The sequence below is a fragment of the Nonomuraea sp. NPDC049624 genome (assembly GCF_040675255.1).
Taxonomy (GTDB): Bacteria; Actinomycetota; Actinomycetes; order Streptosporangiales; family Streptosporangiaceae; genus Nonomuraea.
Window position 1 is genome coordinate 64181 of record NZ_JBFAOR010000012.1, and the last position, 52348, is coordinate 116528.

General features: G+C 68.9%; 61 protein-coding genes and 4 tRNA genes (1 of these 65 only partly in view). 36 read left to right on the top strand and 29 right to left on the bottom strand.

The window, feature by feature from the left end; all coding sequences use genetic code 11:
- The first annotated feature begins 98 nt into the window (after window positions 1-98).
- From AB0J76_RS40060 to AB0J76_RS40080, 5 genes are all read left to right on the top strand, one after another.
- On the top strand, window positions 99-815 hold the full coding sequence (locus tag AB0J76_RS40060) for an ABC transporter ATP-binding protein (RefSeq protein WP_352324497.1): 717 nt from the start codon (window positions 99-101) through the stop codon (window positions 813-815).
- Window positions 812-1537, top strand: coding sequence for an ABC transporter permease (locus tag AB0J76_RS40065; protein ID WP_352324498.1), 726 nt, complete (start codon window positions 812-814; stop codon window positions 1535-1537). The genes AB0J76_RS40060 and AB0J76_RS40065 overlap by 4 nt, the downstream gene beginning before the upstream one ends.
- The gene (locus AB0J76_RS40070) at window positions 1534-2748 is read left to right on the top strand and encodes a sensor histidine kinase (protein WP_352324500.1); all 1215 of its coding nucleotides are present in this window, start codon (window positions 1534-1536) and stop codon (window positions 2746-2748) included. The genes AB0J76_RS40065 and AB0J76_RS40070 overlap by 4 nt, the downstream gene beginning before the upstream one ends.
- 3 nt (window positions 2749-2751) lie before the next feature.
- Window positions 2752-3378, top strand: coding sequence for a response regulator transcription factor (locus tag AB0J76_RS40075; protein ID WP_352324501.1), 627 nt, complete (start codon window positions 2752-2754; stop codon window positions 3376-3378).
- 147 nt (window positions 3379-3525) lie between these two features.
- Complete coding sequence (locus AB0J76_RS40080; RefSeq protein ID WP_352324502.1) at window positions 3526-5568, top strand: cellulose binding domain-containing protein; 2043 nt, start codon at window positions 3526-3528, stop codon at window positions 5566-5568.
- 30 nt (window positions 5569-5598) lie between these two features.
- Here the strand turns inward: AB0J76_RS40080 and AB0J76_RS40085 are convergent, their stop codons facing one another.
- Window positions 5599-7644 (bottom strand): protein kinase, encoded by a 2046-nt coding sequence (locus AB0J76_RS40085; protein WP_352324503.1) that lies wholly within the window; start codon window positions 7642-7644, stop codon window positions 5599-5601.
- A gap of 71 nt (window positions 7645-7715) precedes the next feature.
- Window positions 7716-8699, bottom strand: coding sequence for a DUF5937 family protein (locus AB0J76_RS40090; RefSeq protein WP_352324504.1), 984 nt, complete (start codon window positions 8697-8699; stop codon window positions 7716-7718).
- Between the two features lie 135 nt (window positions 8700-8834).
- Between AB0J76_RS40090 and AB0J76_RS40095 the strand changes: the two genes are divergently transcribed.
- Window positions 8835-9689, top strand: a complete 855-nt coding sequence (locus tag AB0J76_RS40095; RefSeq protein ID WP_352324505.1) for an isocitrate lyase/phosphoenolpyruvate mutase family protein — start codon at window positions 8835-8837, stop codon at window positions 9687-9689.
- 442 nt (window positions 9690-10131) lie between these two features.
- Here the strand turns inward: AB0J76_RS40095 and AB0J76_RS40100 are convergent.
- The 4 genes from AB0J76_RS40100 to AB0J76_RS40115 form a co-directional block, all read right to left on the bottom strand.
- Window positions 10132-10208, bottom strand: a tRNA-Phe gene (locus AB0J76_RS40100).
- 5 nt (window positions 10209-10213) lie between these two features.
- Window positions 10214-10288, bottom strand: a tRNA-Asp gene (locus tag AB0J76_RS40105).
- A 100-nt stretch (window positions 10289-10388) separates the two neighbouring features.
- Window positions 10389-10461, bottom strand: a tRNA-Glu gene (locus AB0J76_RS40110).
- Window positions 10462-11967: a metallophosphoesterase gene (locus AB0J76_RS40115; RefSeq protein WP_352324506.1), complete on the bottom strand. Its 1506-nt coding sequence runs from the start codon at window positions 11965-11967 to the stop codon at window positions 10462-10464. It lies immediately after the preceding tRNA gene.
- Between the two features lie 96 nt (window positions 11968-12063).
- Between AB0J76_RS40115 and AB0J76_RS40120 the strand changes: the two genes are divergently transcribed.
- The gene (locus AB0J76_RS40120) at window positions 12064-12405 is read left to right on the top strand and encodes a metallopeptidase family protein (protein WP_352324507.1); all 342 of its coding nucleotides are present in this window, start codon (window positions 12064-12066) and stop codon (window positions 12403-12405) included.
- 109 nt (window positions 12406-12514) lie between these two features.
- Window positions 12515-13801, top strand: coding sequence for an MFS transporter (locus AB0J76_RS40125; RefSeq protein ID WP_352324509.1), 1287 nt, complete (start codon window positions 12515-12517; stop codon window positions 13799-13801).
- On the opposite strand, the gene AB0J76_RS40130 is transcribed toward AB0J76_RS40125, so the two are convergent.
- On the bottom strand, window positions 13802-14098 hold the full coding sequence (locus tag AB0J76_RS40130) for a PspC domain-containing protein (RefSeq protein ID WP_352324510.1): 297 nt from the start codon (window positions 14096-14098) through the stop codon (window positions 13802-13804).
- A 91-nt stretch (window positions 14099-14189) separates the two neighbouring features.
- On the opposite strand from AB0J76_RS40130, the gene AB0J76_RS40135 reads away from it, so the two are divergent.
- Both AB0J76_RS40135 and AB0J76_RS40140 read left to right on the top strand, forming a co-directional pair.
- Window positions 14190-15344: an acyl-CoA dehydrogenase family protein gene (locus AB0J76_RS40135; protein WP_352324511.1), complete on the top strand. Its 1155-nt coding sequence runs from the start codon at window positions 14190-14192 to the stop codon at window positions 15342-15344.
- Between the two features lie 49 nt (window positions 15345-15393).
- Window positions 15394-15469 (top strand) — tRNA-Lys (locus AB0J76_RS40140).
- 98 nt (window positions 15470-15567) lie between these two features.
- Here the strand turns inward: AB0J76_RS40140 and AB0J76_RS40145 are convergent.
- From AB0J76_RS40145 to AB0J76_RS40180, 8 genes are all read right to left on the bottom strand, one after another.
- Window positions 15568-16704: a tyrosine-type recombinase/integrase gene (locus AB0J76_RS40145; RefSeq protein WP_352324512.1), complete on the bottom strand. Its 1137-nt coding sequence runs from the start codon at window positions 16702-16704 to the stop codon at window positions 15568-15570.
- Window positions 16701-16883: a helix-turn-helix domain-containing protein gene (locus AB0J76_RS40150; RefSeq protein WP_352324513.1), complete on the bottom strand. Its 183-nt coding sequence runs from the start codon at window positions 16881-16883 to the stop codon at window positions 16701-16703. Before AB0J76_RS40150 ends, AB0J76_RS40145 begins: the two co-directional genes overlap by 4 nt.
- Window positions 16880-18502, bottom strand: a complete 1623-nt coding sequence (locus AB0J76_RS40155; protein WP_352324514.1) for a replication initiator — start codon at window positions 18500-18502, stop codon at window positions 16880-16882. Before AB0J76_RS40155 ends, AB0J76_RS40150 begins: the two co-directional genes overlap by 4 nt.
- Entirely contained in the window at window positions 18499-19926 is a 1428-nt protein-coding gene (locus tag AB0J76_RS40160) for an FtsK/SpoIIIE domain-containing protein (protein ID WP_352324515.1), read from the bottom strand. Before AB0J76_RS40160 ends, AB0J76_RS40155 begins: the two co-directional genes overlap by 4 nt.
- A gap of 85 nt (window positions 19927-20011) precedes the next feature.
- Window positions 20012-20323 carry a hypothetical protein gene (locus tag AB0J76_RS40165; RefSeq protein WP_352324517.1) on the bottom strand — a complete coding sequence of 104 codons (312 nt, stop codon included), beginning with the start codon at window positions 20321-20323 and terminating at the stop codon, window positions 20012-20014.
- On the bottom strand, window positions 20320-20586 hold the full coding sequence (locus tag AB0J76_RS40170; protein ID WP_352324518.1) for a hypothetical protein: 267 nt from the start codon (window positions 20584-20586) through the stop codon (window positions 20320-20322). Before AB0J76_RS40170 ends, AB0J76_RS40165 begins: the two co-directional genes overlap by 4 nt.
- The gene (locus AB0J76_RS40175) at window positions 20586-21011 is read right to left on the bottom strand and encodes a plasmid replication, integration and excision activator (protein WP_352324519.1); all 426 of its coding nucleotides are present in this window, start codon (window positions 21009-21011) and stop codon (window positions 20586-20588) included. Before AB0J76_RS40175 ends, AB0J76_RS40170 begins: the two co-directional genes overlap by 1 nt.
- A 13-nt stretch (window positions 21012-21024) precedes the next feature.
- A complete protein-coding gene (locus tag AB0J76_RS40180; RefSeq protein WP_352324520.1) occupies window positions 21025-21237 on the bottom strand; it encodes a hypothetical protein in 213 nt (70 codons plus the stop codon).
- Between the two features lie 172 nt (window positions 21238-21409).
- Here AB0J76_RS40180 and AB0J76_RS40185 point away from each other — a divergent pair, with 172 nt between their 5' ends.
- The 3 genes from AB0J76_RS40185 to AB0J76_RS40195 are packed head-to-tail and all read left to right on the top strand — an operon-like array spanning window position 21410 to window position 22685.
- Window positions 21410-21739, top strand: a complete 330-nt coding sequence (locus AB0J76_RS40185) for a hypothetical protein (protein ID WP_352324521.1) — start codon at window positions 21410-21412, stop codon at window positions 21737-21739.
- 2 nt (window positions 21740-21741) lie between these two features.
- Complete coding sequence (locus AB0J76_RS40190; protein ID WP_352324522.1) at window positions 21742-22293, top strand: hypothetical protein; 552 nt, start codon at window positions 21742-21744, stop codon at window positions 22291-22293.
- Between the two features lie 53 nt (window positions 22294-22346).
- Window positions 22347-22685, top strand: coding sequence for a hypothetical protein (locus AB0J76_RS40195; RefSeq protein WP_352324523.1), 339 nt, complete (start codon window positions 22347-22349; stop codon window positions 22683-22685).
- A 62-nt stretch (window positions 22686-22747) separates the two neighbouring features.
- On the opposite strand, the gene AB0J76_RS40200 is transcribed toward AB0J76_RS40195, so the two are convergent.
- Entirely contained in the window at window positions 22748-23089 is a 342-nt protein-coding gene (locus tag AB0J76_RS40200; protein WP_364392723.1) for a hypothetical protein, read from the bottom strand.
- A 997-nt stretch (window positions 23090-24086) separates the two neighbouring features.
- On the opposite strand from AB0J76_RS40200, the gene AB0J76_RS40205 reads away from it, so the two are divergent.
- Entirely contained in the window at window positions 24087-24338 is a 252-nt protein-coding gene (locus tag AB0J76_RS40205; protein WP_352324524.1) for a winged helix-turn-helix domain-containing protein, read from the top strand.
- A 627-nt stretch (window positions 24339-24965) separates the two neighbouring features.
- Here the strand turns inward: AB0J76_RS40205 and AB0J76_RS40210 are convergent.
- The gene (locus AB0J76_RS40210) at window positions 24966-25388 is read right to left on the bottom strand and encodes a hypothetical protein (RefSeq protein ID WP_352321843.1); all 423 of its coding nucleotides are present in this window, start codon (window positions 25386-25388) and stop codon (window positions 24966-24968) included.
- Between the two features lie 155 nt (window positions 25389-25543).
- Entirely contained in the window at window positions 25544-26263 is a 720-nt protein-coding gene (locus AB0J76_RS40215; protein ID WP_352321841.1) for a hypothetical protein, read from the bottom strand.
- A 125-nt stretch (window positions 26264-26388) separates the two neighbouring features.
- Here AB0J76_RS40215 and AB0J76_RS40220 point away from each other — a divergent pair, with 125 nt between their 5' ends.
- On the top strand, window positions 26389-26775 hold the full coding sequence (locus AB0J76_RS40220) for a hypothetical protein (protein ID WP_352321839.1): 387 nt from the start codon (window positions 26389-26391) through the stop codon (window positions 26773-26775).
- A gap of 356 nt (window positions 26776-27131) precedes the next feature.
- Here the strand turns inward: AB0J76_RS40220 and AB0J76_RS40225 are convergent, their stop codons facing one another.
- Together AB0J76_RS40225 and AB0J76_RS40230 are read right to left on the bottom strand one after the other, a co-directional pair.
- A complete protein-coding gene (locus AB0J76_RS40225; protein WP_352321837.1) occupies window positions 27132-27314 on the bottom strand; it encodes a hypothetical protein in 183 nt (60 codons plus the stop codon).
- A 694-nt stretch (window positions 27315-28008) separates the two neighbouring features.
- A complete protein-coding gene (locus AB0J76_RS40230) occupies window positions 28009-28374 on the bottom strand; it encodes an STAS domain-containing protein (RefSeq protein WP_352321835.1) in 366 nt (121 codons plus the stop codon).
- 391 nt (window positions 28375-28765) lie between these two features.
- Between AB0J76_RS40230 and AB0J76_RS40235 the strand changes: the two genes are divergently transcribed.
- Complete coding sequence (locus AB0J76_RS40235) at window positions 28766-28981, top strand: hypothetical protein (protein ID WP_352321833.1); 216 nt, start codon at window positions 28766-28768, stop codon at window positions 28979-28981.
- A gap of 133 nt (window positions 28982-29114) precedes the next feature.
- Here the strand turns inward: AB0J76_RS40235 and AB0J76_RS40240 are convergent, their stop codons facing one another.
- Window positions 29115-29408, bottom strand: a complete 294-nt coding sequence (locus AB0J76_RS40240) for a hypothetical protein (RefSeq protein WP_352321831.1) — start codon at window positions 29406-29408, stop codon at window positions 29115-29117.
- 431 nt (window positions 29409-29839) lie between these two features.
- Here AB0J76_RS40240 and AB0J76_RS40245 point away from each other — a divergent pair, with 431 nt between their 5' ends.
- The 7 genes from AB0J76_RS40245 to AB0J76_RS40275 all read left to right on the top strand — a co-directional run bounded on the left by AB0J76_RS40245 (window position 29840) and on the right by AB0J76_RS40275 (window position 34397).
- Window positions 29840-30058 (top strand): UBP-type zinc finger domain-containing protein, encoded by a 219-nt coding sequence (locus AB0J76_RS40245; RefSeq protein WP_352321829.1) that lies wholly within the window; start codon window positions 29840-29842, stop codon window positions 30056-30058.
- 19 nt (window positions 30059-30077) lie between these two features.
- Window positions 30078-31067: a fatty acid desaturase gene (locus AB0J76_RS40250; RefSeq protein ID WP_352321828.1), complete on the top strand. Its 990-nt coding sequence runs from the start codon at window positions 30078-30080 to the stop codon at window positions 31065-31067.
- Between the two features lie 131 nt (window positions 31068-31198).
- Complete coding sequence (locus tag AB0J76_RS40255) at window positions 31199-31372, top strand: CsbD family protein (protein WP_352321826.1); 174 nt, start codon at window positions 31199-31201, stop codon at window positions 31370-31372.
- Window positions 31373-31485: 113 nt separating this feature from the next.
- Window positions 31486-31656 (top strand): hypothetical protein, encoded by a 171-nt coding sequence (locus tag AB0J76_RS40260; protein WP_352321824.1) that lies wholly within the window; start codon window positions 31486-31488, stop codon window positions 31654-31656.
- 138 nt (window positions 31657-31794) lie between these two features.
- The gene (locus tag AB0J76_RS40265) at window positions 31795-32769 is read left to right on the top strand and encodes a LysR substrate-binding domain-containing protein (RefSeq protein WP_352321822.1); all 975 of its coding nucleotides are present in this window, start codon (window positions 31795-31797) and stop codon (window positions 32767-32769) included.
- A 157-nt stretch (window positions 32770-32926) separates the two neighbouring features.
- Window positions 32927-33571, top strand: coding sequence for a TetR family transcriptional regulator (locus AB0J76_RS40270; RefSeq protein WP_352321820.1), 645 nt, complete (start codon window positions 32927-32929; stop codon window positions 33569-33571).
- A 4-nt stretch (window positions 33572-33575) separates the two neighbouring features.
- Window positions 33576-34397, top strand: a complete 822-nt coding sequence (locus tag AB0J76_RS40275; RefSeq protein WP_352321818.1) for a class I SAM-dependent methyltransferase — start codon at window positions 33576-33578, stop codon at window positions 34395-34397.
- 199 nt (window positions 34398-34596) lie between these two features.
- Here the strand turns inward: AB0J76_RS40275 and AB0J76_RS40280 are convergent, their stop codons facing one another.
- The 4 genes from AB0J76_RS40280 to AB0J76_RS40295 all read right to left on the bottom strand — a co-directional run bounded on the left by AB0J76_RS40280 (window position 34597) and on the right by AB0J76_RS40295 (window position 38006).
- Window positions 34597-35898: a PP2C family protein-serine/threonine phosphatase gene (locus tag AB0J76_RS40280; RefSeq protein WP_352321817.1), complete on the bottom strand. Its 1302-nt coding sequence runs from the start codon at window positions 35896-35898 to the stop codon at window positions 34597-34599.
- A gap of 70 nt (window positions 35899-35968) precedes the next feature.
- A complete protein-coding gene (locus tag AB0J76_RS40285; RefSeq protein ID WP_352321815.1) occupies window positions 35969-36985 on the bottom strand; it encodes an acyl-CoA desaturase in 1017 nt (338 codons plus the stop codon).
- Window positions 36982-37305 carry an STAS domain-containing protein gene (locus tag AB0J76_RS40290; RefSeq protein WP_352321813.1) on the bottom strand — a complete coding sequence of 108 codons (324 nt, stop codon included), beginning with the start codon at window positions 37303-37305 and terminating at the stop codon, window positions 36982-36984. The genes AB0J76_RS40285 and AB0J76_RS40290 overlap by 4 nt, the downstream gene beginning before the upstream one ends.
- A gap of 119 nt (window positions 37306-37424) precedes the next feature.
- Complete coding sequence (locus AB0J76_RS40295) at window positions 37425-38006, bottom strand: DUF5994 family protein (RefSeq protein ID WP_352321811.1); 582 nt, start codon at window positions 38004-38006, stop codon at window positions 37425-37427.
- Between the two features lie 151 nt (window positions 38007-38157).
- Here AB0J76_RS40295 and AB0J76_RS40300 point away from each other — a divergent pair, with 151 nt between their 5' ends.
- From AB0J76_RS40300 to AB0J76_RS40325, 6 genes are all read left to right on the top strand, one after another.
- On the top strand, window positions 38158-39162 hold the full coding sequence (locus tag AB0J76_RS40300) for a tyrosine-type recombinase/integrase (RefSeq protein WP_352321809.1): 1005 nt from the start codon (window positions 38158-38160) through the stop codon (window positions 39160-39162).
- Between the two features lie 191 nt (window positions 39163-39353).
- Window positions 39354-39476, top strand: a complete 123-nt coding sequence (locus AB0J76_RS40305) for a hypothetical protein (RefSeq protein ID WP_352321808.1) — start codon at window positions 39354-39356, stop codon at window positions 39474-39476.
- Between the two features lie 95 nt (window positions 39477-39571).
- Window positions 39572-39961 (top strand): STAS domain-containing protein, encoded by a 390-nt coding sequence (locus tag AB0J76_RS40310; protein WP_352321806.1) that lies wholly within the window; start codon window positions 39572-39574, stop codon window positions 39959-39961.
- A 273-nt stretch (window positions 39962-40234) separates the two neighbouring features.
- Entirely contained in the window at window positions 40235-41320 is a 1086-nt protein-coding gene (locus AB0J76_RS40315) for an AI-2E family transporter (RefSeq protein WP_352321804.1), read from the top strand.
- Window positions 41321-41596: 276 nt separating this feature from the next.
- Complete coding sequence (locus AB0J76_RS40320) at window positions 41597-42475, top strand: acyl-CoA desaturase (RefSeq protein ID WP_352321848.1); 879 nt, start codon at window positions 41597-41599, stop codon at window positions 42473-42475.
- The gene (locus AB0J76_RS40325; RefSeq protein WP_352321802.1) at window positions 42472-42987 is read left to right on the top strand and encodes a DUF5994 family protein; all 516 of its coding nucleotides are present in this window, start codon (window positions 42472-42474) and stop codon (window positions 42985-42987) included. The genes AB0J76_RS40320 and AB0J76_RS40325 overlap by 4 nt, the downstream gene beginning before the upstream one ends.
- Window positions 42988-43010: 23 nt before the next feature.
- Here AB0J76_RS40325 and AB0J76_RS40330 read toward each other — a convergent pair whose 3' ends face one another.
- A complete protein-coding gene (locus tag AB0J76_RS40330; RefSeq protein WP_352321800.1) occupies window positions 43011-43460 on the bottom strand; it encodes an ATP-binding protein in 450 nt (149 codons plus the stop codon).
- 873 nt (window positions 43461-44333) lie between these two features.
- On the opposite strand from AB0J76_RS40330, the gene AB0J76_RS40335 reads away from it, so the two are divergent.
- Window positions 44334-45077 carry a helix-turn-helix domain-containing protein gene (locus AB0J76_RS40335; protein WP_352321798.1) on the top strand — a complete coding sequence of 248 codons (744 nt, stop codon included), beginning with the start codon at window positions 44334-44336 and terminating at the stop codon, window positions 45075-45077.
- 52 nt (window positions 45078-45129) lie between these two features.
- Here the strand turns inward: AB0J76_RS40335 and AB0J76_RS40340 are convergent, their stop codons facing one another.
- Window positions 45130-45597, bottom strand: coding sequence for a MarR family transcriptional regulator (locus AB0J76_RS40340; RefSeq protein ID WP_352321796.1), 468 nt, complete (start codon window positions 45595-45597; stop codon window positions 45130-45132).
- An 81-nt stretch (window positions 45598-45678) separates the two neighbouring features.
- On the opposite strand from AB0J76_RS40340, the gene AB0J76_RS40345 reads away from it, so the two are divergent.
- Together AB0J76_RS40345 and AB0J76_RS40350 are read left to right on the top strand one after the other, a co-directional pair.
- Window positions 45679-46593, top strand: coding sequence for an ABC transporter ATP-binding protein (locus tag AB0J76_RS40345; RefSeq protein ID WP_352321794.1), 915 nt, complete (start codon window positions 45679-45681; stop codon window positions 46591-46593).
- Entirely contained in the window at window positions 46590-48182 is a 1593-nt protein-coding gene (locus AB0J76_RS40350) for a hypothetical protein (protein WP_352321792.1), read from the top strand. Before AB0J76_RS40345 ends, AB0J76_RS40350 begins: the two co-directional genes overlap by 4 nt.
- A gap of 80 nt (window positions 48183-48262) precedes the next feature.
- Here AB0J76_RS40350 and AB0J76_RS40355 read toward each other — a convergent pair whose 3' ends face one another.
- The gene (locus AB0J76_RS40355; RefSeq protein ID WP_364392807.1) at window positions 48263-48613 is read right to left on the bottom strand and encodes an NAD(P)-binding domain-containing protein; all 351 of its coding nucleotides are present in this window, start codon (window positions 48611-48613) and stop codon (window positions 48263-48265) included.
- Window positions 48610-50058: an MFS transporter gene (locus AB0J76_RS40360; protein ID WP_352321790.1), complete on the bottom strand. Its 1449-nt coding sequence runs from the start codon at window positions 50056-50058 to the stop codon at window positions 48610-48612. Before AB0J76_RS40360 ends, AB0J76_RS40355 begins: the two co-directional genes overlap by 4 nt.
- 103 nt (window positions 50059-50161) lie before the next feature.
- Here AB0J76_RS40360 and AB0J76_RS40365 point away from each other — a divergent pair, with 103 nt between their 5' ends.
- From AB0J76_RS40365 to AB0J76_RS40380, 4 genes are all read left to right on the top strand, one after another.
- Complete coding sequence (locus AB0J76_RS40365; RefSeq protein WP_352321788.1) at window positions 50162-50458, top strand: LysR substrate-binding domain-containing protein; 297 nt, start codon at window positions 50162-50164, stop codon at window positions 50456-50458.
- Window positions 50459-50489: 31 nt separating this feature from the next.
- Complete coding sequence (locus AB0J76_RS40370) at window positions 50490-50837, top strand: hypothetical protein (RefSeq protein WP_352321787.1); 348 nt, start codon at window positions 50490-50492, stop codon at window positions 50835-50837.
- Window positions 50838-51292: 455 nt separating this feature from the next.
- Complete coding sequence (locus AB0J76_RS40375) at window positions 51293-51832, top strand: hypothetical protein (protein ID WP_352321785.1); 540 nt, start codon at window positions 51293-51295, stop codon at window positions 51830-51832.
- Window positions 51816-52348 carry the 5' portion of an OmpA family protein gene (locus tag AB0J76_RS40380; RefSeq protein ID WP_352321783.1) on the top strand. 49 nt of this gene lie beyond the right edge of the window, so only the first 533 of its 582 coding nucleotides appear in the window; the start codon lies at window positions 51816-51818; the stop codon falls past the right edge of the window. The genes AB0J76_RS40375 and AB0J76_RS40380 overlap by 17 nt, the downstream gene beginning before the upstream one ends.

Here is a 52348-nt window from a genome sequence, read left to right on the forward strand (position 1 = left end):
CGACCCTCCCCCTGCCGACGTCCCGCCCCCGGGCGGCGGCCCCCCCCACCCCCTAGCGGGGTCGGGCGGGCCCGCCGCTCCCGCGTGATGCTCGGATCATGACAGTCATCGAGATCGACGACCTGCGCAAGAGCTACCGGCACACCCGGGCCCTCGACGGCCTCTCCCTGACCGTGGAACGCGGCGAGATCTTCGGGCTCGCCGGGCCCAACGGCGCCGGGAAGACGACGGTCGTGGAGTGCGTGTCCGGGCTGCGGCGTCCCGACGGCGGCAGCGTACGCGTGCTGGGCCTGGACCCGCAGAGCGACCGGCGCGCGCTGCTCCAGCGCGTCGGCGCCCAGTTGCAGGAGGCCGCGCTCCCCGACGGCATCAAGGTCGGCGAGGCCCTGCGCCTCCACGCCTCCCTGTACGACCACCCGGCCGACTGGCGGGCCATCATGGACGAATGGGGCCTCACCGACAGGAAGGACGCCCGCTTCGGCGGCCTGTCCGGCGGCTGGAAGCAGCGCCTGTTCATCGCGCTGGCCCTGGTCGGCGACCCCGAGCTGGTCCTGCTCGACGAGCTGACCACCGGCCTCGACCCCGACGCCCGCCGCACCACCTGGGGGCTGATCCGGGCCATGCGCGACCGCGGGCTCACCGTCGTCCTGGTCACCCACTTCATGGACGAGGCCGAGGCGCTGTGCGACCGGATCGCCGTCGTCGACCGCGGCCGGGTCGTGGCCGAGGGCAGCCCGCGCGAGCTGATCGGCCGGGCGCGGGCCGCCTCCCTGGAGGACGCCTACTTCACGCTGACCGGGAGGGCCGGGGCATGAAGGGCTTCACGAGGGTCGTCGCCGTCGAGCTCAGGCTGGGGTTGCGCGACCCGATGTCGGCGTACTTCGCGCTGGGCTTCCCGCTGGTCATGCTCTGGGTCAAGCTGCGCGGCGGCGACCGGCCGCTGCCCGGTGGCGAGCGCCTGGTCGACGCCACCGTGCCGATGCTGACGGTCTTCGTCGTGGGGCTGGCCGCGCTGGTCGTCCTGCCGGCCACGCTGGCCCAGTACCGGGAGCGCCGGGTGCTCAGGCGGCTGCGGGCCACCCCCGCGACGCCGTTCATGCTGTGCGGCGCCCAGTGGGCCGCGCACATGCTGCTGGCGGTGCTCGGCAGCGTGCTGCTGGTCGTCCTGGGGGTGGCCGGCTACGGGCTGAGCGCGCCCGCGAGCCTGCCCGGCGTGCTGCTGGCCTGGTTGCTCGGCGCGCTCAGCCTCGGCGCGGTCGGGCTGCTCCTGGGCGCGCTGGCCCCCAGCGGGCGGGCGGCGACGGTGATCGGGCTCGCCCTGTTCTTCCCGATGGTGTTCCTGTCCGGCGCGGTGATCCCGCGCGAGACCATGTCGGGGTCGATGCGGGCGATCGGGGACCTGACCCCCATGGCGCCCGCCGTCCAGGCCATCCGCGACGGCTGGTCGGCCGGCGCGCTCCCGCCGCTCGCCCTCGGGATCATGGTGGCGGTCGGCGCCGTCGCGGGCGGCCTCGCGGTGAAGGCCCTGCGGTGGTGAGCCGGTGGGAGCGGGTCACCGCGGCCCTGCCGTACCTGCTGGTGCTGCTGCCCGCGTTGTTCTCGCTGCTGCGGACGTGGCGGGTCGAGGTGCTGGCCCTGGCGCTGTTCGCGGCGGCCTGGCACTGGTTCGTGGTGGCTCGCCGTCCCGGCCTGGCCGCGCGGGCGTGGGTGGTGGCCGGGTACTTCGTGGTGCTGCTGGCGGTGGTCGCGGCGTTGGTGCGGATCGACCCGGTCTTCACCGTGACCGGGGTGGGGATGTTCGTCCAGTGCTTCGCGCTGCTGCCGGGGTTGTGGGCGTACGCCGGGGTCGCGCTGACGGTCGGGACGCTGGTCGCCGCCCGTCCGCCGGCCGGTCGCAGCCCGGTCGAGCTGCTGGCCTCCTTCGTGGTCGGGGTGCTGGTCGCGTCCATGACCGGGCTGGTCTTCCAGACCGTCGCCGAGCAGAACGCGCAGCTGAAGGAGAAGAGCGCCAGGCTTGCCGCGCTCGCCGAGGAGAACGCCGACCTGCAGGCCCGGCTCCTGGTCCAGGCCCGCGAGGCGGGCGTGCTGGCCGAGCGGCAACGGCTGGCCAGGGAGATCCACGACACCGTGGCCCAAGGGCTGACCGGCATCCTCACCCAGTTGGAGGCCGCCGACGAAGCCGCTGACTGGGCCGCTGACGGGGCCGCCGACGGGGCCGCCGGAGCGATGCCCGCGGTGCGCGCGCGGCTGGCGACCGTACGGGAGCTGGCCAGGGAGAGCCTGACCGAGGCCCGCCGCTCGGTCCAGGCGCTGCGCCCGGCGCCGCTGGCGACGGCGGCGCAGCTCGGGACCGCCCTGTCGGACGTGGCGGCGGCCTGGTCCCGGGCCTGCGAAGTGCCGGTCACGGTGTCGGTCACGGGCGCGGCCCGGCCGCTGCACACCGAGGTGGAGAGCACGTTGCTGCGGGTGGCCCAGGAGGCGCTGGCCAACGTGGGCAGGCACGCGCGGGCCACCCGGGTGGGGATCACGCTGTCGTACATGGAGGACGTGGTGGCGCTCGACGTCCGCGACGACGGGTCCGGCTTCACCCCGGGCTCCGGCGGCGGCTCAGGCGGCGGGTTCGGGCTGGTGGCGATGCGGCAGCGGGTCACCCGCCTGGCCGGCAGCCTCGCCGTCGAGAGCGCCCCTGGCCAGGGCACCGGGATCTCCGCTACCGTTCCGGCCATCCCCGCCGACCCGGGAACGTGAGCCATGCCGGTACGCCTGATCGTCGTCGACGACCACCCCGTGGTCCGCGACGGGCTGCGCGGCATCTTCGAGACCGACGGCTTCGAGGTGGTCGGCGAGGCGGCCGACGGCGCCGAGGCGCTCGCGGTGGCCCTGCGCACCGCTCCCGACGTCGTGCTCCTCGACCTGCGCATGCCCGGGCCGAGCGGCGCCGAGCTCATCCGCCGGCTGCGCGAGCAGTGCCCCGGCACGCACGTGCTCGTGCTGACCACCTTCGGCGACGACGCCGACGTGGTGCCCGCGATCGAGCAGGGCGCCACCGGCTACCTGCTCAAGGACACGCCCCGCGCCGAGCTGCGCCGGGCCGTGCTGGCCGCGGCCCGCGGCGAGAGCGTGCTGTCGCCGGCCGTGGCCGGGGCGCTGACGCGGCACGCACACCCTCCGGAGCAGCGCGCGCTGAGCCCGCGGGAGCTCGAAGTGCTCGGCCTCGTCGCCCGCGGCGCGACCAACCGGGAGGTGGCCAGGAAGTTGTTCGTCACGGAGGCCACCGTGAAGACCCACCTGCTGCACGTGTTCGCCAAGCTGGAGGTCAAGGACCGGGCGGCGGCCGTCGCGGCGGCCTACGACCGGGGCCTGCTCAAGCCCGCCTGACCGGCCGTGACCCGCTCGCAGCCCGCCTGACCGCGGTGAAAGTTTCAGCGCCGATTGACGTGCCGGACCCCACGTCGCATGATCATGCTTGCCTCCTGGTCAGGAGGGGGCGTCGAGCCATACCGCTACCCACGGCGAGGTACCCCGATGCCTGGCAAGATCCTGCCCAGGGCCGCGACCGCGGCCCTCCTGACCCTCACCACGCTGATCGCTCCCCCGGCGCGCGCCGACGACGTCACCCCCGTCACGGTGACCGTCAACGCCCGCGCCGCCCTGGCCACCGCCCCCGAGACCGGCATCGGTTCCAACCATGCGATCTGGGACGCGAACCTGGGCACCGACCAGACCGCCGACCTCCTCAAGGACGCCGGCGTCAAGCTGCTGCGCTACCCCGGCGGCTCCTACTCCGACATCTACCACTGGGCCGACCACACCGCCCCCGGCGGGTACGTCGCCCCGAACACCGACTTCGACACCTTCATGCGCGGCGCACGGCGTACCGGCGCGCAGGCCATGGTGACCGCCAACTACGGCACCGGCACCGCCGAGGAGGCCGCCGCCTGGGTCCGGCACGCCAACGTCACCAAGGGCTACGGCGTCAAGTACTGGGAGATCGGCAACGAGAACTACGGCAACGGCCACTACGGCAGCGCCTGGGAGGCCGACGACCACGCCGACAAGAGCCCGGCCGAGTACGCCCGCCACGTCGTCGCCTACGCCGACGCCATGAAGGCGGCCGACCCGACGATCAAGATCGGCGCGGTGCTGACCACCCCCGCGAACTGGCCCGACGCCATCACCGCCGAGGGCGACGACGGGAGCTGGAACAAGGTCGTCCTGTCCCTCGCCGGGCCGAAGATCGACTTCGTGATCCTGCACTGGTACCCCGGCGCCCTGGACAGGGCCGGTCAGGTGCCCGACATGATCCGGCTCACCCGGCAGCAGCTCGCCGCGTACGCCGGGCCCGGCTCGGACCGGATCGGCATCGCGATGACCGAGTTCAACACCGGCTCCAGCAGCAACGGCACCAACACCCAGCCCGGCGCCCTGGCCGCCGCCGACGCCTACGCGAGCCTGCTGGCGAACGGCGTGTTCACCGTCGACTGGTGGAACGTGCACAACGGCATCGGCAACGTCACCGAGGTCGAGGGGCACACCGACTACGGCGACTTCGGCCTGCTGTCCAGCGGGGTCTGCAACTCCTCCGGGGTCTGCGAGCCGCCACTGAACACGCCGTTCGCGCCGTACCACGCGTTGCGGATGGTCAGCGTGTTCGCCCGGGCCGGCGACCAGTTCGTCACGGCGGCGACCGACCAGCCGAAGGTCAGCGCGCACGCCGTCCGGCGGCCGAACGGCGACCTGGCGGTCATGCTGATCAACGCCTCGCCGGACACGTCGTACCCGGTCGCCGTGGACTACGCGGGCTTCACGCCGGCCGCGGGCGCGCCCACCGTGCTGACCCACGTCAACGGCGCCGACGCCATCACCACCGCGACCACCGGCACCGCCACCAGCCAGACGCTGCCGCCGCTGTCGCTGACCACCGTCGTCGTGCGTCCCGCCGCGCCTCAGGCCGGCCTTCCCGGCGCGCCCGGCCGTCCGACGGCCTCGAACGTCACCGACCGGGCCGCCACCCTCTCCTGGCCCGCCGCCGCCCCCGGCGCCCGCCCGATCGTCAAGTACGAGCTCCACCGCCAGAACGGCGCCGTCAGCGAGCAGCTCGGCGAGACCGCCGGCACCTCCTACACGGTGGGCAACCTCAAGCCCGGCACCACCTACACGGTCAACGTGATCGCCCGCGACAGCGGCGGCGGCGTCTCCTGGGCCTCACCGCCCGTGACCTTCACCACCGGCACCCCGGCGACCAGCTCCTGCGCCGTGCGATTCACCGACCAGACCGACTGGGCCAGCGGCTACGTCGGCGCCGTCGAGATCTCCAACAACGGCGCCCCGGTCAACGGCTGGACCCTGAGCTTCACCTGGCCGAGGCCCTGGCAGAGCCTCGGCAGCGGCTGGAGCGCCACCTGGACCCAGACGGGCTCGAACGTCAGGGCCGTCAGCGAGCCCGGCAACGCCTCCCTGGCCACGGGCGCCTCGACCACGATCGGGTTCGTCGGCAACTACGCCGGCCCGAACCTCCTGCCCACCGTCTTCACCCTCAACGGAACCGTCTGCACCACCCGGCAGTGACCCGCCTCCCGCGCCCCGGCGTGCGGGTCCTCACCACAACACCCAGGGGCTCTCCGCGCCGCCGCCGAACGCCGCCGTCCCCGTCCGGCGCCAGCGCTGCCGCACGTCGTGCTTGGCGTGGACGGCCGGCGCCGTGGTGGTGAACGGCCCGCAGGTGGCCACCTCGCCGTCGTTCCGCGGGGACACCCCGGAGCAGGTGAAGGGCTGGGAGACGTTGCGGTCCGCGTCGGTGTCGTAGAGCTGGACGTGCACGTCCGAGCGGACCGAGCTCGCGCCCCGGATGCGTCCCATCAGGTAGAAGACGTCGCCCACCATGGCCATGCAGGGCGACATCTCCACGCCGGAACCGTCGCCCGCGGTGATCCACGAGCGGCATCTCCAGTTCGGCTGGGAGCTGCGCGGCGGGGCGCCGTCACCGTCCGTCCCGGGGTCCACGGTGTGCGGGGCCTCCGTCTTCCTGCCGGTCGGCGTCCGGCGAGGGTCGGCGGTACGGTTCGCCGTGGGGTCCGTCGTCGCGCCCGGCGTGCGTTCCTGGACGGTCGCGCCCGGCGTGCGGACCGGCTCCTTCGGCGTCTTCCTGGCCGACGACTCGAGCGGTTCGTTCTCGGTGCCGGACGTCTCCTCGTCCGCCTCCGACGGGACAGGCGTCTGCTTCTCCGTCCCGGACTCGGCAGGCGTCGCCGTGCCGGCCACCTCGGCCGCCTTGGACACCGACAGCCCGGACGCGTCGTTCGCGGCCCCCGCACCCGGCGTCCGCCATGGGGCCATGGCGGCCACGGCCACCGCGGTCAGCGCCACCGCCGTCGTGGTGCTCGCGATGACGACCAGCCGCCGGCGGGACCGTCCGGACGGCCGCCCGGACGCCGTACCCGCCTGCGCGGCGGCACCCCGCCCGGCGGACGGAACCATGCCGACCTGAGCCGCGCCCCGCCCCGCGGACGGAACCGTGCCGTCCCCGCCGGCGACGCCCGAGACCGCCCCGGCCCCTGGGCCATCCCCAAAGGGCGGAGCAGCAGCCCGAACAGGCTCACCGCCTGGCCCAGCGGCGCCGGCCGGCGACGACCCAGGCGCCGGCCCCACGAGCGGCCCACCCACCGCCCCAGGCGCCGGCCCCACGAGCGGCCCAGCCACCGACCCCGGCACCGGCCCCGCGAGCTGTCCAGGCACCGTCCCCGGCACCGGCGGCCCCGGGAGCGGCTCTGACGTCGCGGACGGGGCCTCGGCCCTGCCGACCCGCGGCAAGGCTGCCAGCCCCGCCACCGCCGGCGCCGCCTCCCGCAGCGCCACCGCCACCTGCCCGGCCGCCGGACGCGCCGCGGGATCCTTCGCCGTGCAGGCCGCGATCAACGACCACAGGGCGTCGGGCATCCCGGGCAACCGCCGCGGCATGGCCATCGCGTGCTGCCGGAGCAGGGCCATCGGATGCTCGCCCACGAACGGCGGACGCCCGGCCAGCAGCTCGTAGAGGATCAGCCCGGCCGCATAGACGTCCACCGCCGGCGTGGGGGCGCCGCCGTCGGCCACCTCGGGCGACAGGTACGTGGGCGTGCCGATGATCGAGGTGGTCTGCGTCAGCCCCGGCCCGAGGACGATCCGGGCGACCCCGAAGTCCGTCAGCCGCACCTGCCCCGAGGGCCCGTCGATCAGGACGTTCCCCGGCTTGACGTCCCGGTGGACGACGCCCGTCGCGTGCGCCGCCGCCAGCGCCTCGGCGACCTGGGCCATGAGCTCGGCTGCCATGGCCGGCGGCAGCGTGCCGTGCTGCTGGAGCAGGCCGCGCAGATCGCCGCCCTCGACGAGGTCCATCACGAGCGCGAGCCGCTCCCCCTCGATGACGAAGTCGCGCATCGTGACGATGTGGGGATGACGGAGGGTGCGCAGCACATTGCGTTCCTGCACGAACCGCAGCACCAGGTCCTGGTCGCCGGCGAGGTTGCTGCGCAACAGCTTGACCGCCACGATCTCGCCGGTCTCCCGGTGGCGTGCCCGCCAGACGGTCCCCATCGCCCCGGCGCCGATCTCGTCGAGCAGCACGTACCGGCTGCCGAGGAACGCCTCGGCCCCACCCTCGTCCATCGCCCGCCTTCCCCCGCACAATGGGGATCACAATAGTCAGGATGATCGAGACAAAAAAGATCAGCGCCGTTTCACACCTGAGCCGTGAGCAGGGCGTCCGCGAGGCTCGTGCGGGCGTAGAACACCGTGCGGCCCGCCCGGTGAGTGCTGGTCAGCCCGGCGGCCCGCAGCGCGGTGAGGTGCTGCGACACCCCCGCCGCGGACATCCCCGACCGCTCGGCGAGCTCGGTGGTCGAGGCCGGCGAGTCGAGTTCGGCCAGGATCAACGCCCGGGACCGGCCGATCACGGCGGCGAGCGCGTCCATGGGCGCATGCCTCCGCGACTCCCACAACGCGCCGATGCCACGCGCCGGGTAGGCGAGCTGAGGCGGCTCGGACGCGACGGACCGCGTCAGCACCCGCGGCCACGCGAAGACCGACGGCACGAGCAGCAGCCCCGCACCGGTCTCGATCCTGGTGATCGCGCAGTGCCGCTGTGCCAGCTGGAGGCCGCCGCTGTCCCAGCGCACGGTGTGGTGGAGCTGGTCGAGCGTGCGCGCGGTGCCGTGCTCGGCCACCTGGCGGCCCCGGTGGAAGACGTCCGCGTCCAGCACCGACCGGATGCGCGCCCAGTAGGGCGCGATCGCGAGCTGCCAGTAGGTCTCGATCTCCGCGACGACCTTGGGCAGGTACGCCCGGGGGTCGCGGTGCAGGTTCCGCAGCCGGGGCGGCAACCGGCCGTCCCGCTCGGCGGACACCAGGTCGAGGTCGCGCCGTACCTGCTCGGGATCGGTGGCCTCGATGGCCGCCAGTTCGTCGGGCAGCTCGTGGGACGCCGTGGTCGGATTGAGGAAGTCCGGGAAATGGCCGACGGGCGCCACCATGTCGGCCAGCCAGCCGCGATCGAGCCCCGCCGCCGCGATCCGGGGACGCACCTGCTCGGCCCAGCCACGATGAGGATCGGGCAACGTGGCCGCGGCCAGCGCCCGGCAACTCGTGACGACCTCCCACATGGCCGAGACGGCGAACCGGGTCTCGGCCAGGTCGTTCACCGAAAAGGCCAGCCGCGCCTTCATGCCGCCTCCCGTGCGTCCACGATTCGGTCAGAGCTTAATCAATGGACGCCTACCTCGCCGCCCGGCAACATCCCGGACCAGGCACCCACCGAGCCATGGTGCCGGACTCCGAACACCCCGAAGGCGGTCACGCACATGTCTGTGGACAACCTCCCCTCCACCGATGCGACGACGACGAAAAAGGCTGATCTGTTCAGAAAGCTGAACGCCGGCTCCGTACTGATCCTCCCCAACGCCTGGGACGCCGCCAGCGCCGCCGTGATCGCCGCAGCCGGCGCCACGGCCATCGCCACGACCAGCGGCGGCGTCTCCTGGTCCCTCGGCCGCGGCGACGGCCAGCACCTCACCCGCGACGAGACGCTGCACGCCGCCCGGCGCATCGTGAACACCGTCGACCTCCCCGTGACGGTCGACATCGAGGGCGGCTACGGCCCCGCCCCCGAGGACGTCGCGCACACCGTCCGAGCCGTGGCCGGAGCCGGCGCGGTGGGCGTCAACCTGGAGGACTCCCAGGCCGTCGGCGGCCCGCTGTTCGACCTCGCCGACCAGACCGCCAGACTGCACGCGGCCCGCGAGGCGGCGGCCGCGGCGGGCCTCCCCGGGCTCTTCGTCAACGCCCGCACCGACGTCTTCCTCTTCGCCGTCGGCCCCTCCGCCGGCCGCCTGGACGAAGTGCTCAAGCGCACGGCGGCGTACGCCGAGGCCGGCGCCGACGGCATCTTCGTCCCCGGCCTCCTCGACCTCGACGCGCTGGCCACCCTGTGCGCCGAGTCCCCCCTGCCGGTCAACGCGATGGCCGTCGCCGGCGGCCCCACCATCGCCGAGCTCACCGAGGCCGGCGTACGCCGGATCAGCCTGGGCACCGCGCTCGCCCAGACCGCCTACACCGCCGCCCGCAGAGCCGCCGAAGAACTCCTCACCACCGGCACCTTCGAGACCCTGACCGACTCCCTGGACTTCACCGAACTCAACACCCTCTTCCACCCCTGACCCGCCCCGCACGACGACCCCAGCCCCGGAAGCGCAGTGGTGAGCGATCCGTAGATCATCCAGCCGGAGCGTCGCCCGCCTCGTGAGCCGGGTCCCTCGCACGGATCCTGGGATCTGCCCTGCGTGAGGCTCACGCTCACCTCAGCAGGACACTCGCATCGCGCTCCGCGAAGATCGTCTGAACGGCGTCGAAAGCGGCCGGATCCGAAGCCCCTCCAGCCAGAGAGAATTCTTCAGGCGGTACCGACTGGCCCACTCCAGGCAGTCACGTAACCGCCGAGTACGAGCCCTTCTCCATCGATCCGCAGGAACTTCGGCTGACTGATATCCACGGACTTGATCCTCGCGCATGCATCCATGACGTTGCTGTCACTGTTGCTGTCCGAGAAAAACAAAAAGCCCCGAACGATGATTCGTTCGAGGCTTTTTTGCTGTTCAAAGCTGGTGGTCAGGGGCAGGGTCGAACTGCCGACCTTCCGCTTTTCAGGCGGACGCTCGTACCAACTGAGCTACCTGACCCAGAGCGGTCCTGACGGGACTTGAACCCGCGACCTCCACCTTGACAGGGTGGCGAGCACTCCAAACTGCTCTACAGGACCTTGCTTTTCTTGCGTTTCTTTCTGTTTGCGCTTGCTTAGCTTACCAGCTCTCCGGTGGCCTTTCGACCAGCCGGTTCGCGGTGCGCCAAACACTCGCAAGTGCCCCCAACGGGATTCGAACCCGTGCCGCCGCCTTGAAAGGGCGGTGTCCTAGGCCGCTAGACGATGGGGGCTCAGGATTCCCTGTCGCCTTCCGTCGGAGACCTCTGAAGCATAGGGGACGATTGCCCTTGATGCCAAAGTGGCTGACCGGCGGTCGGTGACGCGGTGCCAGTGACCGTTCCCGTTGGAGACGGGGCGTTCGTTGGCTCCGGAGAAATCATACGTTGTGGGTCGGCCTCCACGTGACGCTGGATGTACACCGACTGCTCCCCCAGGCCGCCCAGCGTGATGTCGTCCCAGGCACGCAGGCGGCGTGTCTCCCGGTCGAAGTACAGGACCGAGGCCTGTACGGGCGTGGGCTGGGCGTGTTCGAGCGCCCGCAGGCCGGCGCCGCCGGTCGAGCCCTGGACGAGCATGCGGGAGCCGGACGGCAGCATGGACGTCGAACGGTCATGCGTGTGACCGGCCAGGATCATGGGCGTGGCCCCGCTGAAACCGCGGCCGACGACGGGGTCGTGGACGGCCACCAGGTCCGCCCCGTCCACCTTGGGCCGGTGAGAGCGGGCGAATTGCTGGAGGGCGTCCGGGTCGGAGTCGACGGCCACCGATTTGTCGGGGGTGAACCGGGGGTCGCCCAGGCCGTAGATGCGCAGGCCGGCGACCTTCTCCACCCTGTCGTCCAGGACCACGGCGTTCTTCTGCCTCTCGACCGCCCGCTGGGTGATCATCGAGTCGTGGTTGCCGCGTACGTACACGTACGGCACGCCGAGGCGGCTGATCTCGTCGACGAACTTGTTCTCCGGTTTGGTCCCGTGGTCCGAGATGTCGCCGGTGTCGATGATCATGTCGACGGCGAACTGGTCCTTGAGCGAGCGGATGACGTTCCAGGCGATGGGGTTGATGTGGATGTCCGAGACGTGCAGGACCCGGATGGAGTTGGGGTCGGCGTCGTAGAGCGGCAGGGTCGAGACGGTGTCGTACAGCTTCGAGACGTTCGTGACGAGCTTGGTGAGCTGCGACCGGTACGACTCGAACTTCGTCACGATCGACTCCGCGCTGCCCACCAGCGACGGCGCCGCGGCGACCAGACCGGAGTAGCGCGGCTCCACGAGCGAGCTGGGACGGAACGTGAGGGCGGCCAGCGCCCCGGTGGCCGCCAGACCCACCGAGGCCGCCAGAAGCCCCACCAGAGCCGTCCTGGGGCGTCTGTAGACCATCAGGACGGCGATCAGGGCCCCCGCCCCGGCACAGAGCATGCTGCGGACCGCCAGGGCGCGCACGCCGTCCAGGAGGTCGCTCTCGATGAGGCCGGGCAGGCGGTCGGCGAGTTTGGGGTCCTCGATGAGCGCCTTGGCGCGCTCCTGGTCGATGTTCTCCAGGGTGATGCGGAGCCTGAGCGGGGCGTCGTGGGTTCGGAAGGTCAGTGTGCCGAGAGGGCTGGCGTCGACGACCGTCTCGCCGTTCCAGGCGGGTCTGAGCGACATGCCCGTCTCGACCGGGCCGACCTGGGCGTGCACGGTGCCGCTCAGGAAGATGCCCAGCCAGGCGCCGGCGGCGGCCACCAGGACCACCGCCACGGCCCTCGTTGCACGTGACCGAATGACTGCTTTCGACCTGTCAACGAACTTCATACAGTTTCTTGCATACCTGACCGACAGGGCAGAATGGCATGCGTGATCGACGTTTCGCGGGAGAAGTTCGAGGAACTCGTGGCCGAGGCTTTGGACACGATCCCCGCCGAGCTCACCCGCGTCATGAGCAACGTCGTCGTCACGGTCGTCGATGATCCGCCAGAGCCCCACCTGCTCGGCCTGTACACCGGTGTCCCCCTCACGGAGCGCGGCGACTGGTACTCAGGTGTCCTGCCCGACCGGATCGAGATCTACCGCAATCCCATATGTCAGATATGCAAGACAGAAGAGGAAGTCGTTAACGAGGTGCGCATCACCGTTGTCCATGAGGTGGGACACCATTTCGGGATCAGTGATGACAGACTTCACGAACTGGGCTGGTGACCCTTTGCAGCCCGTTGACTTCTTTGGGTTGCGCCTTGCCTCATGATCGGGCACCTTAGGTCACATAGCGAACACGGTGAGTCAGGCGCAGCGGAGTCCAATGGGGGCCATGCAGGCAGGTAGGCCGCCGGGACGGCATCGCCGTGCCGAGACAGACCAGGCCACCTACGGCGAAGTCATCGCCATCCGGGAGTTCCGGGCACTCTGGTACGGCCAGGGCCTCTCCCTCCTCGGTGACCAGCTCGCCCAGGTCGCGCTCGCCGTCCTCGTCTACTCCCGCACCGGGTCGCCCCTGGCCACCGCGGCCGTCTACGCGCTGACGTACCTTCCGTCGATAGTCGGGGGGCCGCTGCTGGCAGGGCTGGCCGACCGGTTCGCGCGCCGGGGCGTCATGATGACCTGCGACGTCGTCCGGGCGGTGCTGGTCGGCGTGATGGCGCTGCCGGTGATGCCGTTCTGGGCGTTGTGCGTGCTGGTGTTCTTCGTGGTGCTGCTCAGCGCCCCGTTCTCGGCGGCGCGCGCGGCGCTGCTGCCCGAGGTGCTCGAAGGCGACCGGTACGTCGTCGGCTCGGCGTTGCAGAACATGACGAACCAGGCCGTACAGATGCTGGGTTTCGCCGCGGGCGGAGCGATGATCGCCACCCTGGGCCCCTACCGGGCGCTCGCGCTCGACGCGGCCACGTTCCTCGCCTCGGCCCTGATCCTGGTCTCCGGGGTGCGCCCGCGGCCGGCCGCCCGCCAGGACGGCGCGAAGCCGTCCATGTGGGCGATGACCAGGGCGGGAGCCCGGCTCGTCTTCGGCTCGCGCAGGTTGCGGACGCTCGTGCTGTTCGCGTGGTTGTGCGGCTTCTACATTCTTCCCGAGGGCATCGCCGCGCCCTATGCCGCCGAACTCGCCACGGGGTCGTTGCCGGTGCCCGTGATCACCGGTCTGCTGATGGCCGCGATGCCGACGGGCACGGTGGTGGGCGCGTTCCTGTTCAGCAGGTTCGTGACGCCGGCGCGGCGGCTGCGGCTGATGGGGTGGATGGCCATGCTGAGCTGCGCGCCCCTGGCCGTGACGGCGCTCCGGCCGCCGCTCGCGGTGGTGCTGGCCGCGTGGGTTCTGTCGGGGATCGGTGGGGCGTACCAGCTCGCGGCGAACGCGGCCTTCGTCCAGAACGTGCCGCCGGAGCGGCGCGGCCAGGCGTTCGGGCTGGTGCAGTCGGGGTTGATGGCCGTGCAGGGGATCGGGATCCTGGTCGGCGGGTTCGCGGCGGAGAGACTCGGTCCTGAGCTGGTGGTCGCGCTCTCCGGCATCACCGGAGTGATCGCGGCGGCCGTGCTCGCCCTGCTGTGGACCGAGTCCCGGGACGACCGTGATGCCCAGGAGCTGCCCGCCCAGGCGCCGGCCTGATCACTGCTGCGGCTTGTGCTCGCCGGTCCAGTCGGCGGCGTTGCGCTGCTGCTGCTGCTTGCTGATCAGGTCCTGGACGATCGAGGTGTCCCGCTCCTCGTCCGGCAGCAGGAGCCAGCCGATCGCGTACAGGCCGACGCCGGCCCCGCCGAACAGGGTGGCGATGGCGAGACCGACCCTGATCAGGTTCGCGTCGATGCCGACGTACTCACCGATGCCCGAGCAGACGCCCGCGATCATCCGGCCCTTGTTGGTGCGACGGAGCTTCTTGACGTTGTGCTCGCTGTATTCGTTCATGTCTCAAGACTGCCCCTGGGGCCGGTGTTAGCACATCAGGATTGTCCCTGGTAGAACCCTGGTAACCCCTTACGCGAGGAGAGGACCCGCCATGGACGATCTGCTGCGCCTCGACGACCGCCTCAACGGCGACCAGCGGCTGATCCGCGACACGGTCAGGTCATTCGTCTCCGACCGCGTCCTTCCGCACGTGGGCGACTGGTTCGAGGAGGCCGTCTTCCCGGCGCGCGAGCTCGCGCCGGAGCTCGGCTCGCTCGGCCTGCTGGGCATGCACCTGGAGGGGTACGGGTGCGCCGGCACCGACGCCACCTCCTACGGCGTGGCCTGCCGCGAGCTGGAGGCGGGCGACTCGGGCCTGCGCTCGTTCGTGTCGGTGCAGGGCTCGCTGGCGATGTTCCCCATCTGGCGGTACGGCTCCGAGGAGCAGAAGGAGGAATGGCTCCCGCGCATGGCGGCCGGCACGGCGATCGGCTGCTTCGGCCTGACCGAGCCCGACCACGGCTCCGACCCCGCCAACATGCGCACGTACGCCAAGCGGGACGGCTCCGACTGGGTGCTCAACGGCTCCAAGATGTGGATCACCAACGGCTCGATCGCCGACGTCGCCGTGGTGTGGGCGCAGACGGACGAGGGCGTCCGCGGCTTCGTCGTCCCCACCTCCACGCCGGGGTTCTCCGCCCCTGAGATCCACAAGAAGCTGTCACTCAGGGCCTCGGTCACCTCGTCCCTGTACTTCGACGACGTCCGTCTGCCCGCCTCCGCCGTGCTGCCCGGCGTCACCGGCCTCAAGGGCCCGCTGTCGTGCCTGTCAGAGGCCCGCTTCGGCATCCTGTGGGGGGTCGTCGGGGCCGCCCGCGCCTGCCTGGAGTCGGCGGTCGACTACGCCAAGACCCGCGTCCAGTTCGACAAGCCGATCGGCGCGTTCCAGCTCACCCAGGAGAAACTGGCCTGGATGTACGTCGGCGCCGCCCAGGCCCAGCTCACGGCCCTGCACCTGGGCGCACTGAAGGACGAGGGACGCCTGGAGCCCCGGCAGATCAGCTTCGGCAAGCTGGCCAACGTACGGGCCGCCCTGGACATCGCCCGGCAGGCCCGTTCCGTCCTGGGGGGAAACGGGATCACCCTGGAGTACCCTGTGATCAGGCACATGAACAATCTGGAGTCTGTGCTGACGTACGAGGGGACCCAGGAGATTCACACGCTGGTGCTGGGGGAGGCCCTGACGGGGTTGCCCGCTTACCGGTGATGGAGGCGTCGCGGGCGGGGCGGTAATCTCTGTACCCTTGCTCGTGCGAGGGGCGTTAGCTCAATTGGCAGAGCTGCGGACTTTTAATCCGTAGGTTCCGGGTTCGAGCCCCGGGCGCCCTACCAGCTCGAACATCTCTGCTCGATCTTGCTTGACGAGGTCGTACAGCCAGCTTTTACAGCCAAGAGGGCCGGATTCCCACTGATGGGAGCCCGGCCCTCGGTCATCCGAAGAGCTGCTTGGCGACCGCGTCGACCGCCGCCCGTTCGATGTCGGGGAGCACATGAGCGTAGGTGTTCATGGTCAGGGCGATCTGGCTGTGGCCCAGCGTCTTCATGACCGTCCGAGGCGAGGCGCCGCATGCCAGGAGGTACGACGCGCAGGCGTGCCGAAGATCGTGGAGCCGTAGCCAGTCGAGGCCGGCCTTCGCCCTTGCCCTGCGCCACCGGGTACTGAGGTTTCCCGGCTCCAGCGGGGTGCCGATGGACGTGGAGAACACGAGCCCGTGATCCTTCCACCGCTCCCCCGCCGCCAGTTGCTCGGCGGCCTGGGCGCGCCTGTGCATCCGGAGCGCGGCAAGGGTGGGCTCGGGAACTGGAACGGTCCGTCGGGAGCGATCGGTCTTGGGATCGACGAGTTGAAGGCTTCCATCCGCCCGCTGGAGGGTCTGCCGGACGGTGAGGTGCCCATTGCCGAAATCGATGTCGGCCCAGCGGAGGCCGAGCAGTTCGCCGCGCCGCAGACCGAGCGTGAGGGCGCAGATCCAGAACGCTTGGAGCCGGTCGTCCTTGATCGCGTTCAGCAGCTTCTTGGCCTCCTCGATCGTCAGGACCCGTGCCTCCTCTCGTCGGACGGATGGAGGCTTGACCAGCTTGGCCACGTTGCGATGCACCAACTCCTCCCGCTCCGCATCGGCGAGCGCGTTCCTGATCAGTCCGTGAATCTGCTTGACCGTGGCCGCCTTCAGCCCCGAGTCGGCCTTGGCCTCGACGAGCCGACGCACGTCGGTTGGTGAGAGCTTGTCGAGCTTCTTCTTGCCGAGGACGGGCGTGACGTGGTCGGCGATGAGCTGCCGGTAGCCGCGGAGCGTCAGAGGACGGGTGCCCTGGCGGGTCTTCATCTCGATCCACTCGTCCAGCCATTCGGCGAAGCTCCGAGGCCGGGCCGCGAGGTTCTGTCCCTTGCGCTGGGCGTCCCGCAGAGCCGCAAGCTTTTCGAGGACTTCGCGCTCCGTCGTGCCGTAGACCGTCTTACGGTTCCGCTTGCCGTCGAGCCAGCCGAGGTCGATGGCCCCTTGCCAGCGACCGTCCTTGCGCTGGAACACCGAGCCCTCACCTTGCGAACGCCGACGCTTGGTCATGCTGCGTGCTCCTCTGTGATGGCGGCAACGAATGCGGTCAGGGCGGCGAAGGGGACGCGACGAGCACGGCCGATCTTCACCGAGGGAAGGAGTCCGGCCGCCATGAGTTCGTAGATCTTGGTCCGGCCTATCCCGAGAACCGCTGCGGCTTCGGCGGGCGTGATCAGAAGCTTCGTCATGCTGCCCTCCCTTCAGTTGCCGAAAGATCTTGTCCGTCTGCTCTGGCCTGGAGTTCGGCCATGTGCGCACGCCAGCGTTGCCGTTCGCGGACGGTTCGCAGGAGCCGGACGGCCAGCGGTGCCACGTTGGCGTCTCCGGCCGGGACAGGGCGCCAGACGTAGCGGTGTGGGTCGGGTGTCTCGTCGGCCTGGCCGAGGGCTTCCAGGACCCAGGTGCGGCGGTCCTGCTTGTGCTCGGCGAGGGTCTTGTTCGACCACTTGCGGGAGACCAGGACGCGGCGGCCCGCGTAGCCGAGGTGGTCGGGCTTGTGGGCCTTGCCGTGGCAGCGGCCCGGAGCCATTCCGGGTTTGGCGCCTTTGGGTTGGATGCCGTAGCGCAGCCAGTTGGCGCAGGTGGGTGAGCAGGGTTCGGTGCGCAGGGCCTCGATGAGGCGGGCGGCGTGCTCGCGCCGGGCCGGGTTGTCGGCAGTGGCCCCGAGGGGGTCGGCCAGGCTCTTGGTCAGGTACTTGGTGAGATAGCCCAGCCACTTCCCCGCGGCTGGTGTGCCCGCCAAAACGCTTTGGATGTTGTGCTGCTGCCCGAAGCGGACCACGTGCAGGGGCTCGGCGTCCTCATCGGCGTCGAGCTGGTCGAGCGCCTGGTCCCAGGTGGGCAGCACCTCACCCGTGTCGGGGTCGAGGTAGCCGGCCCCCTCCTGCCAGATGGGCAGGTGATCGCCGTCGAAGCGGACTTCGTCGGCCGGTGGCCACCACACCTGGTGGTACGTCGCGGCGATGATCTGCTTCAGTTCGGCACGGGGCAGCGTCCCGCGGATCGCGATGTGCAGGTGCGGGGCGAGCCGCTGCTGTGGTTCGACCGTGCCGAAGTACTGCACGTCATAGCCCGCGACCCGGCGCAGGTTCTGCACGAACCGGTCCACCAGCTTGGAGAAGTGCAACGCGTCCCGAGCGGCCCCCGCGTAGTCGTAGCTGTCGGGATCGACCGGCACCCCGTCGCGGACCTTGCCGTACGAGGGCAAGGTGAGCGTGACGAACAGCGAGGGCCGGAACACCTTGCCGTCCGGGGCGGCGAAGGTGCGGCCAAGAGTGGTGTCGGCCATCTTGCGCTTGGGCAGGTCCGGCGCGTCCTGCCGTCGCCGGGTCGAGCGGGTGCGCTTCGGGGCGGTCCGGCCGAGAACGCTGCCCCGCATCCCGGCGGCGTTGATCTCCTCGTCCACACCGGCGATGGCGGCGTCCCAGTCGGCGGTGTCCTCGCCGAGCTGTTCAGCCTCCTCACGCCGTGCCTGGAGATCGGCGCGGAACTCGACAAGCCACCGTTGATCGTCTGACGGCTCGTCGGCTGTGATGGCGGGTTCGTGGTCGAGGTGCCACCCCTCGCGGCACTGAGCTATGCGAAGCTGCCGGTTGCGCTTGGCGCACGGCGGGCACTTGGCCTCCAGCGTGGCACCGCACGGAACGTCGATGAGCTCCCACTTGCCGGAGTGAGTGTCGAGCCGCTTGAGCGGGACGGGGCGGATGCACACGCCATGGAGCTTGGCGACCTCTTCCATGACGTCCCGGGCCAGTGGCATCGCCATCCGGATCGCCCGGGGTAGCGCGCGGTCGTGCGGGTTGGTCATGCAGCCTCCTCTCGCTCGGTGAACAGGGCGACCATCTGGCGGATGTCGTCGTCGGAGACGTAGGCGGCCCGGACACGTATCGGTTCGGGCGAGGCCTCCAGCCGCATGTACGCGACGCCGGCCCCTTGTTCGGGGATGGGTGAGATGTGGTCGGCGAGGGCTCCCCGGTCGCGTGCGCCGTCGCCGAGGACCATGTCCACCTGTTCGGACTCGTCCAGACGGAGGGCGATCTTGTCGGGGAACAGGTTGCGGATGTTCATGACTTCCTTGCGTGGGTCTTGGAGCGCCGCCATGACACCGACGCCGACCGAGCGGCCTTGAGTTGCGAGGGTGGCCAGAGCGGCGGAGATGCGTTGCCGCAGTTGCTTGTCGGGCTGGTAGGCGGTCAGGAACGCGACTTCGTCGACGAGCACCAGGACGAACGGGTCCTCGACGGTCGGGGTGTGGGAGCGCTGGAGGCCAGCGAAGCGGGCCGCCCGCTTCTGCATGACGCTGACGACCTCGTCCAGCAGGTCGGCGCAGTCGGCCGGATCGCAGGCGTAGCGGCCTTGGAACAGCTCCCGCCCGAACGACAGCTCCATCAGCTTCGGGTCCAGCGCCCAGACCTCCGCCAGCCCAGCGCGCATGGCGGGAAGCAGGCCCCGGACGGTGTCCCACAGGAACGAGCCCTTACCCGCCCCGGTCGCGCCCGCGATCAGGACATGGGTGCCGTGCACTTTGAGCCGCAGGGGCCGGCCGTCCTCCTGCTTGCCGATCTCGACTGGCCCCACCGATGGCTCGTCCGGGACCGGGAGAGCCGGGATGGGGTCGGCGAGTGGATCGCTGCGTGGGAAGGTCAGCATCAGTCGGCCGCCCTTGACGAGGGCGACACGGCAGGAGAGGGCGCCGAAGCCTTGGGCCAGGTTGTCGGTGCGGTCGGTCCAGTCCTTGACGGCCTGCCCGTCGAGCATGCGCACGGTGATGCGGTCGGCCCAGCCGTCGCACTGGACCTTCACCAGGCGTGGCATGTAGGCCCGGCCGCTGATGCGCTTGGCCAGCCCGGAGACCTCCATGACGGCTTGCCAGTGACGGCGGTAGACCGACATGAGCCGCCACCAGGCCAGCAGTCGGAAGCCGACGAGGTGGGCGAAGGAGTCGCGAGCGCTGTAGGCCCAGGCGAGCAGGGCCAGGACGACGAAGCCGAGGATGGATGCCGCAGCCGGCCAGCCATAGAAGTAGCAGACGGCACCGAGTGCGACGGGGAGGGCGACGGCGACCGGGTGCCGCCAGGTTGTGCGGATGAGGGCGGACAGGAAACGCCAGCCGTAGATGAGGAAGGTGATGATGGCGGGTGTCTTGACGACGGCCGGTCGGAAGACGACGGCCGTGTCGGGCGTGGTGGAGACGAGGTTACGCGCCTCGTCGCCAGGCAGCCGCTTGAACATAAGCTGGGAACCTCTCGTGATGTGGAGTCAGGGGAGAACCGAGGGGCCGCCGGAAGTTGCCGCTTCCAGCGGCCCCGCCTTCGTGTCAGGACGCCGGGTCGGTGGCGTCCTTGTCGGCCTGTTCGGCGTGCAACTGCTCGCAGTCGGCCAGGTAGCGGGCAGCGGCGTGGAAGATCTCGCGGGCGATGTTCAGGTCGGCGTCGGTGACCGGCCCGGCCCCGGTGGTGGAGATGTGCACGTTCGCCTCGGTGGAGGAGAACTCCAGGTACGGGCGCGGCCTACTGAGTAGGAGGCCAGCGCGAACCTTGAGGCCGTGCGTGTGGAAGGAGACGCCGACGTGCGGCGTGGACTCCGGTTCCAAGGACAACGTGACGTAGGTGTACGGGCGGAGATTCATGCCGCGACCCCCTTGCCGTCGGGCAGGCCGTAGAAGCTGCGCTCGACGGAGCGGGCGAAGCGGTGGGCCGCGTGGGCGAGCTGGCGGGCGAACTCCAGGTCCTCCACGGTCACGGGACCGTTGGTGGTGACCAGGACGGAGGTGGCGCCGAAGTCGAGCGCCAGGACGGGCTCACGGCGGGTGAACGGGTGGTTGAGGGTGCGGGCGGCGTGCCCGGTGGTCAGCCGGATCACGCTGTTGCGCGGGGTGCGGCGTCGGGTCATCAGGCGGCTTCCTTTCCGGCCGAAGCCTTGCTCTGGGCGGGCTGGTTGAGATGGCGAGGTGCGTGCATCTCGCGGACCTTGATCGAGTACGCGAGACGGCCGTTGCCGTTGACGTACGGCGTGACGGACATGCCGTCGAACTCGACCGGCGTGAACGGCAACCCCGGCATAGGTTGCGGAGGCACCGGCTGAACCGGCGCGAGGATCTTGACCGCGACCGTCTTCTGGGCAGGCTTGAGGGTCGGGTCACCGTCCATGACCGCGACCTGCCAGACCAACTCAGCGGTCTGCTTGTCGCGGGCCTGCACGAACCGGCCGTTGGACGAGGCGTCGAAGTCCTTGACGGGCTCGACTTCGCCGACGATGTAGCAGCCGTGCGGGAAGACCATGGCGAAGGTGACGGGGATGGGGCCTTGCAGAGCCATAACGGCTCTCCTCTCAGATATCTGACACTTGAGCTTTGGACGCTGACGCGACTGGACAGTTCTCCAGGACGTCCGCCACGGCGTGAAGCGAGATGATCACCATCAGCCAGACCGTGGCGGCCAGCACTGTGGAGGCCAGGCCATCCGCGTAGTTGTCCATCAACTCGGCCACGATGCGGATAGCTGTGACCAAACGGGAGCGTTGCGCATCTTCGAAATCGACCACCGTTGATCACTCCAATCCCTCATCGTTGGCCAAATCAGCCGTTCCCCCTGGAAAACGCCCGTATAGGGGGCCCTACACGAGAGACCGTACAGGACCCCCTACACGGGCGTCAAGGGGGGGCTGTACGCGTTGCGGGATAGCCCCCTCTGAACGGAGCGCGTACGCTGCCCACATGGCAAAGGAAGACGTGAGCGAGCCGGTTCAGACCGCGCTTGCATCTCTCGAACACGCCTTCGATGCCGCGCTTGCAGTGATCAACGCAGAGCCTGACCCCAGTCAGGCGTACGCGGGCGCGACCGAGCTGGTCGAAACCATGAGACGGCTTGTTGAAGCCTCAGGGGATCAGCGAGCCCTCTCAGCGGCCCGCATTTTTGACCATGAGCAGATGTCGTTGGCTGGCTTGGCTGATCGCATCGGGGTATCGAAAGCGCGCGCAGCTCAGCTCATGAAGACCGCCAAAGATGCCGGCGAGCGACGAGGGAAGGCAACGGAGGAAGGCTAGGGATGAGCAAGCCGACGGAGGTAATCGTTGAGGTCTGGCCCGTTTCGGCCGACGATGTTGGCCTGTGGCTCATCAGTGGTACCGATGCCTGGCGCTCCGGCGCGGTACAGCAGGACAGCGACCCACATAGCGCCGTCACCGATCTCCTGGTGAAAAATGACGTGGAAGGTGGTGTGAAGCTCCTCCACTCGACATCCTGGCGCGCGGATGGAACCGCAGTCATTCTCACCTACGTAGCCGTCATCGGGTGCGGCGCTTTCGTGCGCGACAATTGGGAGCACGCCGCCCCAATCAGTCCGGCGCTCCCCGATGCGGTCGGAAAGCCGATTCCCGTCGAGGCCACGGACGCACCAATCCCCCGGTACATCGATGTACTTATGCACGGCTTGCGGCACCTGCAATTCCTACTACAAACAGACTCCGCCGCACGTACCGCCCTCTGCGGTAGATGGCCAGATCATCTAGCGGCTTTTCGTCCTGCTCTAGCCGGCATGTACGACCACGAGCACGGACAAGAGCCGATCACTCTTCCGGAAGGACAGGAAGCCCGTTAGCAAGAGGGACATATGCGCAATGAGATGAAAGATCGATTAGAGCGGGGCATTTGATGCGCGAACGAGAAGGGGCAAGGAAAGCCGAAATAGACCAGTTGCATGTGCAGCAACAGATTGCGGAGGCTCTTCGAGGCTTTCTCACGCGCACCGCGAACGAAGGGCTTCCAGTCATCACCTGGATTATTGCAGGCAGCCCATCAGAAGCCCCTCTAACTGCAATCTGTGACATAGGAGACGCAGACAAGCGCCGCAGGGATTTCGAAGTATGGTGCGATGCTTTCGTCGCTGCCAAGCTGCCCGACGAGGTAAATAGCCAAGGCGGAACAAGGCTGCGGGCACGGGTGGTGGACGATTATCTGAACTTGCCCATCGATCTCATTGCTGATGTATGAAATCACTGGCTAATGAACTCCTTGGCCCATGCGGGGCAGGCCAAGGAACGTCGACATGGCTGCTAAGGCGAAGCACTGTTACGGGCAGACCGGATTAATTGATCAGCACGCGCCTTCGAAATCCCCAGTCTATTCGCCAGCATTTTTCGAGAGAGATTCTCGGCGTCAGATATCTTGGCAGCGGACTTAGCGCGAGCAAGTGCCGCATCATCGGCAAGTCTTCGCATGCCATCAGCCAGGCGGGTGGCGATTTCATATGCCGCATCTAGATCAGTCATTCTTTGCAGGTCTGCGCTAACCCAATCGTATACGCGCTTGAGCAGTTCGAGTCCATCAAGATCCCTCAGCAGACCAGGCTCTTCACTGTTACTGGAATCAATCCGAGACGGTCGTTTGCTCGACACTCGACTTGCCTCCTCTCCTGCGCTTGGTCTGCGAAGGTACCTTCCGATGCGTCTCGCAATGTTCGTCCAGAAGCCGTATCCATTCTTGACGCGCAAACCTGTATCGCCCTCTAGCTGTTTCTAGGTACCCATCGCCGGTGCGCTGAAGAACAAAGAAGACTCCACCTTGCGATGCCCATTCATAAACCCCGCAGCAGGATGTCTCGCTGATTCGGACGGGGTCTTTCCGCTGGTATGGAATCCAGCCGGACTTCTCGGCAGCGGGCCGCGCACGAATGCTGTATTCATGAACTATCGCATGCCGTTGCTCATGTGCCTGCATGAGGAGATCCCATACCGGGCGAGCCGTTTCCCACGAACCTCTGACCGCTTCCTCAAGGCCGTCCTCTGTGCGCCGCATGACGATGTAGACATCATTTTCAGATGCCCAGATATAAATGTCGCAGCACAAAACAGAATTGAGCTCATGTCGCTCCGATGAATCCTGGCAAGGCTTCCAAGAAATCGCTGCCACACGCCTGATCGCCGCGTATTTGGCTACTTCGCCATTCCCATCCATCGGTACACTTCCGATCAGAAATGTTCGGCGGTTGCACGACGGTTTCGATGCCAAATGCACAGAATTGCTAGCGAGATTAACGAGTCGGCTGTCAATTCAGGTGGGATACGACGGGCGCGTTCAATTGCGGTCAACTTGGGCATCGGTTTCGCGTGCCAAAGGCCGAAAACGTCGCGCCAGACGTAGAAGCGCCTGAAGGAAGGGTGCAGTCTGGGGTCGAACAACTCCGCTCGGCCGCCCTGGTCTCGGCGGCGCTGCGATAGCTCGTCGCGTCTCGCTCGACCAACCGGGCACACCGGCAACGACGCCCTCACCGAGGGCTCCTCTCGGTACTCCTCGTCCACAACTTCATAGTAGCTGCAGCTAGCTGCCCATAGCTAGGGAATGGGCGGCTAGCCGTCACTATGGCCCAGAGCCGTAGCTGCCTACGGTGGCCAGATGGCTGATCTTGACCGCCGTAAGCCGCTGTGGCCCCAGATCTACGAGGACATCCAGGGGCAGATAAAGCGCGGGGAGCTGGCTCCCGGCGACCGCGTCCCTGGTATTCACGCGATCATGCAGACGTATGGCGTCACCAACAGCACGGCGCAGAAGGCACTCAAAGCGTTGAAGGCCGATGGCTGGGCGGAGGCATGGTCGGGGTCGGGCACGTTCGTGGTGGAACACCCCCCGGTCGAAGGTAGCGAGTAGGCGCAGCCGTACCCGACGAACACCCCTTGCCAGGAGTACAGGGTCAGGACGGTGCGCGGCGAGTGCGCTGTGTCCCGCAGTTCACTGCCGATTCCTCACTGACCCCGTCAACGCATCGGAGATCGTGACCCGGTTCTACGACAGCACTGCGGCCGAGAAGCCCTTGCCGAAAGGTCCATGAGCGATTCGCCACCGTCCGCAGCGCCTTGACCGGTCACCGCCGAGACGTTCTCAACTGATCTTGATGCGAGCCCACACGCGCGACTCTGCCGAATTGTTCTCTTAAGGATCAAGCGGCGGCGCGGCGCGCCGCCGTACCCCCGGCCCTCCGCCCGCCCGCCGTCCGGGCGTGCGGCCTGGGGGCCGGTCCCGGACGGCGGCGGGACACCGGGCCGGGCACCGCACGCCGGCCCCGCCGCACTTGCCGAATGCGCCAACCGGGGTTGCCACGCCGCCGAACAGATGCAGCCCTACGATCGCCACTGCCTGGCCGGCCGCCGTAAATTGCTGGGGGCGATCGACGATCCGTGCTTCGTTCCTCAGCACGGCTCACTGGACAAGGTGCTTCCGGTCTGCGTTCGCGGGCGAAGTAGGTCCTCCCGGCCGCGAGGTGGAGCTTGGTTGTGTCTACAGATCCGCTGGCGAGGGGATGGCGATCAGATCCAGCGCCGCAATCTCGGCGAGTGTCTGACTGGAGAGATTCCGGACCTCAGCCCACCCGGGATCGGTGGCGAGTCCCTTGGGGCTCCACCTTTCGGGGTTGGACTGACTACTCATAGACGTTAAGCAGTCGTCGATGCGCTGCAAAAGATCATGAAGGACCGGGGGTAAGAGCCCTGGCGATCGCTCATCGACGCTCCACGGTACCCACCCGTTCGCCCAGTCGAAGTCGAGCGCCAGTTCGTCCGTGTGCCACTGGTGCCGGGCGGCCCACGCCGCCTGTTCGTCGGCGGAGGCGGCCAGCATGACAAGCGTCCCCGCCAGTCGCAACACCGAGGTTGGCACGTCGGGCATGGTGTCCCGAGCCTCCGGCTGTGGGTCGGAATCCATTGGCGTCTGCCCTTCTCGTGTGATCTTGCTACGCCGGATTCCTCTGCCCAAGTGCCGGGCAGAGGCACGCCCCGCCTGACCGCTGGGTGACCGGTGTTTGCTCATGTTTCGAGGTTGCGGGCTGCACCTTGTCTGTGCTGCACCAGACCACGGCGTCAGGCGTTCTTGGTGATCAGTTCGTACAGCTCGTCGCCCACAGGGATCGGCTGATCAGAAGAATGGTCCACCACCCAAAGGGCGACCTGGTTGAGCGGTATATACGAGGCGAAACTCTCTGTCTGGACGATCGCGACCAGACGCTCGCCCCTGCGCCAAACGGCATGTAGCCATCCACCGATCCCGTGGACGCCAAGTTTTGCCGGAGGGCCCAGGGCGTTCTGCACGAGCCACCGCCCGTCTTTCCAGGCCTGACTGTACTCTTCGCTGTCTCCGGTCATGTCTACCTGCCATCCGGATTCCGCTTCACGAAGCTCTCGGAAGAACCGGAAGTCCGGGTCGGTCGGATCGTTGTCAGCGAGATAGCAAAGAGCGGAGGGAATGTGAAAACTCAATATTTTGCCGGAGCTTGGATCGAATGCGGCCTGGACAGACCTGTCGCCTAGTTTGATTCGCCCGTCCAAGTCCTCGAAGAAGGAGTCGGCAGCACCCGATTCGGCGCCGATAGCACAGAAGAAGGCGTCAATGTCTTCCCGACCCCACTCCAGGTCGGCGAGTTTGAGCGCAAGGCCAAGAATTGATTGATCCAGCCGCATCAGCGCTATTGACATGAGCAAATAATAGCAATTGGCCAGGCCTTGACCCTGGCGGTTGGCCCGCTGACCATGCGGGTGGACCAGGCAGACGGGAAGATCGGGCGGGGAATTGCGGTCACTCATGGAGACTCACAGGCAGCGAGCCTCCTCTGACCTGCATCCCTGTTTTCCCAGCTCAGCACGGCAGGATCAGTAGCCGGCTCCCAAGCTGACAGCAAGATTCACGCCAGAGGTACTATCCAGGAACCATGACCCCCAAGATCCCGCGAACCGTCAAGGCTGTCGACACGAACCAGCTTCTCCAACTCGACGCGGAAGCAGTTGCATGTGGGCTCAACCGTCATCACGGTGTCGCGTGGCTGACTAGATACGCCGCCCCTGAGGCGACTCACTTCCTACACCCGGCACTGGTTCACCGACTGGACCACCGTCCAGAGCACTCGCCGCACTGGCGCTGCATGCTGCTTCTCGTCGTTCGGGGAGGCGAGCAAGTCTTCTCATTGTTGGACGTGCTTCCTGCTTCCTTCGACTCGCTGCCCGAGAACCTGAGCGCAGAGACGAAGAACGAAGTCATCCACAAGCTGAACCATGGAGGTCTGCCGACACAGGCAGAGTGGGATGACCAAAACGGTTGATCAGGGTTCGCGTGCCCGTTCGCAGAACGATCAACGGGGACTCAGGGGGAATCACAGTCACTCGACCGCTATACGTCCAGGTCGGCATTTCCCCAGCTCAGGCCGCGTGATCTTAAAGTGTCCAAGCTGATGCCTCCTTGGCTATACAGCCACGAGTACAGCCAAGGAGGCGAACGACGGCGGATCGCTGCGGACGTTCACGGACGCAACATCCCCAGGCCAGCGCCCCGTACCTTGATCAAGGCCACTTCTTTTAATCCGTAGGTTCCGGGTTCGAGCCCCGGGCGCCCTACCACTCCGACCTGGGGTTTCTCGTCTGTGCAAGATCCTGGTTCTTGATCTGGGTCATGCTTGGGTCACGTCTGGGGCAACCGGATTCTTCGGACTTTTCTGGCGGTCGTGCGCGCCGTCGTCAGCACCAGCCGGGCCGTTGCCTCCGCCGCCTCGTGGTACAGCTCCGGCAGCACGGACGTGTAGGTATCCGCGGTCAGCACGATGCTGGCGTGCCCGAGTTGCCCCTGAACGGTACGCAGATCCACTTGCGCAGCCAGCGCGGTCGAGGCGGCTCCATGACGGAGGTCGTGGAGCCGCACCGGCGTTCGGCGCCTATGGACAGACCAAGCTGGCCAACCTGCTGTTCACCCGCGAACTGCAGCGCCGCCTGAACAGGGCCGGCTCACCGATCCTGGCCACGGCAGCGCATCCCGGCTGGGCAGCCACCGGATTCACCATGACCACCGGCCGCCGGATTTTTGACCACGCCCTCGCCCTGGGAACGCGGCTCCTGGCCCAAAACCCCGAAGGCGGGCCCGGCCGACCCTGCTGGCTACCGTCGGCGACGTCCCCGGCGCCAGCTTCTCCGGACCCAGCCGGTTCGGCGTACGCGGCCCTGCCGCCCTCGAAGAATTGTCCGGCGAAGCACTCGACGATGACGCCGCGCAAAAACTCTGGGAGGTTTCCGAACTCCTCACTCATGTCACGTTCCCCCTGCCCGCCGCCTGAGCAGTAGATCCCGCCGCAGCAGCCCCGGCCACGACCCGCTGAGGGCAAGGCGTGGCCCGGGCGGCCAGGCCGAGGACGGTGTCCGGGATTGGGTTCGGGCTGGACGCCAACCACGACGCCCAGCCCGGCGGCGTCGCAGAACGACACCTTGGACAGGTCGGCAACGGGCGGACGACGGTGGCGGTGGCGGGGATGGGCCACAGACCTGCCCGGTGCGGCGATCGAGGGCCGTCATGAGGTGCTCCGATCCTGCAGGCGAAGACCGGCCTTCGGATGCCAGCCGGTGAGCTGGAGCAGGCGTCGCACCTGCGGAGAGGGCGAGCGTAACGTCAGAACCTGGCCGTCGCGCATGCCGGCGGCGGGGGTGACCAACGCGCGCAGCCCGCCGACGCCGCAGAACACCAGGCCGCTCAGATCGACGCAGAAGCTGCCACCTCTCGCCATCGAGGCCAGTGCCCTGGTCAGGACAGGCAGGGTGGCGTAGTCGAGCTCGCCTTCGATCCGCAGGCCCGTGGAATCGACGAGCGGCGTGATACGCAAGAGCGGATCGGCGACCGTGTCAGGCGTGCGGATGCCGGCGGTGTCCGCGGTGTCCATGCTGACTCCTACGGGCGGGGAGTACGGAATAAGGTGGCCGCGCGTGTGAGGCGGCCATGAACACGTGGTGCGGGAGCCGGCGTGAGTGGAGCAGTCCGGTGCGATGTACTGATCATCCCGTGGGCTCGGCCCGGTGGATAGCGGCAATCTGCCTCACGCTTATCATCAGCCGTGATCACCGGGGTCGGCGCCCGCGTGGTGACGCGATGGGTTTGACGGCCGCACCGCTCGTGGCGTCTCATGGGGAACCACTGGGGCGCTCTCCCGTTGTCCTCGGCCGGCAGATGGAGCAGGCCGGCCGGCGGCACCGGATCGCACTCGGAGCTCAAGGACGGCATGGTGACTTGCATTGACCGCTCAACCTGCGCAGCCGCCGGGTCCGAAAGACGGCGTGGATCAGGCCCTGGCCGACGTCTTGACGGCGATCGGCACGGCCTCGCTCGCCCTCGCCGTCCAGCGTGCGACGAACATGGCCTGCCATGGTGACCGGCGGCGGCTGGCCGTCTGCCTGGACGCGATGGGGCCCGGCCGGCTCGCCGAGGTGACCGCCGCCGCCCGGTTGCTGGGCGCCGCGGCCGAGCAGGCGCTCGCCAGGAGGAATCCGTAGCGGTCGGCCGGTGCCGGCCCCTTCACGTCTCGCGCGACGATGGGCCGACACAAAAAAGGCCCCGCGCCATGACGCGAGAATTTTCTCGCACGCCACAGCACAGGTTGAGCTTTTCGCGATGTTCAGCCGGTGATCAGCTCTTGTCGCGAATCACATCGTAGTCGGAGAACGTGATCGGACCGTCGCACAGTTTGACCATGTGCGCGTTGAACCGGTCGGTTTCCGGCAGCCTGCTGTTACGCTGGGCCTCCTCGTAGGAGGAGAATTCGACGAGGGCCACGTGGTGGTCGGGGCGATCGCGGTGCTTCGCCACGACCTCGCGCTGCACATGGCGCTTTCCCTCGGTCTGCGTCCGCCACTCGTTCATGAGCGACTCGACTTCCGCAGCGCGTTTGGTGTTGAATTCCAGAATCTGTACGAAGCCCATAAGGGCCTCCCCTTTTTCTTGCTTGCATTCCCCAGTCAATACCCTTCGAAATAAATAGCAAGGAAATTTCGCACAAATGAGCGAAATTTGCTCTCGGCATAAGTGACGGGAGGCCCGCGCCAGGTGAAAAATCCGTCCGATTTCGCGGTCCGGCGGCCCCTCGACGTCGCGGTCCGCGTGATCCGGTGGCCTCTCGTCAAATCGCCCGCAGGCCCCGCCATCGCCGCAACTGATGAGGCTGACTGGGATCGCGTCTTTCCGCCGGCCCGGCTGAGCACGTTGACTGGCAGGTGACCAGCCGGCGCACCTTGCGTCGCTGTCACCGTGAGGGGGTCGTCATGACCCTGGACGCACAAGGAACGGACGCCACCAACCGCGCGGGCCTGAACGGTCAGACCCCGCGCTGCAATCACATCGACCAACTCCCCCAAGTGCGGTACGGACCCCCCGAATGCAAGGAATGCCTGGCTCTCGGCCAGCCCTGGACGCGCCTGCTGGCGTGCCTGACCTGCGGCTGGGTCGCCTGTTCCGACGGTTCCCAGGGCGGCCACGCCAAGGCCCACTACCAGGAGACCGACCACCCGGTGGCCGCCGCCCTGGGGCCGAGGTCGACCTGGCGCTGGTGCTATGTGCACCGGCGGACCGTATAGACGAGAAGAAGGCTGCTTCATGGCTGTTTCTGAACGACCGGTGCGACGCCGGCGGGACTACGACGGAACCTCGCCCTTCCCCGGGGCCGGCGAGCACGTGCCGGCCGGGCGGCCGCAGACCGCGCTGACCGGGGCGATCGTGATCGCGCCGTTCGCCGCGCTCGGTGCGGTGATCTATCTGGCATGGGGGCACGGGGTCGCGCTCACCGACCTGCTCCTGGCCGCCGCCTTCTACGTGGTGACCGGGCTGGGAGTGACGGTCGGCTTCCACCGGCTGCTCACCCACGGCTCCTTCACCGCCCGGCCATGGTTGCGCGTGGTGCTGGCGGTCGCCGGGTCGATGGGCTTCCAGGGCAACGTGATCGACTGGGTGGCGGTGCACCGCCGCCATCACGCCTTCACCGACCGGCCGGGCGATCCGCACTCGCCCTACCGGTACGGAACCAGCCTGCGCGGGCAGCTTCGGGGGCTTGCCCACGCCCACCTCGGCTGGCTGTTCACCGACGACCAGACGTCCGCCGAACGCTACGCCCCTGACCTGCTGGCCGATCCGGCCATGACCCGCGTGGCCCGCGCCTTCCCGGCGCTGTGCGCGCTGTCGCTGGCGCTGCCGTTCGCAGCCGGCTGGGCGATCGCCGGCACCCTGTACGGCGGCCTGACCGCCTTCCTGTGGGCCGGCCTGATCCGCATCGCGCTGCTCCAGCACGTCACCTGGAGCGTCAACTCCCTGTGCCACCTCATCGGCAGCCGGCCCTTCAAGACCCGCGGCCACGACCGGGCGACGAACGTGTGGCCGCTGGCCCTGCTGTCGTTCGGCGAGAGCTGGCACAACGGCCACCACAGCGAGCCGACCTGTGCCCGCCACGGTCTCGACCGGGGCCAGATCGACCCGTCCAGCGGGGTGATCCGCCTGTTCGAGCGGCTCGGCTGGGCGAGCGACGTACGCTGGCCCGATCCCGAACGCCTCCGGCGCCACCGTACCGGCGCGCTCTCACCGGCCAGAGAGTGACCCGATACCCCACCGCTCATCAGTTCCTGTGATGACCGGCACGGCCGTTGCTCGTTTCCCCCTTCCAAGCCAGAGCAGACACTGGGGCTCCAAGCCGCCTGACCGCGGCGGAGCAGGGAAGGAAGATCGAGATGAGTCTGCGCTGGGAAATCAGCAACAAGGTTCAGGTACTCAAGGGCTGGGCCAGGCAACGCTTCGGCCGTGTCTCCGGCAACCGGCGCCCGCAGGTCGCGGGCAAGAGCGACCGGGTCGCCGGCAATCTGAAGCAGGCCGGCAAAGGGCCAGGGACGCCTTCAAAACGCTGATCCCACTTCGACGAACCGCCCGGCGGGGCCCAGATCTCGGATCGGGATCCCGTCCGGACGCGGGCGAAGCCGACAACGGTCCCGTCGTCCCCGCCGGCCTCGCAAGGACGAAGATGGAGGCAGAACCGATGCGCGTCGCATCATTGGTGCTGATCCTGTGGCCGATCGTCGGCGCCGTCGCCGCAGGCCGGCGCAAGTGCTACACGGCACCGGTGGAGAACTGCGACCAGGTGGCCACCATCGCGGTGACGATCCTGGCCGGCCCCTCAACCACCTCGGCATGAACCCGAAGATCGACTGCCGGACGCCTCAGCCCAGCAAGTGAGGCCAGGCCCACCTTCAGAAGTTGACACACCCACGAGGACCTACAGTGGGAGACGACGGCCGCATCGGCACCACCTGGGAGAGGAAGGGTGTCGGGCATGGAGTTACGGCAGTTGCGCTATTTCGTGACGCTGGCCGAAGAGCTGCACTTCGGCCGCGCCGCCGCCCGCGAGCACATCGTGCAGTCGGCGCTGAGCCAACAGATCCAGCGGCTGGAACGCGAGCTCGGTGTGCGGCTCCTGGACCGCAGCACCCACCACGTCGACCTGACCCCCGCCGGGGCCGCCCTCCTCGTCGAGGCGCGCCAGATCCTCCATCACGTCAGCCGGGCCGGGCATGCCGCACGCAACGCCGCCGCGTCCGCGCCCACGCTACGCGTCGGCATCATCGACGCCGGCTACGACACCATGCCGCAGATCCTGCACGAACTTCAGGACAACCAGCCCGGCATCACGATCCACCAGATCGAAGCAGGCACCCCCGAGCAGTACCGGCAACTGGCCGACGGCCGCCTCGACATAGCCATCGGACGCGCCTCCCAGACCCCGGCCGAGATGACCACCAAACTCATCAGGCTCGATCCCCTCGGCGTGCTGGTGCCCGACGACCACCGCTTCGCCGTCCTCGACGGTGTACCCGTCGCCGCCCTCGCCGACGAACTGCTCCTGCTCGGCGAGGAATCGCAGACGCCGGAGCTCAACCAGTTCGTCCTCGCGCTGTGCCGCTCGGCCGGGTTCGAGCCCACTCTCTACGACGGCACCGTCGAGAGCTCCCGGGCTGCCGCCGACCTCGTACTCCAGCACCGCTGCGTGCACTGCGTCCCTTCCTCCTTCCGCTCCTCCAACCGGCCCGGCACCACTTGGCGGCCCCTGACCGACCCCACCACGTACTACCCCTGGTCCCTGCTGTGGCACGACGCCAACCCCTCCCCGCACATCGCCGGCGTCATTGACACCGCCCGCCACCTGGCCGAACAGCTCGACTGGCTCGAACCCGTCACCCTGGCCACCGAACCGCCGTCCGGCGAAGACGCGCCGGCAGCCACCAGCAGCCGCAGCGACGAGGCTGTCTGACGCGCCTGGCGGGACTGGTGCGGGCGATGGTTGTTGCGGCTGGAGGTCAAAGCCGTGGATCAAGCACCACTCGACGAGTCATGAAGCGCTACAGGCCCTTGATCACGGGCCTGCCCTCGACTTGCCAGGTATTGAACATCTGTTTAGTCTACTAAACATGTGTTCAGCATCGTCGGACCTGACCGCCCAGGCCAAGATCCGCAACGCGGCCATCGCACACTTCGCCCGGGACGGCTTCGGCAAGACCAATCTGCGCGCCGTCGCGGCCACCGCGGGAGTGAGCCCCGGCCTGGTCATCCACCACTTCGGCAGCAAGGAAAAGCTCCGGAGCGTCTGCGACGACCACGTCCTGCGCATCCTGGTCCAGCGGGCCGACAACGCCGGCCCGAGCGGCATGCAGGACCTCTTTCGCGAATACCTGTCCAACCCGGAGGAATACCGCCTCCAAGTGCAGTACATGCTGCGCGCGATCGAGGAGGACACCCCCGCCGCGGGCACGTTCGTCGACACGCTGGTGGCGGAGTCGGAGCAGGTCCTGCGGGCCGGGATCGCCGACGGCTCGATGCGGCCGTCCTCCGACGTGCGGGCGCTGGCGGTGCTGACCGTGCTCAACAGCGTGGCCACGCTGACCATGCCGCCACCCCTGGCGCGGGCACTGGGCCACAAGCAGTTCGGGCCCGACGTGCTGCGCCGCCTCGCGCTGCCCACGCTGGAGCTCTACACCCACGGGCTGTTCACCGACGACACCGCGCTGAAGGCAGCCCGGGCCGCCCTGGACGAGTCACCACAGAAAAGGGACTGACACGATGGCCATCACCCTCCCCGACCTCACGCCGCTGGAGAACACCCTTTGGCTCACCCTGGCGGGCAAAGCGCTCGACTACCAGGCCAAACACCCGATCCTGGGCGACAAGACCGCCTACGACATCGTCAGGAAACTCGACTACGACGCCGGGCAGTTCAAGCTCTCCGCCAGCCCCGTCGTGGGCATCGCCCACCGCTCCCTGGTCATGGACAACATCGTTCGGCAGTTCATCGGCAGGAACCCCGACGCCGTCGGGCTCGACCTGGGCGCCGGACTCGACACCCGCGTCTACCGCGTCGACCCGCCCACCACCGTCGAGTGGTACGACGTCGACCTGCCCGGCGTGGCCAAGGCCAGGCAATTACTGCTCCCCGAGCGTCCCCACCTCCACACCATCGGCTCCGACCTCAACGACCCCCGATGGATCAGCGAAATCCCCGCCGACCGCCCCGCCGTGATCGTCGCCGACGGCCTGATCGGGTTCCTGTCCAAGGAGGAACTGGCCACCCTCCTCGACCGACTCATCCGCCACTTCCCCGCAGGCGAGATCTGCTTCAACGGCTACACGAGGTTCCACGTCTGGGCGGCCAGGAAGTACGCCGGCACCCAGTCCGTCGTCCCCTTCCTGAGGTCTCCCGGCTTCGACACCCCGCAGGACATCGAGCGCCTGGAACCCCGCCTGAAGCTGGTACGCGAGATCCTGCTGGGCCGCGAGCCCGAGGTCGCCGACTACCCGTGGACGACCCGCCTGGCCAGCTTCCTGACGGCCTGGAGCACCTCCATCTCCCGCAAGGGCACCGCCATCCAGCACTTTCGCTTCTAGAGGCTTCAGGCGGCCACGGACAGACTGGTGACCAGATGGCTTGCTCGGGCGGCGGCATGTGACTCTGGTAGGCCGCCGACGGCCTGCACCGCCGGCGCGATCCGTACGACCCGCTCCTGAAGGACGTCGGCCTCACCGATGTCGACCTGGCCACCTGATCGTCGGCATGCGCCCGGCTCGGCGCCCATGCTGTTGCGTCCTACGGTCCCGGCACCGCGATCTTTCCCAGGACGAGTTGCTGTTGCCGCCCGGTGCGCCACTCGACCATCAGCACGGTGGCGTCGTCTTGGAGCCGGCCGTGCTGGTGCTGCAGGATGCTGTGGATCAGCCGGCGGAGTGTTTCCGGGGCGGACGTGCCGTCGGCCTCGTGACGGACGATGAAGTCGATGAAGCGCTCCAGCCCGAAGGGTTGCCCGTCCGGGCTCTCAGCCTCGATGACGCCGTCGGTGTAGAAGAGCAGCCGGTCCCCGGGTTCCAACTGGTAGCGCAGCAATCCGGTGGACAGGCTCAGGCAGATGCCCATCGGCGGATCGGGCACGCTGTCCAGGGTCGCGACCTGCTGGCTTTTGCGGATCACCAAGGGCGGATGGTGCCCTCGGTTGACCCAGCTCAGCCAACCGGTCCGCAGGTCCAGATCGGCCAGGACGCCTGTGGCGAAGCGGTCGATGAACTGCTCGTCGATCGACGCGTCGATCGCCTCGCTCGTCGCGGGCAGGTCCTTGCCTTGGCGGCGGCTGGTGCGACCGGCCCCCATGGCGATGGTGGCGGTCAGGCCGGCCGCGGTGTCGTGTCCCATCGCGTCGAAGATCGACACGCGCAGTGTGCCGCTGTCGATCGCGTAGTCGTAGGCGTCGCCGCCCACCTCGTAGGCGGGTTCCAGCGCGGCGCTGACCACCACGTTGTCATCGGCGAATGCGCGCGGTGGGAGCAGGTTCCACAACACCTCGGCCGACAGCGTCATCGGCCGAGCGCGTACCAGGCGCGCATAGGAGTCGCTGTGCGGGCGTTTGCTGATCACCAGCAGCGAGACGAGCGAGGCCAGCCGGCCGGCCAGCAACCCCATGCTCTCCGACCCCTGCGCCACGGTCACTCCCAGGACGCCGACCCTCTCGGTGTCGTTCAGCAACGGCACCCACAGGCGCTGCGGCCCGTCGCCCGCCGGCGACGTCGGCGCGGTCTCGGGCGCGGCGGGGTCCAGCACGTGCCGGGCCTCGACGATCTCCATGTTGCGGAAGGCGCGTCCTGCGAGGGTGGCGTCGATCCGGATCGGTTCGAGCGGTTCGCCGAACACGTCACGCTGCCCGGTCAGCGGGACCAATACCTGCTGCTGCAGGTCGGCTACGTAGATCATGGTCTGGGAGAAGCCCGCCGACCGTCCGTACTCGGCGACCAGGGCTGGCAGATCCTCCAGCGAGGAGAGTTGGCTGGCGCTCAGCAAGCCGCCCAGCAGCTGCTCGCCATCACCGGTCACCGCGATGCCTTCCCTGGAGGTCCTTCCCATGCCCTAGTTCTTCTTCCCAGCTGTACGAGCTTCTCCCTCAACGTGCTGACCAGGGCTAACGCCTCTTGGTTCAGCCCTGGCGCGGGGTGCTGGTGCGCAGCGTGTGCTTGCCGGCCACCGTGCGATGGTGGCCGAGGACGTCGGGGGGCTGCCAGTGCACATCGCTGGCCCAGTTCAGGCGTTCGAACAGGCTGATGAGTGCGGCTGAGGGATCGATCTGGCGGCCGCTGCGGCCGTGCCGGGCGCAACTGGGCTCACTGTGGTGGCCGTTGTGCCAGCTTTCTCCGAAGGACAGCAGGGCCAGCGGCCACAGGTCGGTGGCGCGGTCATGACGGCGGGCTTTGTGCGGCCGCTCACCGATCATGTGGCACAGGGAGTTGACGCTCCAGGTCACGTGCTGCAGCAGGGCGATACGGATCAGGCCGGCCCAGATGAACGCGGTCAGCCCGCCGTAGAGGCTGCCGCTGATCGCCCAGCCCGCCGCGAACGGCAGGAGGAGGGAGGCGGCGCACAAGGCGGGGTAGGCGCGGGAGATCCGCAGCATGGCCGGGTCGTTGCGCAGCAGATCGGGAGCATACGTCGTGGCCGAGGTGGGTTCGCTGGAGAACAGCCGGCCCAGGTGGGCGTGGGCCAGGCCGCGCAGTCGTCCGCCGAGACCGGTGCCGTACCGGTAGGGGGAGTGCGGGTCGCCGGGCCGGTCGGTGAAGGCGTGGTGGCGGCGGTGGACGGCCACCCAGTCGATCAGGTTGCCCTGGAAGCTCATCGACCCGGCCACGGCCAGGACGGCGCGGAGCCACGGACGGGCGGTGAAGGAGCGGTGGGTCAGCAGGCGGTGGAAGCCGACCGTCACCCCCAGCCCGGTCACGACGTAGAAGACGACGGCCAGGAGCAGGTCGGTGAGGCTGACACCGACTCCCCACGCCAGCCAGATGCCAGCGCCCAGCGCGAGGAACGGCGCGATCACGATCGCGGCGGTCAGTGTCACCGGGGTGATACCGGCCCGCGCCGGTGTCGCAGGCCGAGGGAACGGCGAACTGCCGTCATAGCCGGCCGGGGTGAGCTCGAAGGTGAGTGGTATGCCGGTCATGCGATGATCGGGAATCGGTGGCCCAGGCCGGTGATGTGCAGCAACCGGGCCATACGCGGCGGAACGCCGGTCAGGGCGAGCGTGATGCCCCGTGACCGGGCCCGGCCTTGAGCGCCGACCAGCACGCCCAGCCCGCCGGCGCCGCAGAAGGTCACCTGGGACAGGTCCACGACGAGCAGGCCGGTGCTGTGGGCGAGAGCGTCGATCAGCCGCCTGCGCAGCTGAGCCGTGGTAAAGATGTCGATGTCCCCCGCCAGGTGCACGAGGGTCTGCGCCGAGGCGCTCGCCTCGCCGAGTGGGGCGGTGTCGATGACGGTCATGGAAGTCTCCTGTGGAGAGGCTGGAACGCGATGAGATGCCTGCCGGCCGGAGATCGGCCCGCCGCCGGACAACGGGCGATGCCTGGACCGCTCAATCCGGCCGGCAGGCGGCACGCGGGTCACGCCAGGATCGGCCGTGCCGTGAACGAGGCCGCCTTGTGCCCGTTGACCGACCCGCCCTCGTTCTCCCAGCGGGCTGAGCCGGCCGACGCACGCGGACCGGGGCCCGCCGGCAGGTGCGCCAGAGTGAGAATGGCGTCGGCCGTCAAGCCGGCGGTGTCCTGGGCGGTGAGCTTGAGCACGGCCTCGGCGACGCCCGCGGCGGTTCCTGACGGGATGATCAGCAGGACGACCGGCTCGCCGGACGCGAAGCTGAGAGTGATCATGCGCGGGTCGGTGTGGCGGAACCAGCCGACGCGGACCTGCCGACCGCGGGCCGGGATGCGGCGCGGGATGTTCTGCCACGCATCGCAATGCACGCCGACGCGGAGCGTGACCCGATCAAGCAGTCGGTCGACGGCGGAGATGAGACCGGGCAACTCCGCGGTGGTGTCACTGGAGTAGGGCCACCAGGCCCCATCCACCACCGATCGACGATTCGGCACCGGGTGGAGACTGAGCCGAAGCGCGGAATCGACCCGAGGCATCGCAGACGAAGTGGGGCTGAGCGGTGCGGGCTGAGAAAGAAGTGTCGGCGTCATGGTCGCTGACCTATCCGGGCCCCTCCGAAGGGGCCTGTGGTGGTTCGCCGGGGGCGACGCAGACCTGAGTGCCAACGCTCGAGAAGTCCTCGGTACCTTCAGTCTACCTCCTACTTCCGGAATCACATAATTCCGGAAGTAGACTCTGTGGATGACTTCCGGAAACTCGCCCTCGGGAATCACGGAGCCGGCCGGAGTCGCTTCCGGAAACCCGCGCCGGTCGCGGGCCGTCCCGCTCCCCGCTCCCTACGCCGCCGTCCTGGCCGACTACACCGCCGCACTTGAGCGCGCCCCGCTGGCCGACTCCACCAAGACCAAGTACACCTCCCGGCTGCGCGGCTACCTGGACTGGCTGGCCGTCCAAGCCGACGCCGACGCCCTGGACGGCGATCCGCTCACCGATGCGGTCGCGGCCGCCGGCGCGGTACGCGACTTCCGCCGCCACCTCAAGGACGGCCGCCGCGCTCCCAACACCATCGACGCCTACCTGTCGGCCATCGACGACTTCTACGCCCGCCGCGGCCTCGGCAAGCCCCAGCCCCAGCGCGAACGCGACTCCCGGCGCACCGCCCCCCGAGTCCTGGACGCCCGGCGCGCCCGCCGCTACGTCCGCCACGTCCAGCTCACCGCCTCCCCGCGCGACAAAGCCGTCGCCCTGCTGCCCTACTACGCCGGACTGCGCATCTCCGAAGTCGTCGGCCTCGACCTGGCCGACGTGCGCCTCTCAGCCCGCACGGGCGAACTACGCATCCGCGGACAGGGCCGCGACAGTGGCAAGATCCGCCTGCTGCCCGTCCACCCCGACCTGCGCCAGGCCCTGACCGACTGGCTGGCAACCCGCGCCGGCTGGAAGGGAGCCGGCACCCACCCCGCGCTGTTCCTCAACCAGCGCGGCGGTCGCCTGAGCGACCGCGCAGCCCGCGACATCATCACCGGCCTCGGCGACGCCGTCGGTCTGGGCGAGGACCCCACCGAGCCCTTCAGCTCGCACGTCCTGCGCCACACCTTCGCCACCCAGCTCATCCGCCACGGCACGGACCCCGTCCTGGTCGCCGACCTCCTCGGCCACGGCTCGTTGGACACCACCCGCCGCTACGGCCTGCCGACCGAAGCGGACAAGGCAGCCGCCTTGAACGCCCTGATCAGCGACCACTAGCTGTACTGACCACAGAGGTCAGGTACGAGGCGACACGCGAAAAATGATCTTGTAAAGGGGTGAGGGCCTTCGGTTCGGTGTGGATTGCGACATCTACACGCCGACCAGAAGGGCCCTCATGCCGTAACGCGCCGCTGACCGAACCCGGACGCCTGCGCCTGGCCCGCTGTGCCGGCCGGCTGAACGACGGCTTGAACGCCGAGCAGACGCTGGAGCGCATCACGACCGCCCTGAGCGAGTATGCCGGGGACCACCACAGCGACGACACCGCCCTGCTGCTCCTGCGCGTACCCACTGCCGAGGAGAAGCCATGACGACCGGCCGTACCGAACCGCGCCGGTGACAGGACGGGCGTCGCGACACATCAGAGAGCGGGCGCGGGGCAGAGGGCCCCCGAGAGGAGGCGTCGATGCCTTCGCAACCGATGTCGAACGACCCGCCGCCCTTGCGGCTCAGCGTGCGCGCGGCGCCTCCGGGCCAGGTGGTGGCCGTCCACGGCGCGCTGGATCTGAACACTGCCACGCACCTGGAACACGAAGTGGTCAAGGTGTGCCGGCAGCAGAACCCACCGTTAGTGATCATGGACATGTCCGGGGTGGAGTTCTGCGACTCCTCCGGACTGAGCAGCCTGGTCCGGGCATGGAGGCAGGTCGACCATGACGGCGGCGCGCTGGTCTTGATCGGCCTGCACGGTACATGTGAGCAACTGCTCCGCAGGACCGGCCTGCTGGGGCGCATATTTCCCACCCACTCCACTCTGGCGCAGGCACAGGACGCGCTGGCCCGGACACGGCAGTGATCGGCGAACCGCCATCGTCAATCCCGGAACCCAAGACGTCGGCAGGTGACCTCGCGCGTGTCGGCCGCCCCGATGGCGTTCACCCCCGCGGTGCTCACCGCAAGCCAGGCCGGCACCACGCAGGCCGCCGGGCCCGTGACGCAAATTCTCTGCTTCAACTTTCCTTTACCGAAGTCGGGAAGTGCGCCTATTTCCGACCGGTGGGGAAGTTTCCCGTGCGTGGACTCACCTCAGGAGCGCCTGTTGCGGTTGGTGCCTGCGACCTTGGCGAGGATGGCCGCGTGGTGCGCGTGCCTGATCGTCATCGGCATCGTGGCCAACTACGTGCTCGGTTTCGTGGCGACGATGCGCATCGTCGCCCTCCCGGTGGCGGTCGCCCTGTTGCTGACCGCGCTGCTCTTCCCGCTCACCCGGCGGCTGCGCGAGTCAGGTCTGCGCGCGATCTACGCCACCTGGGTCACCATGCTCGTCGCGCTCGCCGTGCTGGGCGGGACGGGCTGGATCATCGGCGTGCGGGCAAATGAGGAGTTCCCCGGCCTGCTGACACAGGTCAGGCAGACGGCCAAGACGGTGGAGGGCTGGCTCTACACCGGCCCTCTGCACGTGAAGCCCGTTCAGCTCAGCGGCTGGGTGGACGAGATCGCCAAGCTGGTCACCGAGCGGCAGCAGCAGATCACCTCGACGGTTCTGGCGGGGACCGTGGTGGTGGTGGAAGCGCTGGCCTCGATCGTGCTCCTGCTGTTCGTGACGTTCTTCCTGCTCAAAGACGGTGACCAGATCTGGTCCTGGTTCCTCAAGGGGTTCGGCCGGATGGCGCCGCGGGTCGACCGGGCCGGGCGGACCGCCTGGACCACGCTGTCGCACTACGTGCAGGGCACGGTGGCGGTGGCCGCGGTGCACGGCGTGCTCATGGGTGTGGTGCTGGCCGTCATGGGAGTACCGCTGTGGGCGGCACTGGCCGTACTGATCTTCCTGGCCAGCTTCGTCCCGATCGTCGGCATCCTCTTCGCCGGCGCAGTCGCGACGCTGGTCACGCTCGGCGCGAAGGGCCCGATCTACGCGCTGATCTTCGTCGGCATCCTGATCGTCGAGCAGCAACTGGAGAACCACGTGCTCCAGCCGCTGATCGTCGGCCGGGTGCTGCACTTCCACCCACTGGCGATCATCATCGTGCTGGCCGTCGGCGGCATCCTGGCCGGGATCGCGGGCGCGGTCGTGGCCGTGCCGATCACCGCCATCCTCTACCGGGCCGTGCCCGAACTCTTCAAGGACGACCCGCTCGCCCTCCCGGCAGGAGCGGCCCCGGAACCGCCGGCGAAGGCGGTGCCTCCCGGGAAGGAACCCGAACAGAAGGATTGACGGGCTCGGAGGCGGGCGCGGGTGGTGTCCGGGCCGTGGCGGCCTCATGCGGGACGGGCGCGCCCGATCCGTTGGCGGTGGGATGTCCCCGCCCGTCCGCAGCTTGGCATCGACACGGGAGTGGCTTCCGTGCGTGTGGGCAGGTGAATTGCTGTCCAGCGGGAGAAAGGACGCTGCCGTTCGGGGGAGGAAGTCGGCATGGCTTCGCCAGGAACAGGTGTCATCGAGCGGGCCGGCGCGGCACCGCTCATCGGCGGCCGTAAACCGGTCGCGGCGATGGTCGCGTTGTGGGTGTTCGTGCTGGTGCCGTTCGCGGCGCTGGCCGCCGCCGTGCCGGTGGCCTGGGGGTGGGGGCTGAGCTGGACCGACGTGGCGATAGCCGCCTCGGCTTACGTCCTGACCGGGCTCGGCGTCACGGTGGGCTTTCACCGCCATCTCACCCATGGCGCGTTCAAGGCGGAGCGGTGGCTGCGGATCGGTCTGGCCGTAGCCGGGTCCCTGGCGGTGCAAGGCTCGGTCATCCAGTGGGTGGCCGACCACCGGCGCCATCACGCCTTCGCCGACCGTGACGGCGACCCGCACTCGCCCTGGCGTTACGGCAGCAGCGTGCGCGGCCTGGCCAAGGGGCTGCTGTTCGCGCATGTCGGCTGGATGTTCGGGCGTGACCTCACCAATCGGAAACGTTTCGCCAAGGACCTGCTCAACGACGCCGGCATCGGCCGGGTGGACCGGTTGTTCGGACCGCTGGTGGCAGCCTCGCTGCTGCTGCCGCCCGCGATCGGCCTGCTGGTCACCGGCACCTGGCGTGGCGCGCTGACCGCATTCTTCTGGGGCGCTCTGGTACGGATCGCGCTGCTGCACCACGTCACCTGGTCGATCAACTCCATCTGCCACGTCTTCGGCGAACGGCCGCTGATGACCCGCGCCGGAGACCGGGCCGCGAACTTCTGGCCACTAGCTCTCCTGTCATTCGGCGAGAGCTGGCACAACGGCCACCACGCCGACCCCACCTGCGCCCGCCACGGCGTGCTGCCCGGCCAGATCGACCTCTCCGCCCGGCTGATCCGACTGCTGGAGCGGCTCGGCTGGGCCCGCGACGTACGCTGGCCGACCCCGGCGCGCCTGGCCGCACGACGCCGCGAGCCCTCCCCATGACCGGCTCCGAGGAGGTGCGGCTCAGCCTCGATCCCGACCTCGCACGTCGAGGCGCGGTGGACGGCGCGTGGTGGCCCGCCGGCTACGACGCCGGCGCTGAGCTGCCCGCACTGATCGCCGCCATCGACCAGCGGCTGGAGCAACGGGTCCTGCGCGTCGGCCTGCACGTCGACACCTGGCACAACATCCCGCATCGCATCGCCGCCCCCGGCCGCCAGGTCAGAGTGGGCTGGTTCCGCACCATCGACCCCCACCTGATCAACCTCATCATCCCGGGGATCGAACACATCAACCTGCTCGTCATCCCACCCGACACCACACCCGCAGCCGCCGAGAAGGCACTCGACCTGGCCACCCGATGCCGAGGCCGTACCCGCTCCGGCGACATCCTCACCGCCGCAGACCACGACGGTCCCGCCGACACCGCCGCCGAGGAGGAGCAGCGCCTGGCCGGTTGGGACAACGAAGGCGGCCGGACCCGACAGCCCGCCCGCGAGGACCCCACACTCTGATCACGCGTTCGGTGGCGGGAAAGTCAGTCCCGCAGACGGACGACGATGACGACGGTCGTGCCGGCCGGGCCGGTGGTCACCGTGAGCGAGTCGCTGAGCTCGGCCATCAGCCACAGCCCGCGGCCGTGGTCACGGTCGCGGGCAGGCATCGATGCCCGCTGCTGGTAGTGGCGGGCCGGGATCCCGGGGCCATGATCGCTGATCTCGCAGCACAGCAGGCCATCGGCCTGCCACAGGCGGACCCGCCCGGATCCACCACCGTGATCGAACACGTTGGCCACACCTTCGTGCACCGCCAGTTCAAAATCTTCCCGCCGAGCCGACGACAGCCCCTGCTGGGTGGCATGGGCGCTCACGCCCTTCCGCAATGCGCTCTGATCGTACGTGGCCGCACCACCCGGCCCGGACGTACTCAGTGCCCAGGTCAGCAACGGGTCTCGGCATTCCGGCGGCGGCCCGAACGTCCCGCTCACCGGTCACGCCTACTCATCGCCGGTCACCGGGGGCGGCCGGCGGCCGTCCGAGGGAGCTGCCATCTGAACGCGGCGCACGCCCGCCCCCTCGTCGCAACATGTCGACAGAGGTCGGGACATCAGACGACGGAGGGGCCGCGACGGTCGGCACGGGCGAGGGGACAGTCGACGGCGCCTTGGACATCATGGTCCCTTCGATGGCGCGATCAGCGTGACTTGCGAGAGCGACGACAACCGCAGTGCGATCAGATCCTGACCCGCGACATCCCTACCCCTGCGGCGAAGGGGGAAACGGGCCCAGGGGGCCGGCTGCCGGCGACGCCCTTGCTTCCCATCGACAAGCCTCCTCCATCCATGAGATCGCCAAGCCCACTCAGAAGAGGCTTCTTGTGGCGGACGAAGTGCCAGATGTCCAGACGACCGTACAATCAGGGAACTCCACCTGAACCGGCTAGCCCAAGACCTCGAAGCCGCGTGGAACCGGGTGGAGACCTCCATCGGCACCAAGAAACCCCGCGAATACGACCAAGCCGTCGACCTCCTCCGCGACCCGCACGCCCTGGCCCTCCGCGACGAGGACACCGGTCCACGTGCGCAGCCAACGCCGTGGAGGCGGCGCCGTGCCGCAGGTCGTGCAGCCGCACCGGCGGCCGCACGGTTCCAGCTCTGGGACGAGCCGATCGAGAGGCGTTGCGCGCGGATGGCCCGCTCGTGCGGAGGTCAGGATGGGCTGCTGCTCGTGCACGGGCCGCTCCTGCGTGACTGGGATGACGGCCTGCACGCTCTCACCTGCTGCGCGGTCTTCCTGAAGGGACTGGCGAGTCAATTGAATGACGCCATACCCTTATCTAGTCAAACAAATGAGGTGAAGAGGTGCGAGGGCGGCCGCTGCAGGATCCGGCGCGACAGCTCGAGCGCGCGCACCGGATTCTGGACGCCGCCGCCGAGCTGATCCTGCGCTGGGGCTACGACAAGACCACGCTCGAGGACGTCGCGGGGCGGGCAGGCGTCGCCAAGGGCACCCTTTACCTGCACTGGAAGTCGCGTGATGAGTTGTTCTCCGCGCTGCTGCGCCGCGAACGCGTCCGCATGCTCGTCGAGGTACGGCGCAGCGACCCCCAAACCCTGCGCGACCTGCTCAGCCAGCTGGCCGCGGGAGTGCTGGGCCGCCCGTTGATGAGGGCGATCCTGCTTTCCGGCGGTGCGGTGCTGGGGAAGCTGGCGCGGCAGAAGCAGCGCAGTACCAGCGCGCTGGAGCTGGGCGAGGCATTCCGGGTCTACCTGGGCCGGCTGGCCGAGCTGGGCGCTGTACGCACGGATCTGGCCGAGGGCGAGCCGTACCTGCTCGTCAGCTCGACCGTCTACGGATTCCTGACGCTGCAGGCCGCGCTGCCGGAGGATCAGCGGACGCCGGACGACCGGCTGGCGGCGCTGATGGCCGACGCGGGCGTGCGGGTGCTGGGCGCGGACGGGGTGGCGACCGAGCAGGTGACGCAGGCCACGCGTGCTTACCTCGGCACCATCGCGGACCTCTCCGATCGCAAGCTGGCGGAATCTCTTGGCGGGCTTGCTGCTGGGAGCGCTGGTACGTCAAGCAAGGCGGCCAGCCCTCAGTGAGCCAGACCTGGTTCTCCGCTGACCAGCCCTCCCCATGGCCCCGCCAGGGTTGTTACGAGGGTCGGATGCCTGCGTTCAGTTCGTCCCACTTGTGGATGAGCTGGGGGACTTCGTGGCGCAGGAAGGCGAAGAAGCGCCGGGTCTCGTCCATGCGTTGTCCCGCGGGCGTGTCCAAGCCGAGCGCCTCCACCCCGTCGCTCGCTCCCTCCTCGAAGCGGCGGAACACCTCGTCGCTCGACGCCGCCGCCCTGTACCAGGCTGTCGGATCGACGCGGTAATGGTCGCGTCGCTCCCCTAGCTCCCTTTCCCTGGTGACCATCCCGACGCGCGCCAGGTACTTCACCGCCCCCGAAACCGCCGATGGTCCCACCTGGAGAAGATCGGCCAGCTCGGCGGCGGTGAGCCGTCCGTCGTCGGCGATGAGGAGCGCGGCAAGCACGCGCGCCGCCATCCGTGGATAGCCGACCTCAGACATGATCACTGCGAACCGCTCAAGGAACCGTCGCGCCTCGTCGGTCATGCACACCTCTCAATCGATGGCCACAGACTACAGAATACTGACACTTCACGTATTTCGTGAAATCGCTGTATTGTTCAAAGTATGTCAAACATGATCTCCGTGTCCGGTCTGGTCAAGACCTTCGGGCGGACGCGGGCGCTCGACGGCCTGGACCTGTCGGTCCGCGCCGGTGAGGTGCACGGCTTCCTCGGCCCGAACGGCGCCGGCAAGTCCACGACCATCCGGATCCTGCTCGGCCTGCTGCGCCAGGACTCGGGCACGGCCCGGCTGCTGGACGGCGACCCGTGGCGCGACGCGACCACCCTGCACCGGCGCCTGGCCTACGTGCCCGGCGACGTCACCTTGTGGCCGACCTTGTCCGGCGGCGAGGCGATCGACCTGCTCGGCCGGATGCGGGGCGGCCTCGATCCCCAGCGCCGCGCCGAGCTGCTCGAAGCCTTCGAACTCGACCCGCGCAAGAAGGGAAGGGCCTACTCCAAGGGCAACCGACAGAAGGTCGCGCTGGTCGCGGCGCTGTCCTCGGACGCCGAACTGCTCATCCTGGACGAGCCCACGTCCGGGCTGGACCCGCTGATGGAGGCGGTCTTCCAGGAATGCGTCCAGGAAGAACGCAGCAAGGGCCGCACGGTGCTGCTGTCCAGCCACATCCTGGCCGAGGTCGAGGCGCTGTGTGACCGGGTGAGCATCATCCGCAACGGCCGTACCGTCGAGACAGGAACGCTCGCCGAGCTCCGCCACCTCACCAGGACCTCGATCACGGCCGAACTCGACGGCCCTCTTCCCCGGCTCGCCGGGACGGCGGGCGTGCACGACCTGCGGACGCAGGGCAACCGGCTCAGCTGCCAGGTCGACGGCGACGCGCTGGACCCGCTGCTGCGCGAGCTCGTGCGGGTAGGCGTGCGTAGCCTGGTCAGCCAGCCGCCGACTCTGGAGGAGATGTTCCTGCGCCACTACGAGAGCGACCTGGCCGGTAGGCACGCGGCGGCCCAGCGATGAACACCCTCACCGGCACCGGTGGAATGATCCGGCTCATCCTGCGACGGGACCGGGTGCGGCTGCCCCTCTGGTATGGGCTCGTGACGCTGCTCGTGCTCGGCGTGGCCGGCTCGGTCGCGGGCGCGTATCCCACCGAGGAGGCGCGCCAGGCCTTTCTGCACACCACCAACGGCGATCCGACGCAGCTCATGATGATCGGCCCGATCTACGACTCCTCCCCCGCCGGGCTCGCGGCATGGCGCGTCCGCGGGCAGGCCGCCCTGCTGATCTCGCTGGCGAGCCTCTTCCTGGTGATCCGGAGCACCCGCGGGGAGGAGGAGGCCGGCCGTAGCGAGCTGCTCGGCTCGACCGCGGTCGGCAGGCACGCGGCGCTGACGGCCGCGCTGGTCGTGGCGTTCGCCGCCAACCTGGTCACGGCCCTGCTCATCGCGCTGGGCCTCGCCGCGCAGGGAATGCCCGCCGGGGGCTCGCTGGTGATGGGCCTGTCGGTCGGCGCCGCCGGCTGGGTCTTCGCCGCGCTCGCCGGCCTGGTGGCCCAGCTGACCGAAAGCTCCCGTACGGCCGCCGGCCTCACCGCCACGGTGATGGGCGCCCTGTACGCGGTGCGCGCGGTCGCCGACCTCCAGTCGAGTCCCGGGCTGGCCTGGCTGTCGCCGTTCGGCTGGACCCAGCGCATGCACCCCTTCGCAGGGGATCAATACTGGCCGCTCCTGCCCGTCGTCGGCCTGCTCGTGGTGCTGGTGACCGCCGCCTACCAGATGTCGGCGCGCCGGGACCTGGCGGCGGGGATCCTGCCGCCCAGGCTCGGACCCGCGGTCGCGGCGCCTGGCCTGCGCACCTCGTTCGCGCTGGCGTGGCGGCTGCAGCGGGGCACGCTGCTGGCCTGGGCCCTGGCGTTCACCGCGTTCGGCGCCGGGCTCGGCGGCGCGGCGCTGAGCTCCGCCCAGCAGCTGAATGCCAGCGAAGCTCTCCAGGGCATGATCGTTCGGCTCGGAAGCGACGGCCGTCCCGTCGACGGCTTCTTCGCCTTCGTGATCTACCTGATGAGCCAGGTCATCACGATCTACGCGATCCAGGCGACCCTGCGCCTGCGCGCGGAGGAATCCTCCAGCCGCGCAGACGCCGTCCTGACCGGCCCCGTCGGCAGGCTGCGCTGGGCGGGCGGCCATCTGGCGCTCGTCGCCGCGGGCTCGGCTGTCGTGCTCGCCGGGCTCGGCATCGGGATGGGCCTGGTCTACGGGCTGTCCACGGGAGATCCTGGCGGGGAGATCGCCCGGATGCTGGCCGCGAGCCTGACGCGGCTACCGTCGGTGCTGGTGCTGGCCGCCGTCGCGACGCTGCTGTACGGCCTGTTCCCGGGAATCGCCGCGATCGGGGCCTATACGGTGCTCGGGCTGTGTTTCCTGCTGGAGTTCGCGGTCGAACTGCTGCACGCCGATCCGTCGCTGCTGCGGGTCTCGCCGTACGCGCAGACCCCCGGGCTGCCGGTGGCGGAGTTCACAGCGACGCCGTTGATCGCGCTGATCGCGGTCGCGGCCGCCCTCACGGCTGCGGGAATGACCGCGCTTCGCCGCCGTGACCTGGGATAGTCGCCTGGCTGGAACGGAGGCCGCGCCCCGAAGCCCGGGACGCGGCCTACTCCAGATCCGGTCCGCGAAAGCCGGCTGTATCACCCCAGACCCGGCGGCGCGGCAGGCAGCTGCCCCTGGCCGGTGACCAGGGTGCGCCCCGGCAGGGCGGCGGCGACCGGCTGCAGGGCCTGGCGGGTGTCTTCGTACGTGGTCAGGCAGGTGACGATCAGCGGGCTCGCGGCCACGGCGTCCTCGATCGTCTCCGCGTGGATCGCGCCCTTGGCGGCCAGGCGTGCGGCCTTGTGCGGCGTACGGTTCCACACCGTCGTGGGGCGCCCTGCCCTGATGAACGCCTCGGCGATGGCCGTACCCATCGAGCCCAGCCCGATGACGGTGACCTTGTCGTCTGTCATTGCGTGTTCCTCGGTGATGTGTGGTGATCGGGTCAGTGGTGAGCAGACACCGCGTGCTTGCCGGCGCCCTGCGGGGACGTCTTCTTGTCCCGGTGCAGCAGCAGGAGCAGCGCCGTCGCGAGCCCGGCCAGCGCGAAGATCGCGGTGGCCAGGAAGGCCGCCCGGAACCCGTCGTTCAGGCCCTCGGGGCCGGCGCCGGTCGTGGCGGCGAAGGCGACCGACGAGGCGATCGCGATGCCGAGCGCGGCTCCGATCTGGAAGACGGCGTTGTTGATGCCGGAGATCAGGCCGGACTCCTCGGGCTTGGCGCCGGTGAGCGAGGCGATGGAGGCGGCGACGTTGGTGCTGCCGATGCCGGAGCCGAAGACGACCAGGCCGAAGAACAGGTCGCTCCAGTAGCCGCCGTCGGGGTCGATCCGGGTCAGCAGCAGCAGGCCGCCGGCCAGCAGCGTCATGCCCGCGATCGCGATGGGCTTGTAGCCGACCTTGGCGACCAGTCGGGCGCTGACGTTCGCGCCGATGATCGACATGACCGCGTAGACGGCGGTGCTGAGCCCGAACTTCACCGCGCTGTAGCCGAGGACCTGCTGGGCGTAGAGCGAGGTGATGAGCGCCCCTCCGTACACCGTCATGGCGACGATGAGCATCAGGACGTTGCCGCCGACCACGGTCGGCGAGCGGAAGATCCGCAGCGGCACCAGCGGGGCCTGCGACCGGTTCTCGATCACGGTGAAGATCACGAGCAGTACGGCGGCGCCGACGAGCATGCCGATGGTCCGGCCGCTGCCCCAGCCGGCCAGAGGCGCCTCGGAGACGGCGTAGACCAGCAGGGCGATGGCGGCGGTGATCGTCACCGCGCCCGCCGGGTCGAAGCGGCGGCGGCCCTCCCGGACCGGTGTCGCCTTGAGCAGACGGGGGCCGAAGACGAGGACCGCCGCGACGACCGGGACGTTGATGTAGAAGATCCACTCCCAGCCGAGCCCGTCGGTGATCGGGCCGCCGATGAGCAGCGCCGCGGTCGCGCCGAAGGCGCCGACGCCGGTCCAGATGCCCAGCGCCTTGTTGCGCTCGGGCCCTTCGGCGAAGGTGTGCATGAGCACCGCCATCGCGGTCGGCGTCATGATCGCGGCGGCGACGCCCTGGACGATCCTGGCGGTGATCAGCACCGAGTCGTTCCAGGCCAGGCCGCACAGCACTGAGGCGAGGCCGAACAGGGCGGTGCCGAACAGGAACATCCGGCGTCCGCCGAGCAGGTCGGCGGTGCGCCCGCCGAACATCAGCAGGCCGCCGAAGCTCAGCAGGTACGCGCTCATCACCCACTGGACGCCGCCCGGGGAGAAGCCGAGCTCGGTCTCGATGGAGGGCAGGGCCAGCATGACGATCTGGGAGTCGACGATGACCATGAAGAAGGACGCCACCAAGAGGGTCAGCGCCAGCCATCTCCGAGGGTCGGGGGCTTCCAGAGGGTCGCGAGGTGTCATCTTTTCCTCTTCCGGGACGCATCAGGGCAGCGCGAAGCCGCCCCGTGGGGATGTCTGGCCTGGTGAGGCCTAGTGCGGAGGGGAGATCCTCGCGGTCAGGCACATGCGATCGAGCGCGTTCGCGCACCTGCCTGATCGCACGCCGGCCGGGCGGCCCATCCATCACTCGACCACCACGAAGTACTGGCAGGAACTGCTCGCCCTCGTCGCGGCGGGTGAGGGCGTCACGATTGCCGCCGCCCAGGGCGCCCGCTACTACCCACGGCCCAACCTGGTCTACGTCCCGTTCCACGACGTCGGGCCGTTCGAGTACGCGCTGATCTGGCGTACGGCGAGCGTCTCCGCCAAGGCCCTCGCCTTCACCAGGGTGGCCGTGGAGACGCACTCCTCCAGGGCATGACCGGCGCCGAAGCGCCCACCCTTGGCAGGCCTTGCCGGTGGCCCGCCGGCCATCTGCGCCTGACCCGAACGACTACGAGATCAACGGCGATCAGGTCGTCGAGGTCGGCGAGTACGCCTATCGGTGGCATGGACGACCAGCCCTCAAGGTCGGGGAACGAGTGTTGCTTCCCGAGAACTGGGTCAGCCATCGTCGGCAGAGCGGAATCCGACCAGAGCTGACCCGCTTTTTCTGGGGACTCCTGCTTCGCTCACCGGCCGAAGAGGAGATGCTGACGCCGACAACATCCATCCGAAATCCTGTCATCGAAACATCGATATCGGGCCTGGAAATACCGAACGACGGAGAGGCCATCAAAGGAAGAGCGATCGGCCGATAGGCATGGGTATTTCCGGGGCGGCACATCACGGCAGAGCGACGCAATAAAGCTCTTCACTTCGATCCGTAGGTTCCGGATTCGAGAGCCGGCCGCCCTATCACGATGACCTGGGCGGATCACCCCATCTGCGTGATCTGGAAGCGCGCCCGGCTGCGGTCAGCCCGGCGTGCTCGATGACCATCTGCGCCGCCCGTCGTAGCTGTTGGTCTCAGTGAGGCCCCTCCTGCGGAGACGGACGTCGGCACGTATTCACGAACGCCAGGAAACCAAGACCTTTTTCGTATCCACGTACCTTTGAAACATCGTGAACGCGGCCAAAAAGTGACGCTTCCGGAAGGCGTACGCACGACACGGAGACGCCGCCCGGCGCGGTCTGCCGCTGTGCCACGCCCCTTCCGCATTCCATGGGGGCAGATGTCGGGTATGTGTAGACTCCCGGGTCCATGAAGAGCCGCTTGCTGATTTCCGGTGCCACGCTGGCCATGGTGTTATCGGGGTGCCAGTTCGGCCCTGCCTCGTCCACCCCGGCCTCGTCGGGCGAACGTCCCATGTCCTCGACCGCGCCGGTGGCGCCGGCGTCCGCCTCCGCCCCGCCCGATCGGGTGCTGGCCGGCCGGGAGGGCAGCGTGGAAGGCAGGCGATTCCGTATCGACGTGGTCCAGCTGGTACGACGGGACCGGTTCGTGAACCTCACCTTCACCCTCGCCCTGACGGCGGGCGACGGCTGGCTGGTGCACAACGCCTTCTCCGCCGTCCCGCAGGCGAACCCCACCATCGACGGCGTCTACCTGATCGACACGGTCAACGCCAAGAAGCACCTTGTCGCAATGGACAGCGCGGGCGGTTGCGTGTGCAGCCGGACCAAGGACCTCTCGCTCAACCCGGGGGACACGGCGGTCTTCTCCGCGACCTTCGCCGCCCCTCCGGAGGGCGTGAAGTCCCTGGACGTCCACATCCCCCATGCCGGGACGCTGGCCGATGTCCCCCTTTCCTGACCTCCTGCTCGCGGTGGCGCTGCTCACGCCGACGCCCCGCCCGCCCGTCCAGGTGCCCGTCAACACCGCTCCTCCCGCCACCGCGCCGGTCCTGGACCTGAACGGCGAGGTGCGGGGCATCACCGCCGACGTCCTGGACATCGGGGAACGCACATCCAACCTGGACGAGTCGCTGATCCAGGAGACCCGCGGCGCCCGCGACAAGATCACCGTGGCGGCCGACGTGCTGTTCGCCTTCGACAAGGCCACCCTCACCGGCAAGGCCAGGAGCCGGCTGGCGGAGACAGCCAGGCTGCTCACGACCAGGGCGCGCGGCAAGCAGGTGCGCGTGGACGGCTACACCGACGCCAAGGGCTCTGACGCCTACAACCGGACGCTCTCCCAGGCCCGCGCCCGGGCCGTACAGCAGGCGTTGACCAAGCTCCTGGCCGGTTCCGGGATCACGTTGACCGTGCAGGGCCATGGCGCGGCTGACCCGGTGGCGCCCAACACCACTCCCGAAGGCGCCGACAACCC

What these genes read in the sequence shown, in the direction of transcription:
- AB0J76_RS40060 (WP_352324497.1), top strand. Translation starts at nt 99, where the DNA reads ATGACAGTCATCGAGATCGACGACCTGCGCAAGAGCTACCGGCACACC.
- AB0J76_RS40065 (WP_352324498.1), top strand. Translation starts at nt 812, where the DNA reads ATGAAGGGCTTCACGAGGGTCGTCGCCGTCGAGCTCAGGCTGGGGTTG.
- AB0J76_RS40075 (WP_352324501.1), top strand. Translation starts at nt 2,752, where the DNA reads ATGCCGGTACGCCTGATCGTCGTCGACGACCACCCCGTGGTCCGCGAC.
- AB0J76_RS40080 (WP_352324502.1), top strand. Translation starts at nt 3,526, where the DNA reads ATGCCTGGCAAGATCCTGCCCAGGGCCGCGACCGCGGCCCTCCTGACC.
- AB0J76_RS40085 (WP_352324503.1), bottom strand. Translation starts at nt 7,644, where the DNA reads ATGGACGAGGGTGGGGCCGAGGCGTTCCTCGGCAGCCGGTACGTGCTG.
- AB0J76_RS40090 (WP_352324504.1), bottom strand. Translation starts at nt 8,699, where the DNA reads ATGAAGGCGCGGCTGGCCTTTTCGGTGAACGACCTGGCCGAGACCCGG.
- AB0J76_RS40095 (WP_352324505.1), top strand. Translation starts at nt 8,835, where the DNA reads ATGTCTGTGGACAACCTCCCCTCCACCGATGCGACGACGACGAAAAAG.
- AB0J76_RS40125 (WP_352324509.1), top strand. Translation starts at nt 12,515, where the DNA reads ATGCAGGCAGGTAGGCCGCCGGGACGGCATCGCCGTGCCGAGACAGAC.
- AB0J76_RS40130 (WP_352324510.1), bottom strand. Translation starts at nt 14,098, where the DNA reads ATGAACGAATACAGCGAGCACAACGTCAAGAAGCTCCGTCGCACCAAC.
- AB0J76_RS40135 (WP_352324511.1), top strand. Translation starts at nt 14,190, where the DNA reads ATGGACGATCTGCTGCGCCTCGACGACCGCCTCAACGGCGACCAGCGG.
- AB0J76_RS40145 (WP_352324512.1), bottom strand. Translation starts at nt 16,704, where the DNA reads ATGACCAAGCGTCGGCGTTCGCAAGGTGAGGGCTCGGTGTTCCAGCGC.
- AB0J76_RS40150 (WP_352324513.1), bottom strand. Translation starts at nt 16,883, where the DNA reads ATGACGAAGCTTCTGATCACGCCCGCCGAAGCCGCAGCGGTTCTCGGG.
- AB0J76_RS40155 (WP_352324514.1), bottom strand. Translation starts at nt 18,502, where the DNA reads ATGACCAACCCGCACGACCGCGCGCTACCCCGGGCGATCCGGATGGCG.
- AB0J76_RS40160 (WP_352324515.1), bottom strand. Translation starts at nt 19,926, where the DNA reads ATGTTCAAGCGGCTGCCTGGCGACGAGGCGCGTAACCTCGTCTCCACC.
- AB0J76_RS40165 (WP_352324517.1), bottom strand. Translation starts at nt 20,323, where the DNA reads ATGAATCTCCGCCCGTACACCTACGTCACGTTGTCCTTGGAACCGGAG.
- AB0J76_RS40170 (WP_352324518.1), bottom strand. Translation starts at nt 20,586, where the DNA reads ATGACCCGACGCCGCACCCCGCGCAACAGCGTGATCCGGCTGACCACC.
- AB0J76_RS40175 (WP_352324519.1), bottom strand. Translation starts at nt 21,011, where the DNA reads ATGGCTCTGCAAGGCCCCATCCCCGTCACCTTCGCCATGGTCTTCCCG.
- AB0J76_RS40185 (WP_352324521.1), top strand. Translation starts at nt 21,410, where the DNA reads ATGGCAAAGGAAGACGTGAGCGAGCCGGTTCAGACCGCGCTTGCATCT.
- AB0J76_RS40190 (WP_352324522.1), top strand. Translation starts at nt 21,742, where the DNA reads ATGAGCAAGCCGACGGAGGTAATCGTTGAGGTCTGGCCCGTTTCGGCC.
- AB0J76_RS40195 (WP_352324523.1), top strand. Translation starts at nt 22,347, where the DNA reads ATGCGCGAACGAGAAGGGGCAAGGAAAGCCGAAATAGACCAGTTGCAT.
- AB0J76_RS40205 (WP_352324524.1), top strand. Translation starts at nt 24,087, where the DNA reads ATGGCTGATCTTGACCGCCGTAAGCCGCTGTGGCCCCAGATCTACGAG.
- AB0J76_RS40210 (WP_352321843.1), bottom strand. Translation starts at nt 25,388, where the DNA reads ATGGATTCCGACCCACAGCCGGAGGCTCGGGACACCATGCCCGACGTG.
- AB0J76_RS40215 (WP_352321841.1), bottom strand. Translation starts at nt 26,263, where the DNA reads ATGAGTGACCGCAATTCCCCGCCCGATCTTCCCGTCTGCCTGGTCCAC.
- AB0J76_RS40220 (WP_352321839.1), top strand. Translation starts at nt 26,389, where the DNA reads ATGACCCCCAAGATCCCGCGAACCGTCAAGGCTGTCGACACGAACCAG.
- AB0J76_RS40230 (WP_352321835.1), bottom strand. Translation starts at nt 28,374, where the DNA reads ATGGACACCGCGGACACCGCCGGCATCCGCACGCCTGACACGGTCGCC.
- AB0J76_RS40240 (WP_352321831.1), bottom strand. Translation starts at nt 29,408, where the DNA reads ATGGGCTTCGTACAGATTCTGGAATTCAACACCAAACGCGCTGCGGAA.
- AB0J76_RS40250 (WP_352321828.1), top strand. Translation starts at nt 30,078, where the DNA reads ATGGCTGTTTCTGAACGACCGGTGCGACGCCGGCGGGACTACGACGGA.
- AB0J76_RS40255 (WP_352321826.1), top strand. Translation starts at nt 31,199, where the DNA reads ATGAGTCTGCGCTGGGAAATCAGCAACAAGGTTCAGGTACTCAAGGGC.
- AB0J76_RS40260 (WP_352321824.1), top strand. Translation starts at nt 31,486, where the DNA reads ATGGAGGCAGAACCGATGCGCGTCGCATCATTGGTGCTGATCCTGTGG.
- AB0J76_RS40265 (WP_352321822.1), top strand. Translation starts at nt 31,795, where the DNA reads ATGGAGTTACGGCAGTTGCGCTATTTCGTGACGCTGGCCGAAGAGCTG.
- AB0J76_RS40270 (WP_352321820.1), top strand. Translation starts at nt 32,927, where the DNA reads ATGTGTTCAGCATCGTCGGACCTGACCGCCCAGGCCAAGATCCGCAAC.
- AB0J76_RS40275 (WP_352321818.1), top strand. Translation starts at nt 33,576, where the DNA reads ATGGCCATCACCCTCCCCGACCTCACGCCGCTGGAGAACACCCTTTGG.
- AB0J76_RS40280 (WP_352321817.1), bottom strand. Translation starts at nt 35,898, where the DNA reads ATGGGAAGGACCTCCAGGGAAGGCATCGCGGTGACCGGTGATGGCGAG.
- AB0J76_RS40285 (WP_352321815.1), bottom strand. Translation starts at nt 36,985, where the DNA reads ATGACCGGCATACCACTCACCTTCGAGCTCACCCCGGCCGGCTATGAC.
- AB0J76_RS40290 (WP_352321813.1), bottom strand. Translation starts at nt 37,305, where the DNA reads ATGACCGTCATCGACACCGCCCCACTCGGCGAGGCGAGCGCCTCGGCG.
- AB0J76_RS40295 (WP_352321811.1), bottom strand. Translation starts at nt 38,006, where the DNA reads ATGACGCCGACACTTCTTTCTCAGCCCGCACCGCTCAGCCCCACTTCG.
- AB0J76_RS40300 (WP_352321809.1), top strand. Translation starts at nt 38,158, where the DNA reads ATGACTTCCGGAAACTCGCCCTCGGGAATCACGGAGCCGGCCGGAGTC.
- AB0J76_RS40310 (WP_352321806.1), top strand. Translation starts at nt 39,572, where the DNA reads ATGCCTTCGCAACCGATGTCGAACGACCCGCCGCCCTTGCGGCTCAGC.
- AB0J76_RS40315 (WP_352321804.1), top strand. Translation starts at nt 40,235, where the DNA reads ATGGCCGCGTGGTGCGCGTGCCTGATCGTCATCGGCATCGTGGCCAAC.
- AB0J76_RS40320 (WP_352321848.1), top strand. Translation starts at nt 41,597, where the DNA reads ATGGTCGCGTTGTGGGTGTTCGTGCTGGTGCCGTTCGCGGCGCTGGCC.
- AB0J76_RS40325 (WP_352321802.1), top strand. Translation starts at nt 42,472, where the DNA reads ATGACCGGCTCCGAGGAGGTGCGGCTCAGCCTCGATCCCGACCTCGCA.
- AB0J76_RS40340 (WP_352321796.1), bottom strand. Translation starts at nt 45,597, where the DNA reads ATGACCGACGAGGCGCGACGGTTCCTTGAGCGGTTCGCAGTGATCATG.
- AB0J76_RS40345 (WP_352321794.1), top strand. Translation starts at nt 45,679, where the DNA reads ATGTCAAACATGATCTCCGTGTCCGGTCTGGTCAAGACCTTCGGGCGG.
- AB0J76_RS40350 (WP_352321792.1), top strand. Translation starts at nt 46,590, where the DNA reads ATGAACACCCTCACCGGCACCGGTGGAATGATCCGGCTCATCCTGCGA.
- AB0J76_RS40360 (WP_352321790.1), bottom strand. Translation starts at nt 50,058, where the DNA reads ATGACACCTCGCGACCCTCTGGAAGCCCCCGACCCTCGGAGATGGCTG.
- AB0J76_RS40365 (WP_352321788.1), top strand. Translation starts at nt 50,162, where the DNA reads ATGCGATCGAGCGCGTTCGCGCACCTGCCTGATCGCACGCCGGCCGGG.